We start from the raw sequence: 56,767 nt of genomic DNA, 5'->3' as shown, positions 1-56,767 counted from the left end.
GATCGTCAACGTCGAAGGCAACTTCACGCTCGACGATGCGTTCTGGTCGGCGTCGGTCAGTCGCATGTCGGCCGCGCAAGCCGACGCGATGCTCGACGGCCTGCGCGGCGATCCGTTCGGTTGGTTGCGCGGCTCGATCGACGATCCGTCGCCACGCCAGCTCGTCGATGCACGCCGCTGGCTCGCACATCAGCCGGCGTCGACGCTGCGCGCGATGGGACGCTCGGTCGTCGCGACGACGGGCGAACCCGAATATCTGCAGGCGCTCGCCGACGTATTCGAGCGCCATCCGGTGTGGCTCGTCGCGGGTGAACGCTCGCGTGCGGGCTGGCACGTGCCGGACTGGGCGCTCGCGCGCTGTGCCGGCTTCGAAACGATCGCCGGCTGCGGGCACCTGATACCGGCCGAGCGGCCCGCCGCGTTCCGGGAGACGCTCGCGCGCCGTCTCGCCTGACGCGGACGGTCGCCCGGCTGCGCGCCCGCCACCTGACAATCCGTAGGTTTCGCCGAAATATGGCTGAAAGGGACGATTGCTAGAGTCGCTGAACAGGGTTTTCCCGATGCGAGGCTCCATGAATCTGGTACGCGCGTTCTGGCTACTGCTGCTGCTCGCTGCCGCGGGCCCGGCCCTCGCCTATCAGGCGCGGGTCGTCGCGATTCCGAGTGCCGCGATGAACCAGACGCTGAAGGCGACCGTCGTGCTGCCCGACGACTACGCACGCCTGCGCCACGGCCCGGAACGCGGCGTCGAGCGCTTTCCGGTCGTCTACCTGTTGCACGGCTCCGGCGGCGACCACACCGACTGGACCGCGAACACGCACATCGCCGCGTTGGCCGATCGCTACCGCGTGATCCTCGTGATGCCCGACGGCGGGCACGAAAGCTGGTACATCGACAGCCCGTTCGATTCGGGCAGCCGTTACGAAACCTTCGTCGGCGACGAAGTCGTGTCGTATGTCGACATGCACTTCAGAACGATCGCGACCAAGGGCGCACGCGCCATCACCGGGCTCAGCATGGGCGGCTTCGGCGCGCTGCGCATCGCGCTCGACCGGGCCGACACCTTCGGCGCGGTCGGCAGCATCAGCGGCGCGGTCGATCCGCGCTGCTGCGAGGACGAACCGGGCATCGACCACGTATTCGGCGACCCCGGCCGCCATCCGTCGTTCTGGAACCGCAACGCGATCGTCGAAAACGCGCGCGCGTTCGTTCGCGCGCATCTGGACCTGACGATCGACTGCGGCCGCGACGACTCGTTTGTCGGCTCGAACCGCACGCTGCATCAACGACTCGTCGCGCTCGGCGTGCCGCACGACTATGCGGAGCGTCCGGGCGGACATACATGGGACTACTGGGCGCACGCGATCCGCTACCAGATGCAGTTCTTCGCGACGTCGTTCCAGCACGGCGGCTACGCGTAGCATCCGGTCGGCGCGACTCGGCATAAGCAGAAGTGAAAGCGGAAGCCGCGAATCGAGTTCAGTTGCCGTGCGCCGCATCGGCACTCACCACGCGATCGAAGCACTCCTGCGCACGCGCCAGTTCGTCGAGCGCGCGATCGAGGCGCGACATCGCACGCGCATATTCGGCCGACGAAACGTCGTCGTCGCTTTCGCCGCGCACGGCGCGAAACGCCTGGTCGACGTTGCGCGTCGCTTCGACGAAACGTTGAGCCGCCTGGGCTTCCCGCGAACAGATGTGGGTCGACATCGACACTTCTCCCTCAGGATTGCAGCGTGAAGCAAGCCGACGCACCACCGTACGTGGTGCGCATGTCGGCGGCGTGAACGACGACGAGCAGCCTGTCGACACGCGCGCGACCGCGCGGCACGCTTCGTGGCGATTGTCGCGCGACGCTTGCCGATCCGCTACGGCGAGATTGCAACAAATTCTTGCGCACGCGGCGATGGCGGCCACATGCATGCGTATCGTTGCACGCACATTCAGCGATCCTGCTTCGCGTCACGCGCCGCACATGCGCGGCGAGAACGTCATGCGCGCCCGATGCGCGGATGCGCGAGACCGCCGAACGCGGCCGCTTCGCCGGGCGACAGATCGAACAGATCGCCGGTGAGCTCGCGCGGATGCTCGGCCGTGGGCCGGCTGCGCAGTCGCGCGCCATGCGTGGGCGCGACGTAGGCGGCCGCCGTTTCGATCGGCGGCACGTCGAACAGGTCGCGCGTGACGCCGCGCACGGCATCCGTCGGCGAACGGCCGCGCAAGCGCGCGACCAGCTCGACGAAGCGATCGAAATCGCCGGCGCGCGTCGCCTTGTTCACCTCGGCAAGATCGCGCGCCTTCAACACGCACGGCTGCGCGAGCCGCACGAAATACGGCGCTTCGAGTTCGACCGACAGCGCGAGCGGATAGCTCTTGCCGGTTTGTTCCTTCGCGCGCCCGATGCAGTCGACCACGGCCGCGCCCTGCGCGACGCCGAGCGGCTTGCCCGTGCTCACGCTGCGCAGATGATCGGGAAATACGCGCAGTTGCGTGCCGACCGTCAGTGCGGTGGACGATGCGCAGACGAGTGCGTAGTGCTGTTCGCGCCGCCGGCCCGACGGCAGCGTCGAGCGACTCGCGATGAAGGTGTGCGGCGGCAGCGGCCGCACCTGACCGCTGGCGTCGACCCATGCATTCCACAGCAGCGCGTCCTCGCGCCTGCGCTCGCCCGACCGCGAGCGCGACGCGACCGGCGAAAACAGCGCGAGCAGCGAGCCCGTGCGATGCGCGGCGACTTGCGCGCTGCTGCCGAGCGGCTGGTTGATCCCCCACAGAAAACGCCCGCCCCCGAGCCGGCGCTCCCATTCCTTGCGGAGCACGACGGTCGGCAGTTCCTCGCCGGACTCGGTACCGATCTTCGTCCAGCAGAACGTGGGAGGGAGGTGTTTCAGTGTCATCAACTTTCTCGGGATACAGCCTCGCTGGTGACAGCAAGCCCATTCAACAACCGTAACTGTATAGGTATAATGCATCGCATGGAAGCCCCGGACCACGATTTTCCTGTACAAGACCTGTTACGCCGTCTGATGGCGGACACGCGCTCGTCCAGCGAAATTGCGCGGCTTTCCGGCGTCAGCCAGCCGACCGTGTCGCGCCTTCGGCTGTCGAACGGGCACCGGCTGCGACGCAGCGCGCCATTCAACAAGCTATGCAGTTTCTATGGCGTCGATACCCGCCCGGCGCGCCGCCGGTACAACGACCTGCTGCGCGACGCGATCGTCGACGCCTGGGACGGCTCCGACGAGCACGGGCGCGCGCTGCTGGTCGTGATCCAAGGGTTGAAGGATCTGCAGGCGAAGGCCGACGACGGGTGACCCTCACCGGCGTTCGTGAATGGAAGGAAGGCTGAAAGCACCAGCGAGCGGGCGATGGCGAAGACGATTCGTCATCGCCCGTTTTGCATCGGCCGATGCAGCGCGAAGCGGCGGCCGGCGCATCGCCGAACACACGCGCCGCCAGCACGCCCCACGCGCCGCATCGACGGCGCTTCAAATATTTTTTACTCACGGTTAAAAAAGTTTGACACGCCGTTTTCACTGAGATAACTTTTGCGCAAGCTTCCGGAAAGCAAACGCGAACCGGCAAGCCATCACGATGCGCGGCGCGGCCGAAACCGCCGATCCGTTTCATTCCGTCGCCGCACGCGCGTCGCATCGTGTTTTTCCGCAGCGCAGCACCGCAGCTCGCAACATCCCCGTCTCATCGAATGATGTCGTTCCGTCTCACCTGGAAGGACGCGCGGCATGCGCACATTTACTTTGCAGTCCTGCATGACGTGCCGTACGAAGCCGCTGCTTTCCAGCCGGAACATATCGCACGGCGTTGTCCCGATGGTGCGGTTTTCTTGTCGTCGCATGCAGTAATCGGCCCGGCCCGCAGGGGGCGTATCGCGGAACGGTCGTATCCACACAATCAAAAGAACGAGGTCGGCAATGCAATTTCATTTCAGAGGATCGCGCCGCGCATGGCTACCCGCGCTCGTTGCAGCCGCGACGCTCGCCGCGTGCGGCGGAGATGACGGCGGCAGCGTGGCGGGCGTGTCCGCGCTCGCGCAAGGTCAAGGGCAAAACCAGGATCAGCAAGGTGACAATGCGCAAGGGCGCGTGTCGCCGTCCGGCGTCCCGTACGCGAATCCCGCCAGCGGCGGGCGCTACAAGCCGGTGATCGCCAACGGCCAGGTACAGCCGTCGCTATCCGGCGGCACGATCGAGGAAAACGCGTGGGTCGACACGCCGGTCGACTCCGACGGCGACGGCACGCGCGACCGCATTCACGTGCGCATCGTGCGTCCGTCGGAAACCGCCAACGGCGCACGCACGCCGGTCATCGTGCTCGCAAGCCCGTACTATGGAGGGCTCGCCGACAGCCCGAACCACGACGTCGACGTCGAACTCGACGGCACCCCGCATCCGGCCGCCACTGCGGCGGCGGCAGCCACCGGCGCCTCCGCGCGCATCATGGCCGCGGCGCCGCAGACGCGCATGCTGCAGCAGCTCGAGGCGGCCGCGGCCGGCCGTTCGTGGATCGAGGGCTACTTCATTCCGCGCGGCTTCACGATCGTGTATGCGGATTCGCTCGGCACCGCCGGTTCCGACGGCTGCCCGACGATCCTCACGCGCGACGAATCCGTCGCGATGGCGTCGGTGATCCGCTGGCTCGGCCGCGATGCCGCCGCGAAGGATGCGAGCGGCAAGCCGGTCGTCGCGAACTGGTCGACGGGTCACGTCGGCATGTACGGCGTGTCGTACGACGGCACGCTGCCGAAGATGGTCGCGAGCCTGCGCACGCGCGGGCTCGACGCGATCGTGCCGATCGCCGGCCTGTCGAACATGTACGGCTACTACCGCTCGGGCGGGCTCGTGCGCGCGCCGGAGGGCTATCAGGGCGAGGACGTCGACGTCTACATCAAGGCGCTGCTGACCAACGCGCATCCGGAGCGCTGCACGCACCTGATCGACGAGGCGTTGCAGCAGGAAGACCGCAAGACGGGCGACTATTCGGCGTTCTGGGCCGCACGCGACATTCCGACCGCACAGGCGGTCGCGCCGGCCCTCGTCGCGCAGGGGCTGACCGACGACAACGTGCGCGTCGACCAGTCGACGTCATGGTATCTGGCGATGCGGCGTCAGGGCGTGCCGACGCAGCTGTGGCTGCACCGCCTGAAGCACACCGACCCGACCCGCGTGCCGGCGATGGCCGATGCATGGACCGCCGAAGTGAACCGCTGGTTCACGCGCTACCTGATCGGCGTCGACAACGGCGTCGAACGCGATTCGCGCGCGGTGGTCGAGCAGGCCGACGGCACGCTGCTGAAGGAAGCCGACTGGGCGGCGCGGCACGCCACGCCGGTCGCGTACTTCGCGGGCGGCGACGGCACGGGCACCGGCACGCTGTTGCGGCTGCCGAGCGGCGGTCCGCTCGCGCGCTTCACCGACGATGCGTCGATCCCCGCGCTCACGCTGGCGAACGCCGCGACCGGCGAGCATCGCAGCCGCTTCGAGACGGCGCCATTCGCGGCCGCGACGCGCCTGTCGGGCACCGCGACCGCACGCGTGCGGCTGACCTTCACCGGCGTCGCGAACGTGACGGCATTGCTGGTCGACCGCGCCCCGGATGGCTCTGCAACGATCGTCACGCGGGCATGGACCGATCCGCGCAATCGCGTGTCGGACTGGTTCTCGCAGCCCGTACTGCCGGGGATGCCGTATGACCTGAAGCTGACGTTCATGCCGCGCGACTACAAGCTCGAAGCGGGTCACAAGCTCGGCCTCGTCGTGCTGTCGAGCGACAACGAGGCGACGCTGCGGCCGACACCGGGCACGGGGCTCGCGCTCGATCCGGCCGGCACGTCCGTGACGGTGCCGCTGGTTTCGTCCTGAGCCGGCGCGGTCGATCGGCACGACTGACCGCCATGCGCATGCGATCGCTCCCGATCGCATGCGCGTGATGCCGAGTGACACGTATCGAAGGCGCCATGCGACTTTGCTTCACCGTCGAACGGCGCCGTTCTTCATCGGCAACGCGATCGCGTCAGCCATGCGACGCGCATTCCACAGCACTGAATTCGCGGCCGCGACGCAATTTTTTCTCTTGTTGGCGGGGCCGGTTCAACTTCGCGCCGGTGCGCCTTTCACCCCTTTCGCCTTTCACACCCGGCGCCGCCCCGCTCACACCGGCGTCAGCACCGGCTCGCCCGCGAAATGCCGGGCGGCGTTGTCGAGAAACTGCTGGACCGAACGATCCAGCGCCTCCGGCGACCAGCCGCCCATGTGCGGCGTCAGCACGATATTGTCGAGCGCCGTGAGCGCGCGCGGCGGCTCCGGCTCGCCTTCGTACACGTCGAGCCCGGCGCCTGCGATGCGCCGTTCGCGCAGCGCATCCGCCAAAGCAGCGGTATCGACAACGCTGCCGCGCGACACGTTCACGAGAAAGCCGCCGGGGCCGAGCGCGTCGAGCACCGTGCGATCGATCAGATGACGCGTGCCCGCGCCGCCCGGCGTCGCGACGATCAGGAAATCGGCCCATTGCGCGAGCGCATCGACACGGTCGAAATAGCGATGCGGAACAGCCTTCGCGGAACGGTTGTGATAACCGATCTCGATGTCAAAGCCAGCCGCGCGCCGCGCGCATTTCTCGCCGATCTTGCCGAGCCCGACGATGCCGAGCTTCTTGCCCGACACGTTCGGCGGCATCTGCAGCGCGTCGCGCCATACGCCGGCGCGGGTGTTCGCATCGAGTTGCACGACGTTGCGCACCGCCGCCAGCAGCAGCGCAAACGCGTGATCGGCGACGCAATCGTCGTTGGTGCCCGCGCCCGTCACCACGGTGATGCCGCGCGCCTTCGCATGCGCGACATCGATGTGCTCGTAGCCCGCGCCGAGCGCGCTGACGAACGTGAGCTGCGGCAGACGATCGATTTCGGCGGCAGTGAGGCCCGTGCTGCCGTTGGTCAACACCGCGCGGATCGTGCTGCCGTGTTCGGCAATCGCGCGCGCGCGTTCATCGGCGGTCGGTGCATGATGGACGTCGTATGACGCGGCGATCTGGCGCTGCGCGTCGTCGCGCAGCGCGATAAGGACCAGCAGCTCAGGCTTCATGTCAGCAAATGTCCGCAGGCGGGAATGCGTTCCAGTGTAACAACGGCGCGTGACGCGTGCGGGTTACCCCCACGCGCGCTGTGGACGTGCCGCCGCACATGGTTTGCCAAAGCCGACTCAGTCAAGTAACTTTCGGCGTAACGTCCCCGTTCTGGAGATTGGCCCCGATGAAGCTCGCCCTGCCCGCCCGAATCCTGGGCCTCGCGTTCGCCGCCGCTGTCGTGGCACCCGGCGCGCACGCCGACACGCCCGTCGTGGTGTCGTCGAAAATCGACACCGAAGGCAACCTGCTCGGCAACGTCATCGCACAGGTGCTGAAGGCCCATGGCATCCCCGTCACCGAAAAGATCGCGCTCGGCACGACCCCGATCGTGCGCAAGGCGCTCACGAGCGGCGAGATCGATATCTACCCCGAATACACGGGCAACGCGGCGTTCTTCTTCAACAAGGCCGACGATCCCCTGTGGAAGAACGCGAGCCAAGGCTACGACACCGCGAAGAAGCTCGACTATGCGGCGAACCATCTCGTCTGGCTCGAACCGGCGCCCGCGAACAACACGTGGGGCGTCGCCGTGCTCGCGCCGGTCGCGCAAGCGCAGCACCTGAAGACGTTCTCCGATTTCGGCAAGTGGATCGCGGGCGGCGGCAAGCTGAAGCTCGCGGCGTCGGCCGAATTCGTGAACAGCGCGTCCGCGCTGCCGTCGTTCGAGAAGGCGTACAGCTTCAAGCTGAAACCGGATCAGCTCGTCGTGCTGTCGGGCGGCGACACGGCCGCGACGATCAAGGCCGCCGCGAACCAGACCGACGGCGTGAACGCGGCGATGGTGTACGGCACGGACGGCGGGATCGCATCGAGCGGCCTCGTCGTCCTCGACGACGACAAGCACGTGCAGCCCGTCTACGCGCCGACGCCGGTGATTCGCGAAGTCGTGCTCAAAGCGCATCCGCAAATCGCCGAATACCTGAAGCCGGTGTTCGCAAGCCTCGACCTGAAGACGCTGCAGACGCTGAACGCGCGCATCCAGATCAACGGCGAACCGGCCGCCGGCGTGGCAAAGAGCTACCTGAAGTCGAAAGGCTTCGTCAAGTGACGGGTCGCGCGGTGCCGTCCGCGCGGCGCGTCACGCTCGACAAGGTCGGCATCCTGATCGGTGTCCTGACGATCGTGGCGGTATTCGGCATGCCGTTCATGGTGCTTCGGCCGAACCGCATCGCGGCCGGCACGGGGCTGTCGGCGTTCGCCGCGCTGCCCGCCGTGCAGGGGGCCGCGCTCGCCGCGTTGTGGGTCGTCGGCGCGTTGTGGGCGATGACGGCGAGCCGTCCTGCATGGCGGCTCGCGGCCGGCTGCACGTGGCTCGCGACACTGGCCTACGCGGTCGGCGCCGCGGCGACGCACGTCGTTGCACCCGACGACGTGCTCGCACGCGTGTCGCCCGCGGCAGGCGCCTGGCTGCTGCTGTTCGCGTGGGCCGTGCTGGTGGCCGACGCACTCGCGCGGCTCGCTTTCGGCCCGTGGCGCCGCCTCGTCGCACTCGTCGTCGCGATCGCAGCGATATCGCTGCCGCTCGCGAGCGGCTGGTGGGACGGCTTGTCCGTGATGCGCGAATACGCGGTGCGCAGCGACGACTTCTGGCGCGAGGCGATCCGGCACGTGTCGCTCGCGGGTGGATCGGTCGCGGCCGCGCTCGTCGCGGGCCTGCCGCTCGGCATCGCGTGCGCGCGGGTCGCGCCGGTGCGCACCGTCGTGATGCCGGTGCTCAATATCGTGCAGACGATCCCGAGCATCGCGATGTACGGGCTGATGATGGCGCCCCTCGGCCTGCTCGCCGCGCACGTGCCGCTCGCGGCCGCGCTCGGCATCCGCGGGATCGGCGTCGCGCCGGCCGTGCTCGCGCTGTTTCTCTACTCGCTGCTGCCGATCGCGTCGAGCGTCGTGGTCGGGCTCGAGCAGGTGCCGCCGCATGTGACCGAAGCGGCTCGCGCGATGGGCATGACGCGCGCGCAGCGGCTGCTGCGCGTCGACCTCGTGCTCGCATTGCCGGTGATCCTGAGCGGCGTGCGCATCGTGCTCGTGCAGAACATCGGGCTGACCGCGGTCGCCGCGCTGATCGGCGGCGGCGGCTTCGGCACCTTCATCTTCCAGGGGATCGGGCAATCGGCCGCCGATCTCGTGCTGCTCGGCGCGATCCCGACGATCGCGCTCGCGCTGGCGGCCGCCGTCGTGTTCGAAGCCGCGACCACGCTCGCGAAGGGACGTACCGGATGATCGAGATCGAACGCATCGGCAAACGCTTCGGCGACGTCGTCGCCGTCGACGACGTATCGATGACGATGAAGCAAGGCACGATCACCGCGCTCGTCGGCGCATCGGGCAGCGGCAAGTCGACGCTGCTGCGAATGATCAACCGGCTGATCGCACCGACCGCCGGCACGATCCGCATCGATGGCGTCGACACCGCGAGCGTGCCGCCCGAGCAGTTGCGGCGGCGCATCGGCTACGTGATCCAGGGGCACGGCCTGTTTCCGCACTGGAGCGTCGCGCGCAACATCGCGACCGTGCCGCGCCTGCTCGGCTGGCCGGCCGCGCGCATCGACGCGCGCGTGCGCGAACTGCTCGACCTGTTTCATCTCGCACCGGCCGAATTCGCGGACAAGCTGCCGCACGAACTGTCGGGTGGCCAGCAGCAGCGCGTCGGCGTCGCACGCGCGCTCGCGGCCGAACCCGCGATGCTGCTGATGGACGAGCCGTTCGGCGCGCTCGATCCGATCATCCGCAACAAGGCGCAGGACGATCTGTACGCGCTGCAGCGCCGCCTCGGCATCACGGTCGTGATCGTCACGCACGATATCGAGGAAGCGCTGAAACTCGGCGACACGATCGCGGTGATGGACGGCGGACGGCTGCTGCAGATCGCGCCGCCGGCCGAGATTCTCGGCAAGCCGGCCGCGGGTGTCGTCGAGCAGCTCGTCGCCGGCGTCGACCGGCCGCTGCGCCTGCTCGCGCTGACGCCGATCGACGCGGTCGCCGAGCCCGGTCACGCCGACGGCGAACCGATCGCCGCGACGCGCACGCTGCGCGACGCGGTGTCCGAGCTGCTGTGGCGCGGAGCGGACGCATTGCCGGTCGATGACGGCAATGGGCGCGATGCGCCGCGCCGCATCACGTTCGACGCGATCCGCACACACGCGAGAAAACCCGCATGACGACGCGGCTCGCGCGTTCGCCCCTGCCGCAGCGGCTGCCCGCGCATGTCGCGCGCGCGGCCGCGTTCGCGCTGCTGCTCGTGCTGCTGTTGCGCCCCGCGTGGCTGCAGGGCGTGTTCGCACCGTTCGCGGACAACGGCGCACCCGTCATCTACGATCGCGCGAGCCTGCTCGACCTCACGCTCGCGCATCTCGGCACCGTCGCGCTGTCGAGCCTGATCGGCACGGTGGTCGCGGTCGCGGCCGGCATCGCGGTGACGCGGCCGTCCGGCGCGGATTTCCTGCCGGTTGCACGCAGCGTCGTCGACATTGGCCAGACCTTTCCGCCCGTCGCGGTGCTCGCGCTCGCGGTGCCGGCCGTCGGCTTCGGGTTGAAACCCGTGCTGATCGCGCTCGTTCTGTATGGGCTCCTGCCGATTTTCGAGAGCACGATCGCAGGGCTCGAAGACGTGCCGCGCGATGTCGTCGACGCCGCGCGCGGGATGGGGATGAGTGGTTGGCAACAACTGGTTTCGGTCGAGCTGCCGCTCGCGTTTCCGGTGATCGTGAACGGAATCCGGCTCGCGGTCGTGATCAATCTCGGCACCGCGACGATCGGGTCGACGGTCGCCGCGCGCGGGCTCGGCGACGTGATCATCGCGGGCCTGCAGACGTCGAACACGGCGTTCGTGCTGCAAGGGGGCGTAATCGTCGGGCTGCTCGCGGTGCTGGTCAGCGATGCGATCGGCGCGCTTGCACGGGTGGCGAGCGCGCGGCGGGCGTAGCACGCATCCGCGATCGCTATCCCGTGCATGAAATGGGGGACGCGTGAGAAAATCCTGCCGCGCTTCATCTGGACTCCGATACGTGTTGGTGCAACGATCGAGTCTGGCCCGAGCACGCGCCGACAAAAGCCTACATCACGCTTTCATTCAAGCCCGCGCTCGCACACATCCGACGATTGGCCGATATACTATGCGCCTCTCATTTCCCCGCACTCCACCATGCGACGACGGTTTCTCTGGCTGATCGTGCTTTCGCTCGGCATCGCGCACCAGGCCTCGGCGCAGCAGGCGCCCGCGTTGCCTGCCTCCGCGCCCGAAGCGGCGGCATCCGCGCCGGCCGAGGCCTCCGCCCCGCTCGCGAACGATCAGCCCAACGAAGCAAACCGCCGCATCACGTCCTACCTGACGAAGAAATTCGGTGTCGCAAAAGAGCGTGCCGCGAAGCTCGCCGATATCGTGAGCATGACCGCGACGAAATATTCGCTGCCTCCGGCACTCGTTTACGCCATCATCTCGATCGAATCGCGCTTCCAGGAAAAGGCGCGCGGCCAGCATGGCGCGACCGGGCTGATGCAGGTGGTGCCTTCCGCGCACCGCGGCATGCTGCGCAACGTGAAAGACCTGACCGAACCGAATGCGAACGTCGAAGCCGGCTCGAAGATCCTGTCGGGCTATGTGCGGGCGGCCGGCGGCAACGTGCAGGCCGGGCTGAAAAGCTACGGCGGATCGAATGCGTATGCGGCGAAGGTGATGCAGCGGGTCGACACGTTCCGCTTCGTGCTCGAACCCGAAGACGGCGCGAAGAGCGCGAACGATACGAACGCGCGCATGGTGCCGGTCAGCGATCCGTCGACCGCGGCGCCCGCCGCGAGCCGCAACGCGAAGTAAGCGCACTGCGCACCGCACGTGCGATCCTGAAGCGGCACGACGCACGACGTTACACACCGACCGTCCATTACTCGCGCGCGAACTGCGCACGCAGAAACTCGATGAAATGCTGCGTTTTCGCAGGCAGCAAACGCGTTTCGGTCATCGCATGGACGGGAATCGGCGCGTCGTGACTTCGTCATGACGCGCCGCCTTCAAACGATACGGACTGCTCAGCCCGTCACAGCTGCCCCGCCGCTCCCGTCCACCGCAGGTAATCCCCGCGCGTCCAGTCGAGCGACACACCGACGCGCTTCGTCCCAGGCCGGATCTTCGGCTTGTACATCGACAGCGTCAGCGACTCCAGCGCGGGCCATTCGCGGAACGACATCACCGCGAGATCGGCGACGAGCGTTTCGAGCAGCCGCGTATGCGGCTTGTGCGACAGGAACGACGCGACGCGTGCGCAGTATCCGTCGTAGTCGATCCACTCGCCCTGCTCGCTCGGCTCGCAGCGATACCCGAGCCGCGCGTCGATCACGATCGGCTGCGGCGCCTCGTGCTCGTGCGCGTGGATGCCGATCCGCGCGGGCACCTTCAGTTCGTCGACGAACACGCTCCAGCCACGCCCGCGCAGGCGCGGCGCGTCGATCGCCACGAACGGTTCGTCGAACGGCTTCATGATACGAGCGGCGCCGCGGCGTCGAGCATGATGCGCACGAAATAATCGGCGAAGCTGCGACGCAGGACGATTTCGAACGTATCGTCGCCGGTCGGGATGAGCGTGATCGGCGACTTGAAGTAGTGCGACTGCGCGCACTGGCCCGGCTTGAGCACGCGCGGATGCAGATCGAGCGGGCAGCCGCGCGCGATCACATCGCGCACGCGTTCGCCGCTGACCTCGACCACCGTGTAGCCGCTGCCGACGTCGACGGCCGCCGCATACGAACCCTGCACGGCCTCCGCGAGTTGCGCCTCGAGCACGCCCGCCTGCACGGGCCCGTTCGAACGCACGAGCCACTCGTCGGGACCGAGCCACAGCACGTCGTACTCGGCGCCGCGCGCCACCGTGTTCGGTGCCGACGGCGGCCGGCAGCCGACCACGCGCTCGAACGCGCTGACGAATGCCGGGTCGCTCAGCTCGCCGCGCACGTTCACGAGATCGAGAAACGCCCGCTCGCGCAGCAAGAACTTCTTCGACGCGCGCGCCTGGTGCGGCTTCAGCACATCGGCCGCGCCGACGAACGGCGATTCAAGCGTCACGCCCGCGCCCGCCACTTGCGACTGGTTTCTGGTTTCATTCCACATGCTGGCGCACCCCTTCGGTATCGTAGAAAACCGGGCTCGAGATCTTCGCTGTGATGCGCTTGCCGTTGGCCAGCGGAATCACGACGCTCTCGCCCATCTTGTTCAGGCCGCCCTTCACCACCGCCAGCGCGATCGAGCGCTTCAGGATCGGGCTGTAATAACTCGACGTCACGTGGCCGATCATCGGCGTCGGATCGACCGCCGACACCTGCGTGTCCTTCGCGATGATCTGCGCGCCTTCCGGCAGCACGAACTGTTCGTCCTCGGTCAGCAGGCCGACGAACTGCTTGCGGCCTTCCTTCTGCGTATCGGAGCGCGACAGCGAACGCTTGCCGAGGAAGTCCTTCGACTTCGCGACCACCCCGCCCATCCCGAGGTCGAACGGCGTGATCGAGCCGTCGGTATCCTGGCCGACGATGATGTAGCCCTTCTCCGCGCGCAGCACGTGCATCGTCTCGGTGCCGTACGGCGTGATGTCGAATTCGGCACCTGCCGCCATCAGCGCTTCCCACACCGCGCGGCCCGCATTGGCCGGCACGTTCACTTCATAGGCGAGCTCGCCGGAGAAGCTGATCCGCATCACGCGCGCCTTCGCGCCCGCGACGGTGCCGTTCCGGTAGCTCATGAACGGGAACGCCTCGTTGCCGAAGTCGATGTCCTGGCACACCTTCTGCACGACCTTGCGGCTCTTCGGGCCGACCACCGCGAACGTCGCCCAGTGATCGGTGACGGACGCGAGCCGCACCTTCATGTCGGGCCATTCGGTCTGCAGCCAGCGCTCGAGCCACGTGAGCACGCGCGCCGCGCCGCCGGTGGTCGTCGTCATCATGAAATGCTGGTCGGCGAGGCGCACCGTCACGCCGTCGTCGAACACCATCCCGTTTTCGTCGAGCATCAGCCCGTAGCGGCATTTGCCGATCTCGAGCTTGTTCCACGGGTTCGTGTACATCCAGTTCAGCAGCTTCACCGCGTCCGGACCCTGGATGTCGATCTTGCCGAGCGTCGACGCGTCGAGGATGCCGACGCTGTTGCGCACCGCCAGGCATTCGCGCTTCACGGCCGCATGCAGGTCCTCGCCGTTCTTCGGGAAATACCACGGCCGCTTCCAGTTGCCGACGTCTTCGAACATCGCGCCGTGCTCGACGTGCCATTCATGCACGGCCGTCTTGCGGATCGGGTCGAGGAAGTCGCCCGTCTCGCGGCCCGCGAACGTACCGAACGACACGGGCGTGTAGTTCGGGCGGAACGTCGTCGTGCCCGTTTCCGGAATCGTCTTGCCGAGCGCCTGCGCGAGGATCGCCATCCCGTTGATGTTGCCGAGCTTGCCCTGGTCGGTGCCGAAGCCCATCGCGGTGTAGCGCTTCACGTGCTCGACCGACTCGAAGCCTTCGCGCGCGGCCAGCAGGATGTCGGCGGCCGCCACGTCGTTCTGGAAGTCGACGAACTGCTTCGGCCCGCGTGCGGCGGCCTCGCGGCTGCCGACGAGCCACAACGGCTGCAGCGCGCCTTCGACGGTTTCCGCGACCTGCGGCGCGACGGGGCGCTGCGCGGCCGTGAAGCCCGCTGCCTTCGCCGCTTCGGCGCCCGCGTCGACCGCGAGCCGCAGCGCACGGGCGAGACCGAACTCGCCAGCGGCCGCACCGATGCTCGCTTCCGCCTGCACGGGCTTGCCCGGCAGGAAGCAGGCCTTCTCGTCGTTCCAGCACGCCTTGCCGCCCGACTGCGCGAACAGGTGCAGCACCGGGCTGAAGCCGCCCGACATCGCGACGAGGTCGCACGGCAGCGACTGCAGCTTGCCGCCGGTCTGGCCGTTCGTGTAGGACGCGACGTCGACCGACGATACGCGCCATTTACCCGAAGCAGCCGTCACGACCGCACCGCTCATCACCGTCACGCCCTGCCGCTTCGCGGCCGCGGGCAGCGCGCCGCTCGACGACGCACGCGAATCGACGACCGTCACCTTCGCGCCGCATGCCTTCAGGTCGAGCGCGGTCTGGTATGCACGATCGTTGTTCGTGAACACGACCACGTTGCGGCCCGGCAGCACGCCGTAGCGATGCACGTAGGTGGACACCGCGCCGGCGAGCATCACACCCGGCAGGTCGTTGTTGCCGAACACGATCGGACGCTCGTGCGCGCCGGTCGCGAGGATCACGCGCTTCGCGCGGACCTTCCACAGCAGCTCGCGCGTGCCCTTGCGCATCGACACCGGCTGGTGATCGGTCAGGCGCTGCGTGACCGTCACGAGGTTGTGGTCCTGATAACCGAACGCGGTGCTGCGCGACAGGATCGTCACGTCGGGCAGCTTGCGCAGTTCGGCCTCGATCTTCTCGACCCACTGCAATGCCGGCTTCGCATCGATTTCCGCGCGGCACGACAGCAGGCTGCCGCCGAGTTCGCGCTGGTCGTCGACGAGAATCACGCGTGCGCCGGCCGTCGCGGCCGCATGCGCGGCGGCGAGGCCCGACGGGCCACCGCCGACCACGAGCACGTCGCAGTGCGCGTAGCATTTGTCGTAGCGATCGGCGTCGAGCACCTCGGGCGCCTTGCCGAGGCCGGCGGCCTCGCGGATCTTCTCCTCGTACTTCGGCCACATGTTGCGCGGCCACATGAAGGTCTTGTAGTAGAACCCGGCCGGCATGAAGCGCGAGAACTTCTGGTTGATCGCGTACTTGTCGTTCTCGAGCGACGGCTCCGCGTTCACGCTCGTCGCGACGAGGCCCTGGTACAGCTCGATCTCGGTCGCGCGCGCGTTCGGCACCGTGTACGGGCCGGTCTCGAGCTGCACGACGGCATTCGGTTCCGCGACGTCCGCCGTCACGATCCCGCGCGGACGGTGGTACTTGAAGCTGCGCGCGACGAAGTGCACGCCGTTCGCGAGCAGCGCGGACGCGAGCGTGTCGCCCTGGAAGCCCTGATACGTGCGGCCGTTGAACGTGAACGTCAGCGGAATCGCGCGATTGATGCGGCCACCGGTGCCGAGGCGGTCTTTCTGGCTCATTTGCTCGTGCCCTCTTCGTGTGCGTTGCCGGCGGCTGCGCCGCCGAACTTTTCGTAGCCCTTGATATCGTAGGTCACCGTGTCGCGCGTGACCTTGAACCAGCGGCGGCAGCCCTGCGTGTGCAGCCACTGCTCGCGGTGGATACCGCGCTTGTTCTCGCGCATGAACACGTATTCGCCCCATTCGCGGTCGGTCATGTTCTCGTTCGCAACCGGGCGCACGATGTCGGCTTCACCGCCGCACGTGAACTCGGATTCGGCGCGCGGCCCGCACCACGGACATTCGATCAGCAACATGTTTCTTTCTCCTCGTTCAGTGCGGGGGTCAGTGCGCGACGGCGGCGGCGCCGTGCTCGTCGATCAGGTGGCCCGTGTAGAAGCGGTCGAGCGCGAACGGCGCGTTCAGCGGATGCGGTTCGTCGCGGGCGATCGTGTGCGCGAACACCCAGCCCGAGCCCGGCGTCGCCTTGAAGCCGCCCGTGCCCCAGCCGCAGTTGAAATAGAGGCCCTTCACGTCGGTCTTGGTGATGATCGGGCACGCGTCCGGCGACACGTCGACGATGCCGCCCCACTGGCGGTTCATCCGCACGCGCGAGAACACCGGGAACATCTCGACGATCGCCTGCAGCGTGCTTTCGATGATGTGGAAGCTGCCGCGCTGGCCGAAGCCCGTGTACTGGTCGATACCCGCGCCGATCACGAGGTCGCCCTTGTCGGACTGGCTGATGTACGCGTGCACCGCGTTCGACATGATCACCGAGTTGACCACCGGCTTGATCGGCTCGGACACCAGCGCCTGCAGCGGGTGGCTCTCGATCGGCAGGCGCACGCCGGCCATGTCGGCGAGCGTCGTCGTGTTGCCGGCTGCGACCACCGCGACCTTCTTCGCCTTGATGAAGCCCTTCACCGTATCGACGCCGACCACCGCGCCGCCTTCGCGACGAATGCCCGTCACTTGGCAGTTCTGGATGATGTCGACGCCGGCGCGGTCGGCGCCGCGGGCGAAGCCCCAGGCCACCGCGTCGTGACGCGCGACGCCCGCACGGCGCTGGATCGATGCGCCGAGCACCGGATAGCGGCTGTTGAGGTTGATCGTCGGCTCGATTTCCTTGATCTGCGCGGGCGTCAGGAATTCGGCGTCGACGCCGTTCAGGCGGTTCGCGTTCACACGACGCTCGGTGTCACGCACGTCCTGCAGCGTATGCGCGAGGTTCATCACGCCGCGCTGGCTGAACATCACGTTGTAGTTGAGGTCCTGCGACAGCCCTTCCCACAGCTTCATCGCCTTTTCGTACAGCGCGGCCGATTCGTCCCACAGGTAGTTCGAGCGCACGATCGTCGTGTTGCGCGCGGTGTTGCCGCCGCCGATCCAGCCCTTCTCGAGGATCGCGACGTTCGTGATGCCGTGTTCCTTCGCGAGGTAGTACGCGGTCGCGAGGCCGTGGCCGCCGCCGCCGACGATCACGACGTCGTATTCCTTCTTCGGTTCCGGGCTCTTCCACTGCTTTTCCCAGTTCTCGTGATACGAGAGGCCGTTGCGGAACAGGCTGAATATCGAGTAGCGGCTCATGTTAGTGATCCTTCGTTAGCATTCGATGACGTTCACGGCAAGACCGCCGCGCGACGTTTCCTTGTATTTCGTCTTCATGTCGGCACCCGTCTCGCGCATCGTCTTGATCACCGAATCGAGCGATACGTAGTGCTGGCCGTTACCCTTGAGCGCCATCCGCGATGCGTTCAGCGCCTTGATCGCGCCCATCGCGTTGCGTTCGATGCACGGAATCTGCACGAGCCCGCCAACCGGATCGCAGGTCATGCCGAGGTTGTGCTCCATCCCGATCTCGGCCGCGTTCTCGACCTGGTCGGGCGTGCCGCCCATCACCGCGGCGAGCGCGGCCGCGGCCATCGAGCACGCGACGCCCACTTCGCCCTGGCAGCCGACTTCCGCGCCGGATATCGACGCCGTTTCCTTGTAGATGATCCCGATCGCGGCGGCCGTCAGCAGGAATTCGACGATGCCGGCTTCGTTCGAGCCCGGCACGAACTTCACGTAGTAGTGCAGCACCGCGGGGATCACGCCGGCCGCGCCGTTCGTGGGCGCGGTGACGACCCGGCCGCCCGCCGCGTTCTCCTCGTTGACGGCCATCGCATACAGGTTGACCCAGTCGAGCATCGACAGCGGATCGCGCAGCGACTCCTCCGAACGCGCCCGCAGGCGCCCGTTCAGTTCGGCCGCGCGGCGCTTCACGCGCATCGGGCCCGGCAGTTCGCCCTCGACCTTGCAGCCGCGCTCGACGCACGCGGCCATCGTGCGCCAGATCGCGAGCAGCCCGCCGCGCACCTCGTCTTCCGGACGCAGCGTGCATTCGTTGCGCAGCATCAGCTCGGCGATCGACAGCCCGTGTTCGCGGCACTGGCGCATCAGGTCGTCGCCGGTGCGGAACGGATACGGCACGTCGGCCGCAGCACGCACGCCGTTTACGCGATCGCCGTCGCGGTTCACGACGAAGCCGCCGCCGATCGAGTAATACTCCTTCTCGACGAGCAACTGGCCGTGCTCGTCGAACGCCTGGAAGCGCATCCCGTTCGGATGGACGATGCTGGTGCCGCTCATCAGCTTGCGATAGAAGCCGATGTTCTCCTTCTCGTCGAAGCGAATCGTCTGCTTGCCGAGCAGCGCCAGCGACTTCTCCGCGCGGATCGCCGCGAGCCGGGGCTCGATCAGGTCCGGATCGATCGTGTCGGGCAAATGGCCCTCGAGGCCGAGCAGCACCGCCTTGTCGGTGCCGTGGCCCTTGCCCGTTGCACCGAGCGAGCCGTATAGTTCGACCCGCACGCGGCGCACGAAGCCGAGCAGGTTCGCGTCCTCGATGTGCGACGCGAAGCGGCACGCGGCGATCATCGGGCCGACCGTATGCGAGCTGGACGGGCCGATACCGATCTTGAACAGGTCGAACGCGCTGACGTTCATCTGACTTCCTCTGGGTGGGCGTACGTGGAATGTCGTTGGCATCAGTACATCAAAGCGTAAAATTGGCCGATAGAACAAAAACGGCATCGGCGTGGGATACCGCCGCCAAGCCCCGCGCAGGACGGCCGGAAAGTGCGTTTTGACGATGATTGACGACGAAAAACCACAAGTCGGCCGGCGCGTGCGCCAGCCGGCAACCGTGCCCGCGAACAGACTGCAACGAGTGAGACCCGCCTTCCCGGCGTGACGAGATTGACCGCGATGACACCCGACGTACCCGCTTCCCCCCTCGCCGAACCCGCGCCGCAGCGCATCCGTTTCGGCATCGTGCTGCTGCCGAACTTCACGCTCACGGCCTTTTCGGGTTTCGTCGACATGCTGCGGCTGTCGGCCGACGACGGCGACTACAGCAAGCCGGTGCGCTGCGCGTGGAGCGTGATCGGCGAAACGCTGGCGCCGGTGCGCGCGAGTTGCGGGATCCAGATCACGCCGTGGGAAACCTTCGAGAGCGCCGAACCGTTCGACTACGTGGTCGTGGTCGGCGGGCTGCTGCATTCGGGGCCGCAAGCGGGCCCCGAAACGCTCGACTTCATCCGCCGCGCGGCGACGGGCGGCGCGACGGTCGTCGGGATCTGCACGGGCGTGTTCACGCTGATGCGCGCGAACGTGCTCGACGGCTACCGCACGTGCGTGAGCTGGTTCCACTACTGGGATTTCATCGAGCGCTTCCCGAACGCCGATCCCGACATGCTGATCGCCGATCGCCTGTTCGTGATCGACCGGCGCCGGATCACCTGCTCGGGCGGCCGCGCGTCGATCGACGTCGCCGCCGCGATCCTGCTGCGCCATTTCGATCATGCGACCGTGCAGAAGGCACTGCGCATCCTGCTCGTCGGCGAGATGCAGAAGGGCAATGCGCCGCAGCCGCATCCGCCGGGCCTCGAGCCGGCCACGCACCCGAAGGTCAAGCGCGCGATTCTCCTGATGGAACAGCATGTCGGCCGCGCGCTGCCGCTCGAGGAACTCGCGTGCAAGCTCGACATGTCGACGCGCCAGCTCGAACGGCTGTTCAAGGCCGAGACGGGCAAGAGCCCGCAGGCGTTCGCGAAGCAGGTGCGGCTGCGCACGGCCGCGTGGCTGCTGACCAGCTCCGACCGCACCGTCGCCGATATCGCGTCGAGTTGCGGGTTCGCCGACGCGTCGCACCTCGGCCGCGAGTTCCGCAAGCAGTTCGGCGTGCCACCGGCGACCTATCGCGAGCGCGGCGGGGACGGCGCAGAAGCCGGCGTGCCGGTGACCGCCGATTCCGATCCCGTCGAAGACATCGCCGACTGACGATCACGCGCGCCGCCCGCGCGCGCCCTTTCCTTATCCTGCCTGCGCCCTGGACCTCGCAAGATCGCGGCATTTTCCCGCGATTTGGAACCGGTTCCAGTCAACTTGACCGACGTTGCAGCCCGGTAACCGAGGGTTATCCCGGATGCTGACGCACCTTCAAATTTGTATGATGACCACATCACCTTACAAACCAGAGCGCCATGTTCGAGAAGATTCCCGCCCGTGCGATGAGCGACCACGTCGCGCAGCAGCTGCTGAAACAGATCGAAGTCGGCAGTTTCTCGGCCACCGGCAAGCTGCCGACGGAGGCCGTGCTCGCGCAGGAATTCGGCGTGAGCCGCACCGTGATCCGCGAGGCGATTTCGCGGCTGAAGAACGAAGGCGTGGTCGAGCCGCGCCAGGGCAGCGGCGTATACGTGAACCAGCACGGCGCGATCCGGCCGCTGCGGATCGACTACGCGGAAGCCGTCGAGGCAAGCTCGCTGCCGCACCTGCTCGCGGTGCGCCGCGCGATCGAGGCTGAAGTCGCGGCCGAAGCCGCGCTGCACCACACGGCCGACGACATGGCCGACATCGACGACGCATTGCGCAAGATCGACGACGCGGCGGCCGAAGGGCGCGACGGCGTCGCGGAAGACGTCGCGTTCCACCGCACGATCGCTGCCGTCACCGGCAACCCGTATTTCCTGAAGACGCTGCAGTTTCTGAACCAGTACCTCGAGGCCGGCGTGAAGGTCACGCGGCGCAACGAAGCGACGCGCGAGGATTTCTCGCGGCAGGTGCGCGAGGAACACGCGGCGATCGCCGACGCGATCCGCGCGCGCGACCCGATGGCGGCGCGCAACGCGGCGCGCACGCACATGTATAACGCCGCCCGCCGTCTCGCGGAAGCCGGCATCTGCTGATGAACGATTGCTGAATGCGGCGGCCCGGGCCGAACCGGTGCCGTCGTTGTCCCGAACCTTTCCCGAATCGATCAAGGTTGACCATGTCACGAAATGTTGGAGTCATCGGCCTCGGCGCGATGGGCCTCGGCGTCGCCCGCTCGCTGCTGCGCGCGGGGTTCCGCGTGCACGCATGCGACGTGCGCGACACCGTGCTGCAGGCATTCGCGGCCGAAGGCGGCGTGGCCTGCACGAGCCCGGCCGAACTCGGCGCGCGATGCGATGTCGTCGTCACGCTCGTCGTCAATGCCGCGCAGACCGAAACGGTGCTGTTCGGCGAGCACGGCGCGGTCGCGGCGATGAAGCCGGGCGGCGTCGTGATCGCGAGCGCGACCGTCGCGCCCGACTTCGCGGTCGCGCTCGGCGCGCGCATCGAGGCCGCGGGCCTGCAGATGCTCGACGCGCCGGTATCCGGCGGCGCCGCGCGCGCGGCCTCCGGCGAGATGACGATGATGACGTCCGGCCCCGCCGCGGCGTATGCCGGCTGCGACGACGTGCTCGACGCGATCGCCGGCAAGGTGTACCGCCTCGGCGACGCGCACGGCATCGGCTCGAAGGTGAAGATCATCAACCAGCTGCTGGCCGGCGTGCATATCGCGGCGGCCGCCGAGGCGATGGCCCTGGGCCTACGCGAAGGCGTCGACGCCGACGCGCTCTACGACGTGATCACGCACAGCGCCGGCAACTCATGGATGTTCGAGAACCGCGTGCCGCACATCCTGAACGGCGACTACACGCCGCTGTCGGCCGTCGACATCTTCGTGAAGGACCTCGGCCTCGTGCTCGATACCGCGCGGCGCAGCAAATTCCCGCTGCCGCTGTCGGCCACCGCGCACCAGATGTTCATGAGCGCGTCGAGCGCCGGCCACGGCGGCGAGGACGATTCCGCCGTGATCAAGACTTTCCCCGGCATCACGCTGCCGCCCGCCCGCTGATTCGAACGACGTTCCTGCCATGACCGCTTCCGCTTCCCGTCCCCTGCTCGGCTGCATCGCCGACGATTTCACCGGCGCGACCGATCTCGCGAACATGCTCGTCAAGAGCGGCATGCGTACCGTGCAGACGATCGGCGTGCCCGCCGGCGACGCCGCAGTCGACGCCGACGCGATCGTCGTCGCGCTGAAGTCGCGCACGATTCCCGCCGCCGACGCCGTCGCGCAATCGCTCGCCGCCCATGAATGGCTGCGCGCGCAGGGCTGCCGGCAATTCTTCTTCAAGTACTGCTCGACGTTCGACTCGACCGACGCGGGCAACATCGGGCCCGTCGCCGATGCGCTGCTCGATGCGGCTGGCGGCGGCTTCGCGATCGCGTGCCCGGCGTTCCCGGAAAACGGCCGCACGATCTTCCGCGGCCACCTGTTCGTCGGCGACGTGCTGCTGAACGAATCGGGCATGGAGAACCACCCGCTCACGCCGATGAAGGACGCGAACCTCGTGCGCGCGCTGCAGCGGCAAACGAAGTCGCAGGTCGGCCTGATCCGCTACGACACGATCGCGCTGGGCGCGGCCGCCGTGCGCACGCGGATCGAGCAGCTGCGCGCGGAAGGCGCGCGCTTCGCGATCGCCGACGCGTTGTCGGATCGCGACCTCTACGTGCTCGGCGAAGCGTGCGCGGACCTGCCGCTCGTCACCGGCGGCTCGGGCGTCGCCCTCGGCCTGCCCGCGAATTTCCGTCGCGCGGATCAGCTGCCCGAGGGCGACAACGCGGCCTCGCTGCCGCGCATCGACGGATTGTCGGCGGTGCTCGCCGGCAGCGCGTCGAAGGCAACCAACGCCCAGGTCGCCGCGTGGCGCGAAAGCCGGCCGAGCTTCCGGATCGATCCGCTCGCGGCCTCGCGCGGCGAGCCCGTCGTCGACGCCGCACTCGCGTTCGCACGCTCGCACCTGCCGCAACCCGTGCTGATCTACGCGACCGCGACACCCGACGAAGTGAAGGCCGTCCAGCAGGCGCTCGGCGTCGAGGCGGCCGGCCATCTCGTCGAGAGCACGCTCGCGGCGATCGCCAGGGGCTTGCGCGAGCTCGGCGTGCGCAAGTTCGTCGTCGCCGGCGGCGAGACGTCCGGCGCGGTCGTGCAGGCGCTCGACGTGAAGTCGCTGCAGATCGGTGCGCAGATCGATCCGGGCGTACCGGCGACGGCCACCATCGACGCGCAGCCGCTCGGCCTCGCGCTGAAATCCGGCAACTTCGGCACGGTGGACTTTTTCGACAAGGCGCTGCGCGCGCTCGACGGAGCCGCATGATGAGCCACGAAGCGAAACTGCGCGAGGAGATCTGCGTCGTCGGCGCGAGCCTGTATGCGCGCGGCCATGCAGTCGGCAGCGCCGGCAACATCAGCGCGCGTCTGGACGACGGCTGGCTGATCACGCCGACCGATGCCTGCCTCGGACGCCTCGACCCGAACGACATCGCGAAGGTCGGCCTGGACGGCCAGCCGCTCTCGGGCGGCAAGCCGTCGAAGACACTCGCGCTGCATCGCGGCATCTACGCACGCAACGCGCAGGCGCACGGCATCGTTCATACGCATTCGACGCACCTGGTCGCGCTGACGCTCGCGGGCGTATGGCGCGACACCGACGTGCTGCCGCCGATCACGCCGTATTACGTGATGAAGGTCGGCCACATTCCGCTGATCCGCTATCGCCGCCCCGGCGACCCGGCCGTCGCGGCCGAAGTCGCTGCACTCGCCGATCAGGTGCGCGGCGTGCTGCTCGACCGCCTCGGCCCGGTGATGTGGGGGCAGTCGGTGTCGCACGCGTCGTACGCGCTCGAGGAGCTCGAGGAAACCGCGCGGCTTTGGCTGATGACGAACCCGAAGCCCGAGCCGCTGTCCGACGCCGCGCTCGACGAGCTGCGCCAGACCTTCGGCGCACGCTGGTAACGCAACGCATCGCGCCCGGATCACGCAGGACTACGCACCGATTCCTATGCCTGCCGTGTGCGCGGGCCCTTCCATCAGCACACACGACACAATCCGGCGGCGTGCGCGCCGCCGGCACATGACATCCCAGGAGACGACGATGACTGCTCTCGACGCGGCCGCAAGCCGCTCGCCCGCCGCACCCGCCCAATCGGGCGAGCTCGACCGCACCTACAAGAAAGTGTTCTGGCGCATCGTGCCGTTCCTGATGCTCTGCTACGTGGTCGCGTATCTCGATCGCGTAAACGTCGGCTTCGCGAAGCTGCAGATGTCGCAGGACCTCGCGTTCAGCGAAACCGTGTTCGGCCTCGGCGCCGGCATCTTCTTCCTCGGCTACTTCCTGTTCGAACTGCCGAGCAACATGCTGATGCACCGCATCGGCGCGCGCATCTGGATCGCGCGGATCATGATCACGTGGGGCCTGCTGTCCGCGCTGTTCGCGTTCGTGAAGACGCCGACGCAGTTCTACGTGCTGCGCTTCCTGCTCGGTCTCGCGGAAGCCGGCTTCTATCCGGGCGTGATCCTGTACCTCACGTACTGGTTCCCGTCGCATCGCCGCGCGAAGATCATCGCGGTGTTCATGTCGGCGATTCCGGTGTCTGGCATCTTCGGCAACCCGCTGTCGGGCTGGATCATGGAGCGCTTCCACGGCGGCTCGGGCTTCCACGGCTGGCAATGGATGTTCATGATCGAGGCCGTGCCGGCCGTGCTCGTCGGCATCGCGACGATCCTGTATCTCGACAACAGCATCCGCAGCGCGAAGTGGCTCGACGAGCGCGAGAAGCAAATCCTCGAGGATGAAATCGCCGCGCAGCCGCAGGAGCAGCAACAGCACGGCCATTCGCTGAAGGCCGTGTTCTCCGATCCGCGCATGTGGTGGATGTCGCTGATCTACTTCGCGTTCGTCACCGGCCAGTACGGTCTCACCTTCTGGATGCCGACGCTCGTCAAGTCGACCGGCATCACCGATACGTTGCAGATCGGCCTGCTGTCGGCAATTCCGTTCGTCGTCGCGATCGTCGTGATGAACCTGTTCGGCCACAGCGCGGACAAACGCCGCGAACGCCGCTGGCACCTGATCGTGCCGGCGCTGATGGGCGCGGTCGGATTTGCGGTCGCCGCGTCGTACTCGCACAATACGGCGGTGTCGATCGTGTTCCTGTCGCTCGCGGCGGGCGGCGTGCTGACCTGCGCACCGCTGTTCTGGTCGCTGCCGACCGCGTTCCTCGCCGGCTCCGCCGCGGCCGCCGGGATCGCGATCATCAACTCGGTCGGCAACCTCGCCGGGTTCGCGAGCCCGTACGTGATCGGCTACCTGAAGGACGTCACGCACAGCACGTCGTCCGGCATGTACGTGCTGGCCGCCATGCTCGTGATCGGCGCGATCGCCGTGTGGCTCACGCCCGCGAAACTCGTGAACCGCTGATCCGTCATTCGACGCGGGGCGCCGTGCGCCCTGCCCCCATTCATTCACAGGAACCGCTGCCATGCCTCGCTTCGCCGCCAACCTCTCGATGATGTACACCGAGCACGCTTTCCTCGAACGCTTCGCCGCTGCCTCGTACGACGGCTTCAAGGCCGTCGAGTACCTGTTCCCGTACGACTTCGCCGCCGAGGACATCCGCGCGCGCCTCGACGCGCACAATCTCGAGCAGGCGCTGTTCAACGCGCCGCCGGGCGACTGGGCCGCCGGCGAACGCGGGATCGCGTCGCTGCCGGGCCGCGAGGACGAGTTCCGGCGCGGCATCGACCAGGCGCTCGACTATGCGCGCGTGCTCGGCAACAAGAAGCTGCACGTGATGGCCGGGATGGTCGCGCCGGGCGCCGACCGCGCGCGCCATCGCGATACCTACGTGGCGAACCTGCGGCATGCGACGGAGGCCGCCGCCGCACACGGCATCACGGTGCTGATCGAGCCGATCAACCAGCGCGACATGCCCGGCTATTTCCTGAGCCGCCAGGACGATGCGCATGACATCCGCGCGGAAGTCGGCGCGCCGAATCTGAAGGTGCAGTTCGACTGCTATCACTGCCAGATCGTCGAAGGCGACCTCGCGATGAAGCTCAAGCGCGATTTCGCGGGCATCGGCCACATCCAGATCGCCGGCGTGCCCGAGCGTCACGAGCCGGACATCGGCGAACTCAACTACCCGTATCTGTTCGAGCTGATCGACGCGCTCGGCTACGACGGCTGGATCGGCTGCGAATATCGCCCGAAGGCCGGCACGTCCGAAGGGCTCGGCTGGCTCAAGCCTTATCTGTAATCCACGCATTCCGAAGAGGGCTCACAACATGAAAGTACTGATCACCGGCGGCGCCGGCTTTCTCGGCCAGCGTCTCGCGCGCAAGCTGCTCGAGCGCGGCGAACTGACCGGCCCCGACGGCCGAACCGGCAAGATCGACGAGCTGGTGCTGCTCGACGTCGTGAAGGGCAGCGATTTCGGCGACGCGCGCGTGACGTCGATCGTCGGCGACATCGCCGATCGCACGGTGCTCGAAAGCGCGATCGACGCGCAGACGGGCGCGATCTTCCATCTCGCGGCGATCGTCAGCGGGCAGGCCGAAGCCGATTTCGATCTCGGCATGCGGATCAATCTCGACGCCTCGCGCACGCTGCTCGAAGTGTGCCGCGCGCGCGGCCATCGTCCGCGCGTCGTGTTCACGAGCTCGGTGGCCGTCTACGGCGGCGTGTTGCCCGACGTCGTGCAGGACGACACCGCGCTGAATCCGCAATCGTCGTACGGCGCGGAGAAGGCAATCGCCGAACTGCTGCTGTGCGACTACGCACGGCGCGGCTTCGTCGACGGCCGCGTGCTGCGACTGCCGACCATCAGCGTGCGGCCGGGCCGCCCGAACGCGGCGGCGTCGTCGTTCGCGAGCGGCATCATCCGCGAACCGCTGAACGGCGAGGAAAGCGTGTGCCCGGTGCCCGGTTCGACGCGGCTGTGGCTGCTGTCGCCGCGCGGCGCGATCGACGCGCTCGTCGCGGGTTGCGAGATCGACAGCGAGAAGCTCGGCAACAAGCGCGTGATCAACCTGCCCGGCCTGTCGGTGTCGGTCGACGAAATGATCGCGGCACTGCGCGAAGTCGCGGGCGACGACGTCGTGAAGCTGATCCGCCATGCGCCGGACGAACGCGTCGAGAAGATCGTCGGCAGCTGGCCGGGCCGCTGGGACACGACGCGCGCCGAAGCGCTCGGCCTGAAGGGCGACACGTCGTTCGCGGACGTGATCCGCAGCTACATCGCCGACGAGCAACGTTGATCGCCGCGCCGCCCGGCGAGGCAAGCGGCCGCGTCGGCGAACCGCTGCCCGCCCGGGTGGCCGGCGACGTCGGGCCGCATCAACGCGGCCCGGCGGACTCCCCGACGGGCATCGATGCGCGCTTCGCCTGGTACGGCGAGCGCGCCGCGCCGGCCGCATGCTGCCATGCGAGCAAGCCCGGCAAATAGAACAGCAAGTCGCGCACACGCCGCGCGCCGGCGAGCGCCAGGCAGGTCGGCGCGTCGAACCCCAGCAGCCCGCCGATCAGCACGAACCCGCCCTCCTGCACGCCCAGCCCGCCCGGCATCAGGAACGCGATGCTGCTCAGGAGCTGGATCAGCGCTTCGATCGCGAGCGCCTGCGCAAACGTCGGATCGGCGCCGAGGAAATGCAGCGCGAGCCAGATTTCCAGCGAATAGCCGACAAATTGCAGCGTCTGCCAGATCGCCAGATAGCGGACGACGACACCCGTCTTTCTCCAGATCATCCGGATCGACTGATCGGTGCGTGCCGATTCGCCGACCAGCGCCACCACCTTGCCGCTCGTGACGCGGTTGACCACGCGCATCGCGCGTTCGAACGGCCGCGCGTGCTGAACCAGCGCGAACAGCAGCAGCACCGGCACGAGCGCCGCCATGCCGATGGCGAGGCGCGCAGCCACCTGCGCGGCGCCGGACGACACGTGTTCGAGCACGTAGCCGATCGCGACCAGCGCGAACACGAGCTGGCTGATCAGCGTCAGCTGCATGTCCGCGACGAGGCTCGCCACGGCGGTTGCCGGGCGCACGCCCGCCTGCCGCAGCAGGCTGAACGACACGATCTCGCCGCCGATCCGCGCGACCGGCAACAGCCCATTGATCGATTCGCGGATCCACACGAGCCTGAGCATCGTCGCGAACGACGGCCGGCGCGGGCCGCGGATCAGCATCCGCCAGTCCCAAGCATTCGCGAGCATCGGCAGGATGTGGGCCAGCGCGGCGACCAGCAACCCGGCCCCGGCAATCCGCAACCGATGCAGGATCTCCAGCGGATGCTCGCGCCAGATCAGCCACACCGCGAGCACCAGCCCGGCCAGCGCCGCCGCGCGCCCCGCATGCCGCAACCGTGCGTCGCGACGCGCGGGCGGCCGGTCCGCGCCTTCGACATCGGAATGCGCGTCGTGTATCATGATTTCCCCGCCGGCGACAACAAGCCCTCGCGGTCGACGCGAAAGCGCGTGCCGCGCCAGACGACGTGCGACGAGAAGAAGCTCGACACGAACACCGCGAACTGCAGCAAATCGACGAACGGCAGCCAGAGCGCGCCGCGCAGACCCGCGCCGGTGGCGCGGCTCGTCCGGAACATCAGCAGCGCCCGCGCGACGAGTGCCGCGACCACCAGCCACCAGGCGGCAAGCGTGCCGCCGGAAAACAGCACGGCCAGCAATGCAAGCGGCAGCGGATGCATCAGCACCGACCCGGCGTGACCGAGCCGGTCCGCCGCGCGGATCGTGCAGCTCCAGCGCAATTCGTGCGCGTACAGTCTGGCGAAGGTCTCTTCGACACAGGCATGTCCGACGACGAACGGCGGAACGACGACCTGCGCGCCGACCTGCCGCACCGCTTCGCCGAGCGCGTGATCCTCGGCCAGGTGGTGCGCGAAACGCGTGAGCCCGCCGATGCGTTCGAGCGTCGCGCGCGTGATCGCAATCGTCTGGCCAAAGCACGGACGGGCACGCCCGATGAAAAGCCCGGTAATGACGCCCGGCAGGAAATGGTAGTTCGTCATCGCGACGGCGACACCGGGCCAGAAGCCCGGCGACGCGACGCCGCGATACACGCTCGTCACGATGCCGACTTCCGGCTGCTGTAGCGCGCCGACGACGGCACGCAGATAATCGCGCTCGACCAGCACATCGCTGTCGGCGAGACACAGCACCGAATGTTCCGCGTGTTCGAGCATGTTGACGAGATTCGCGATCTTGCGATTCGGCCCGTATAACCGCGCATCGGCGACGACCTTGATGTTCGCGTCCGGATGGCGCGCGCGAAGCGTCTCGACGGCCGCGAGCGCCGCGTCGCCCGCATCGTGCACGCCGAACAGATGTTGTACCGGCCCCGGATAATCCTGGACGAAGAAGCTTTCAAGATGCTGTACGAGGTTCCATTCGTCGCCGTGCAGCGGTTTCGCGACGGTGACGCCCGGATAGTCGCGCGGCACCGCCCGCGAGCGCGAAAAGAACCGGCCGACCAGGACGCTGGCCGTGACAGTGTAGGCAATGCCGAGCAACACGCCCAGCCCGCAGGCGATCGACATCGCGCCGGCCAGCGCGTACAGCACATGCAGCAAGACCATGCTTCTCCCCAGTGGTGGCCCAATGACGGCGACGCTCGGGGCCGGCACGCGCGAACGCGCGCTCACCCGTACACGCCGCCGTATCGATTCCCGTTGAGCCGGATATGCAGGACGACCAGCCGACGGTACGCGCAATCAGATGACACGGCTACCGTGCGGCGATCGATTCCGGACACGCGCACGTAGCCGCAGACATCCGCGGCCCTGAACGCCGCGTCTGCCACCTTACGGGCCGACAGGATCGCGGTCGCGACCGCGACGACGGCCCAGATGCGGAATGTCATCGTCGTGAAAAACGCTTCGGGTACGCGCAGCGCAAACAACGAAACCAGCACGAAACACTGAATGAACATGCCGGCGAGCGCGGCGATCAACAGATAGGCGCGCCATCGCTCGATCGTCGAGGGTGCCATCAGGAAAGAACCTCCCGTGCGGACGACCCGCATCGATCCTGCTTCGATCGACACGGTCGCGGGGGTGGACGGGCAAGCGCGTGCGGGACGCGCGGAACCCGGTTCGGGGATCAGGGGAAGCGGAGTTCGACCCGAGAAATGTTGTGGCCGATCGTAGCCGGAATGCCGGTGCCGAACCTTAAGCGATCTTCAGAATCGGGCGATATTTGAGGGAGCGCAATTACAATCCGTTGCACGACGCGCACAGTCCGGCTCGTACAATTGCATATATCTGCACACGAATCGACCATGCGACTCCTCCTTGTCGAAGACGACGACCTCATCGGCAGCGGCCTCGAAATCAGCCTGAGTCAGGCTGGTTATCAGGTCGACTGGCTGCGCGACGGTCATGCCGCCGCCGCCGCGCTCGCGACGACGCGCTTCGCCCTCGTCGCCCTCGATCTCGGCTTGCCCGGCAAATCGGGAACGGAACTGCTGCGTGCGATGCGGGACGCGGGCGATACGACGCCGGTGCTCGTACTGACCGCGCGCGGCACCGTGGCCGATCGGGTCCGCGGCCTCGACGACGGCGCCGACGACTATCTCGCGAAACCGTTCGAGCTTTCCGAGGTGCTCGCCCGCTGCCGCGCGCTCGTGCGCCGCTCCCAGGGTCGGGCCGGCGACGAGATCGTGTGGCGCGACATCACGATCGACCTGACCACCCAAACGGTGACACGCGATGCGGCGCGCATCGCGCTGACGTCACGCGAATGGACCATCCTCGTTCAGCTCGTCAGTCATGCGGGCATGCCCCAGTCGCGGGCGCGTCTCGAGGACGGCCTGTACGGATGGCAGGAAGGCATCGAAAGCAATGCGATCGAGGTTCACATCTCGAATCTGCGCAAGAAGCTCGGCGCGGAACTGATCCGGACGGTGCGAGGCATCGGTTACGTCGTCGACAAACCATGATCTCGCGCTCGATACGGCGCCGCGTTTCGGCGATGGCGCTCGGCTGCGTGACCGTCGTCTGGATCGTCGCCGTGTTCGGCAGCTTCCGGCACGCGACACGCGAGATCGGCGAATGGGAAGACGCCCGTCTCGTCGAATATGCGTCGCTGCTCGTCGACCTCGCGCCGGCCGACCTCGACCGCCTCGCCCGCTTCCCGCCCGACGCGCGCATCGAACTGGCTCACGGCACGCCGGCCGCCGCCCGAGACAACGACGGCGATCGTCTGCCGCGCGACGTACTGTTCGAAGTCCGCGACGCGCGCGGCAACGTCGTCGCGTCGAGCCTGCCGGTCGACGCTCCCGGCCGGCCCGATGCAGCCGGCCGAAGCGACACCCCCGAAACGATCGTCGTGCGCGGCGCGCAATGGCGCACGCACACGCTGCGCGACGACGCGTCGGGCCGATGGATACGGGTGATGGAGCCGGCCAACACACGCAGCGATCTCGCGACGGGCATCGCGAGCGGCATCGTCTGGCCGCTGATCGTCGCGCTCCCGGTGCTGGCGTTGCTGCTCTGGTTCCTGATCGGACGCAGTCTCGCGCCGCTGAAAACGCTGTCGACGCTGATCGGCGCGCGCGATGCGCACTCGCTCGAACCGCTCGGCGTCACGACCGTTCCGGAAGAAGTCCGCACGCTGGTCGACGCGATCGACCGCCTGCTCGCCAGATTGCGGCAATCCATCGTGCGCGAGCGGGCATTCACGTCCGACGCGGCGCACGAACTCAAGACGCCGCTGGCCGCGATCAAGGTTCAGGCTCAGGTCGCGCTCGCGACCGACGATCCGGCGCGCAAACAGCTCGCCATGCAGCGTGTGGTGCAAGGCGTCGATCGCAGCGCGCGTCTCGCCGAACAGTTGCTGCTGCTCGCGCGGCTCGACGAATACGAACGCATTCCGGTGCGCGCCGTCGTCGTCCGCGAACTGGTCGACGCGGCCATCGAGCGGCATCTTGCGAAGGCATCGGATCACTGCATCGCCATCGTCGCCAGCGGCACGCCCGGGCGAGCGATTCAGGCCGATCCGATCCTGCTCGGCATCCTGCTCGACAACCTGCTCGACAACGCGATCAAGTACGGCCGGCAGGGGGGCCGCATCGAGATCGACGTACACGACGACGGCGCCGCGCAGCGCATCGTCGTGCGCGACGACGGGCCCGGCGTCGCCCCCGGCGAGCACGAGCGGCTCGGTGATCGTTTCTATCGCGGCGTGGGCACGCAGTTGCCCGGCAGCGGGCTCGGGCTGTCGATCGTCCAGCGCATCGCGCAATACTTCGGCGGCACCGTGCAATTCGGGGCCGGCATCGGCGGCCGCGGCCTCGGCGTCACGATCTCGATGCCGTCGGCCGAATCCGCCCGGATTGATCGCACGCAGGCGTTATCGGACGAAGCCGGTGCGCGACCGCACGCTTAACGTTTCGTTAAGGATTCGGCCGTAAAATCCGCCGGAAGATACGGTCCTCATCCGCTTGCCAGGAGCTTTCATGTCTACAACCGCCCGATACGACGCAGTCGCACGCCTTCTTCACTGGCTGATCGTGGCGCTGGTCGTCGCGCAATACGTAATCGGCTGGACGATGCCCGACGTGCATCGCGACACGCAACCGGTCGGCCTGATCGCCGCGCACCTGATCGTGGGCACCGCGCTGCTTGCCGCAATGGCTTGCCGCGTGCTCTGGCGCGTGACGCATCGCCCGCCCGCCGACGAACTGTCGCCTGCGATGCGCGCGGTGTCCGGCGCAACGCACTTCGGGCTCTATGCATTGCTGATCGCGGTGCCGTTGCTCGGCTGGATCAATGCGTCGTCGCGCGCATGGGCCGTGACGCTGTTCGGTGTCGTCCCGCTGCCGGCGCTGTCGGCGGCCGGCTCGGGATTCGGGCACGCGATGGGCGACGTGCACGGCATCCTCGCGTGGGTGCTGTTCGGCGGCATCTGCCTTCACGTCGCGGCCGCGGTCGCGCATCGTTTCGTCCTGCGCGACGGCGTCATGCAACGGATGATGCCCTGGTAATCTCGCCACCATGCGCCATGGCGCACCATCGCAGGCAGCGATCCGGCAATGACGGATCGCGCGCTCGCCTGCATCGCGGCTCACCCTGCAATCCACCTGCGCGCCCATCGGAATCGGGCAACACGCTGATCGCGGCGCCGCGCGAAGCGGCGCGCGATCGACGGCCTCGCCGTCCGTGCGGTTCGGCCAGGCCGCGTGCCGCGAGCGGCGTGCGTATTGCCGTACCGCGAGCACGTCGGCCCGAAGACACATACGTACATGTCGGCACCTAGTCGTCGGTCTGCGCCGGCATGACGGCGGCCGGCGCGGGCGGGGCGGGCAAAGCCGCCATCCTCGCCCGATCCTGCTCGGCGACCTTCGCCAGCGCGGCCTGAATGTCCGCAGGATATTCTCCGTCGTCCCCCTTCGACGGATCGTAGCCCGCCGCTTCCAGACGAATCAGTTCCTCGCGAACCTGTGCACGCGTGAGCGGCGCATTCAATTGCGCGAATGCAGACTGACCGGATACAACGCCGATCATCATCAGTAGTGCGATACAAGTTTTCATCATGAACTCCTTCAATGTTGCGTGCCGATCCAACCTCGTGGATGCCGGGCCGGCCGCGGTGGCCCGCTTCTTCAGCTTCCGAAATACGGCGTGCAGAAGCTCTCGGGGCCCACGCACGCGGCCGATCGCGGACGCGACGGCAGTATCGTCGGCCTCCCCGCATCGGAAGTCGCGGCCGGATCGCTGCCGACCGCGGTTTCGGCCTGATGCCGAGGCATCTGTTCGGCCTGCTGCCGGAATAGCGGACTCACGTCCGGATACGACGTATCGGTCACGAAGCGCAGTCCGTTGTTTTCGGCGTCGATCAATTGCTGCCTGACCTGCGCGCGCGTCAGTGCCTGTGCCGACGCAGGCGTCGCGACACTCGCGACGGACATCGCCGCCACCGTGGCGGCCACCAGCCAATGCGTATTCATGCTCACTCCTTCGGAAGTCAACGAAACGACGTGCTACACCCGTATGACGACGCGGGGTGCCCGTTTATTCCCGGAATGGCGAACCGCTTGCGCAGGACATTCATCGAACTGTCATTCTTTCGTCAGCCGGCGTAACCTGACGTAACGCAGGCCCCACCGCGCGTGGGGCAGACTGACGACACCTTGTGGATCGCGCCTCGATCATGTCCGTCGCTTACGACTATGCAGCCGGCCTGCTTCGCACGCTGTTCGACCGTCATATCGACAGCGGTGCCGTGCTCGACCCGGCCATGTTCCCCGACGCCGAGCGATTCGTCCGCGCGTGGCCGGCCATTCGCGCGGAAGCGCTGGCCGTCGCGCGCGACCTGCCGCGCATCCCGCGCTTCCACGAGATCATGCGCGAGCAGCACGACATCTCGGCCAACGATGCACGCGACTGGCGGATGTTCATCATGCAGGCGTACGGCCAGCCGTTTCCGCGCAACCTGTCGCGTTGCCCGACCGTCGAATCGATCGTCGCGGCGTCGCCGGACGTGTTGTCCGCGTCGCTGTCGTTCCTCGCGCCCGGCAAACACATTCCGCCGCATCGCGGACCGTTCCGCGGCATCCTGCGCGGCTATCTCGTGCTGTCGATGCCGAAGCGCGCCGACGGCACGCCGGCTGCAGTGCTGAAGATCGATGGCCATGAATACCGGCTCGAAGAAGGCCGCTTCCTGCTGTGGGACGACACGTTCGTGCACGAGGTATGGAACGACAGCGACGCAGTGCGAATCGTGCTGCTGCTCGATATCCGACGGCGCGGCATGCCGCGCTTGCTGACGTGGCTGTCGAATGCGGTGATCGGCGTCGTGCGGCTCGGAATCCGGATGCGGGGGCGATCGATCCCGGTCTAGCCAACCGCAACGCGCCCGCCCGTCGCGGTCAATCCTCGCGCGCCAGACGCGTCAGAACCTCCGCGAGCGCTTGAATCGCGGGTTGCGTGGCGCGCTGCGTCGGGTAGACGAGGTAGTAACCGAGGCCGTTGCGCACCACCTCCGGGAACGGCGTGACCAGCGCGCCGGCTGCCAGCCGGTCCGCCGCCATGCGCGGATCGCCGATCGCGACGCCGTGCGCGTCAGCCGCGGCCGTCAACGTCAGTTCGAGCGTATCGAATACGAGCCCGGTGCCCGGGTCGATCCGCGTTGCGCCGACGGCGTCGAGCCAGCATCGCCATTCGTCGCGATTGCGTGCGGGATGCAGCAGCGTCGCATGCGCGAGATCGGCGATCGACTTCAACGACGCACCGATCTCGCGCGTACACATCGGCGTGAGGCACTCGTCGAACAGCGGCACCGCCACCATTCCCGCCCAGTTTCCGGTACCGCGCACGACGATGGCATCGAAATCGGCGTCGGTGAAATCCGGCGTGTCGTCCGCCGACGTGTGAATGCGCAATTCGGTTCGCGGCAACGCGTGATTGAGCGCCGGGTGCCGCGGCAGCAGCCACCGGATCGCGAACGTGGATGGCAAGCGCAACGTCAGGGTCGACGCGGAATGCGCATGGGCATGCGCGTGTCGCGCCAGTTGCGCGAGCACGTCGATGGCCACCGTCAGCAGCGCGCCGCCCTCCGCGGTCAACGTCAATCCCGACGGATGACGAACGAACAACGCACACCGGTAGTGCGCTTCCAGTTGCTGCACCTGACGGCTCACCGCACCCTGGGTCCGGCACAGATGCTCGGCCGCCCGGTTGAAACTGCCGAGTTCGGCGGCGGCGACGAAGGCCTGGAACGCCGTCAGCGGCGGCAGCGCACGCGTGAGATCCGCCAGCGGATATGCGCGGGCGGCATACCCGGGTTGCGGATTATTCGTTTGTTCGGTCATCGCTGCATCGCTATCGTGGTTGAACCGGCTCGCGACGGCTGTCGCGGACGGCTCGTCATCAATCAACGGAGAAATACCATGGTCTCGTCGTCCGACGCACTATATACGCGGCAGGTCGATACCTACCTGAAAGCGCTCGAACGCGGCGACGTCGCCGAGATCTGCGCGCTGTTCGCGCCGGATGCGCGGATATTCTCGCCGTTTCTCGGCTGGATGGCGCCGCAGCCCTTTTTCGAAAAAGTCGCGGCGGCATCCGGACAAAGCCGGATCACGCCGATCGACATCTGCGTCAGCACGACGGGCGCACGTCGGGCCACCGGCTATTTCGTCTACGACTGGGGACTGAAGGACGGCGCCGAGGTGCGGTTCGAATGCGTCGACGTCTTCGAATTCGACGACGACGCGCGCATCGAGCGCATGGTCATCATCTACGACACGCATCCGGTGCGAAGTACCGTCGGCGACAAGTACGCATAGCCGGATCGTTGCGCGGCGCAGCAACGTCGCCGCGCCGCCGGCCGTACCGCAAATGCCGCTGATGGCCCGATCGATCGCCTACACTACAGACCGTCCCCCCGCGCGGCTCCTGCCAGCCACTACCATGGCCCACCTCTTCTTCGCGGCGTCGATCCAGCGCCATATCGACACGCCCGAGCGCGACATCGACGCACGGACGCTCGGCGAAGCGCTTGAAACCGTCTTCGGCGAGCAGCCGAGGCTGCGCGGCTATATCGTCGACGACCAGGGTGCGCTGCGAAAGCACCTGTCGGTGTTCATCGACGGCCAGCCGGTGCGCGACCGGCAACACCTGTCCGATGCGCTCGGCGACGCCAGCCGCGTCTATGTCGTGCAGGCGCTGTCCGGCGGATAAAGGGACGCATCTCCATCGAAGCAAGCGCCCGGTCGGACCAACTGGAGACACCCGACATGAACGATCGACTGCTCGTCGCGACCCGCAAGGGCCTGTTCGTGCTGCACGCCGACGGCAACGGCGGCTGGTCGCTCGGCGAGCCGCACTTCATCGGCGAACCCGTCAGCATGGCGCTGGCCGACCCGCGCGACGGCACGCTGTATGCGGCGCTCAATCTCGGCCACTTCGGCGTCAAGCTGCATCGCCGACGCGCGGACGCCGCCGCATGGGAAGAATGTGCGGTGCCCGTCTATCCGCCGCAGCCCGCCGACACGCCTCGCGCCGACGCCGACACCCACGCAGGCGCCGGCGATTCGGAGGACGAAGCACCTGCCCCGCCGCGCCCACCCTGGACGCTTCAGCAGATCTGGTCGCTCGAAGCCGGCGGCGCCGACGAGCCGGGCGTGCTGTGGGCCGGCACGATACCGGGCGGACTGTTCCGCTCCGACGACGGCGGCGATTCGTGGGTGCTCAACCGCACGCTATGGGATCGCCCGGAGCGCGCCGAGTGGTTCGGCGGCGGCTACGATGCCGCCGGCATCCATTCGGTGATGATCGATCCGCGCGACAGCCGGCACGTGACGATCGGGATTTCGTGCGGCGGCGTCTGGCAGACCTTCGACGGCGGCGCGACCTGGCGCGTCAGCGCCGACGGCATGGAAGCCGACTACATGCCGCCCGAGCGGCGCGGCGAACCCAACGTGCAGGATCCGCACCGCGTCGTCCAGTGTGCAGCCGCTCCCGATGTGCTGTGGACCCAGCATCACTGCGCAATCTTCCGCTCGACCGACGGCGCCGCGCACTGGCAGCGGATCGAGGCGCAGCCGTCGAGCTTCGGCTTCGCGGTCGCCGTGCATCCTGCAGATCCCGACACCGCGTGGTTCGTGCCGGCCGTGAAGGATGCGTGCCGGATTCCGGTGAACGGCCGGTTCGTCGTCACGCGCACGCGCGACGGCGGCCGCAGCTTCGAGACGCTGTCGAACGGGCTGCCGCCCGCGCCGGCCTACGACCTCGTGTATCGGCACGGGCTCGCGGTGGACGACTCCGGCACGCATCTCGCGATGGCGTCGACGACGGGCGGGTTATGGACGTCCGGCGACGGCGGTGACAACTGGCGGCAGGTCTCCGCGCATTTGCCACCGGTGTATTGCGTGCGTTTCGGGTAACGAACGATTCGCACGCGTCGCAGCGCAATGGAAGCGCCGGACCGTTGCGTCACACATGCGGCGTGATCCGCGCCACCGCCCCACGCGTGCGCGCGATTTCCGCTTCGAGCCAGTCGAGAAACCGCCTGACCTGCGGCTCGCGTTCCCGCCCGGGCCGGCACAGCGCGACGAAGCGCGCGCCGGCGAGCCGCACCGACGGCTCGATCGGCATCAGCGCGCCGCGCTCGACGTGCTCGGCGACCAGCACGGAGCTGAGCAGCCCGACGCCCTGGCCGTGCAACACGGCCTGCAACGCGTAGTGCTCGTCGTCGTAATGCCGGAACACCGCGCGCTCGAGCCACGCTTCCCGGCCCGCCGCACGACACCACGACGCCCAATCGATCGACATCGGCAACGGCGTATCCCACACCGTCTCGATCAAATCGAGGCGCTCGTCCGAACGATGCGCATCGAACCCGGTGGCCGCATACGCGCCGAAATACTCGTCGATCAATGCGATCTCGTGCAGCGTCGGGAACGTGCGCGACGTCGCGCGAATCGCGAGATCGATTCGCGCGTCGCGGTCGAGATCGGCGAGCGTGTTGACGGTTTCGACCTTGATGTTCAATTGCGGATCGACCTGCCGAAACCGGCCGAGACGCGGAATCAGCCACATCGCGGCGAATGCGGGCGTGGTGGTCAGCACGAGCGTGCGCTCGTTGGCCGCTTCGGGCCGCACCGCGTCGAGCCCGCGACTCAGCGCGAGCAACGCGTCGTGGCTCGCGCGAAACAGCCGTTCGCCCTCCTCCGTGAGCCGCACGCCGCTCGCGCCGCGTTCGAACAGCAGCACGCCGATCCGGCTTTCGAGCGACTTGATCTGATGCGATACGGCCGCCGGCGTCACGGACAACTCGTCCGCCGCGGCCTTGAACGAGCCGAGCCGTGCCGACGACTCGAATACACGCAATGCGGTCAGGGGAATTTTCGAGAACACGGGGCCTCGCGGGCCGGGTCCGGCCGGGTTGAATTCGATTCAATCCGGGTGAGATTAGGTGAATTGAAGCGCTCGCGCAACGCACGTAGCCTTGCGAGACATCGCGGCGCCGTGCCGCGCAAGCGACCGTCGAGTCACCGTCGAACCGGAGAAACAACGTGCAAGGCCTATCGCGCAGGATCACGCAGGCGGTGCTCTACGAAGCGATCGCGATCTCCTGCATCTCGCCCGCGATCGCGGCGATCTTCAAGCAAAGCCTCATCTATTCGGGCGCGTTGTCGGCGACGATGTCCGCGATCGCGCTGCTGTGGAACATGATCTTCAACGCGCTGTTCGAGCGCTGGGAAGCGTCGCGCCGTCGGCCCAGGCGCACGCTCGCGCGGCGGATCCTGCACGCGACCGCATTCGAGGGCGGGCTGATCTTCATCCTCGTGCCGGTGGTGTCGTGGTGGCTCGACATCTCGTGGTTCGACGCGTTCGTCGTCGACATCGGGCTGTTCGCGTTCTTCTTCTGCTACGCGTTCGTGTTCCAGTGGGCGTTCGATCGCGTGTTCGACGTACCGGCGGCGACGAAGGAATCGTGACGCTGGTTCACTGCGCGGCGATTCGCCAATCCACTCGCGGCCCGAAAACGACGCGGCCCGCCCGCACGATGCGGGAGGGCCGCGTTTCTTCACGCCGGCGCGCCACCTTCGGACGGCGCGCCATTCGTCCGGTCGCTCAATGCACGCCGAGATACGCCTTCACCGCCGGCAGGCCCGGCTTGCCGTCGATCGTCGTCACGCCCGCGAGCCACTTGTCGAGCGCCTGCGGGTTCGCCTTCAGGTACTCGGCCGCGGCCTTGTTCGGGTCTTCCTTGTTCATGATCGGCACCATCACGTGGTTCTCGATCGTCGTCGTGAACTGAAGGTTCGACACGAACTTCGCGACGTTCGGGCAGCGCTGCGCGTAGTCGGGCGGCGTCGCGGTCAGCACCTTCGCTTCGCCGTAGTTCGGGCCGAACACGTCGTCGCCGCCGCTCAGGTAGTCGATCTTCATCTGCACGTTCATCGGATGCGGTTCCCAGCCGAGGAACACGATCCACTGCTTGTCGCGGATCGCGCGATTCACCTCGACCAGCATCCCGGCCTCGCTCGACTCGACCATCTTGAACTTGCCGAGGCCGAACTGATTGCCGTCGATCATCTTCTTGATCAGCAGGTTGCCGTCGTTGCCCGGTTCGATCCCGTAGATCTTGCCGTTGAGCTTGTCCGCGAACTTCTGGATGTCGGCGAACGACTTCAGGCCGCCCTGGTACACGTAGTCGGGCACCGCGAGCGTGTATTTCGCGCCGGTCAGGTTGGGCGTGGCGAGCACCTTGATCGTGCCGGCCTTCGTGAACGGCTGGATGATCGGATCCATCGTCGGCGACCAGTAGCCGAGGAACACGTCGATCTGCTTGCTCTTGATGCCCGCGAACGTGATCGGCACCGACGCGATCGTCTTGGTCGGCGTGTAGCCGAGACCCTGCAGCATCGTCGATGCGAGGCCCGTGGTGGCCGCGATGTCGGACCAGCCGACGTCCGCGAAGCGCACGTTCTTGCACACGGGCGGGTCGGCCGCGTAAACCGCCGACATCGGTGATGCAATCCCGATCCCGCATGCCGCTGCGATCAATAGGCGCTTCATCTGTCTTCTCCTCAAAGTGACGTCGTTTTTCATGGGTGCGGGATCGAGTGTTGAAACCGCGCGCCGAGATCCCGGCGGCGTCGCGGACCGAATGGCTCGCTCGGGTCGTGTCAGCGCCCCGGCAACCGTCGCTCGTAGCTCGGCGCGTGACCGAACTGCGCGCGATACGCCTTGCTGAAATGGCACGGCGAATGGAATCCGCACGTCGTCGTCACGCGCGCGATCGATGCGTCGGTCGTGCGCAGCAGGTCGCGCGCGCGTTTCAGACGCAGCGTCAGGTAATAGTGAGTGGGCGACACGTTCAGATAAACCTTGAACATCCGCTGCAGGTGCCGCTGCGAAAGTCGCACGAGCCGCGCGAGTTCCTCGAGCGACAGCGGCTCCTCGATGTTCGCCTCCATCAGCCGCACGACCTCGATCAGCTCCGCGCGCGAGAAACCGACGCGCGCATCGACGGGAATCGGCTGCGTGTCGGTCGAGCTGCGGATGCGCTCCAGGATGAACTGCTCGGACACCTGCGCGGCGAGCTGCTGGCCGAAACGCATGCCGACGAGGTTCAGCATCAGGTCGAGCGGCGCGGTGCCGCCGGTGCACGTGAGCCGGTCGCGATCGACGACGAACAGCTCGTCGGCGAACCCGACCTGCGGAAACTCCGCATGCAGCGCGGACAGGTTCTCCCAGTGCACGGTGCAGCGATAGCCGTCGAGCAGACCGCCCGACATCAGCGCATACGCACCGGTGCAGATGCCACCCAGCGGCAGCCCGCGTTCGGCGAGCGCCGCGAGCGTGTCGCGCGCGCCGTCGTCGACCACGTTGCGGATGTGGATCCCGCCGCACACGATCATCACGTCCGGCAGGTTCGTGTAGTCGAGCGCCTGGGTCGGACGCACCGCGATGCCGTTGCTGGCATGCACGGGCGCACCGTCGAGCGAATAGATCGACCACTTGTAGTGATCGGATCGCCCGACATAGTTCGCCATCCGAAGCACTTCGACCGCGCTCGAGAACGCGATCATCGAGAAGTTCGGCAGCGTCAGGAAGCCGAAATGGGCAAGGGACGAAACCGGTGAAACGCAAGCGGCGGGCACGGCGGCAGCGGCGGCGGACGTCACATCGGGCTCCTGGCGAATTGAGCAGGTTGCACGCAGCCAGCCCCGTGGCAAACGCCACGGAAGCCGGTATCGAATCGGGGGAGGCGGCCGGAAGGCGAACCGGCCGCCGGTTGCTTACGCTTGCGCGGGCGTTGCCTTCGCGCGGAACAGTTGTTTCAGGCCCGAGAACAGCGGTGCTTTCACGGTGCCCGGCGCGCGGCCGAAGCTCTCGGTGATGCGGTCGAGAATGATCGCGAGCAGCACGACCGACAGACCGCTTTCGAAGCCGAGGCCGATGTCGAGGCGCTGGATACTTGCGAGCACGTCGTTGCCGAGGCCGCCCGCGCCGACCATCGACGCGATGATCACCATCGACAGCGCCATCATGATCGTCTGGTTCACGCCCTGCATGATCGACGGCAGCGCGTTCGGGAACTGGACCTTGTACAGCAGCTGCCACGGCGTGCAACCGAATGCCTGGCCGGCTTCGACGATCTCGCGGTTCACGTGACGGATGCCGAGGCTCGTCAGGCGCACGGCCGGCGGCATCGCGAAGATCACCGTCGACAGGATCCCCGGCACGCGGCCGAGACCGAACAGCATCGCGGCCGGAATCAGGTACACGAACGCCGGCATCGTCTGCATCAGGTCCAGGATCGGACGCACGATCGCGGCGACCCACTTGCTCTTCGCCGCCCAGATGCCGAGCGGAATGCCGAGCACGAGGCTGACGATCGTCGACGACAGCGTGAGGCCGAGCGTGATGACCGTCTGGTCCCAGAAGCCCGTCGCGAAGATCAGCAGAAGCGACGCAGTGGTGAACAGTGCGAAGCGCCAGCCCACGCGCCACAGACCGACACCGATGAAGATCGCCATCATCAGCCACATCGGGATCGCCTGCAGGCTGTGCTCGACGAATGCGGCGAGGCCCTCGATCGCGCGGCCGATCGTATCGAACGTCGCCGCGTCATGGTCGAGCAGGTAGTGAACGGACTGGTCGACCCAGCTACCGAGCGGAATCATTTCAGACATGGGAGCCTCGCGAACGCGTGATGGCCTTCAGGATAAGTGCGCGGTCGACCGAGCCGCAGTAGCAGCCGTCGTCGTCGACGACGGGCAGCGCATTCGGGCTCGCGACGACGCGTGCGACGACATGTTCGAGCGACGCATCGCGCCGGATGCTTTCGATCGGCCGCACGGACGGCGTGTCCTGACCGATCGCGTCGCGCGTGACGAAGCCGCGGATCTTGCGGGCGGCGTCGAGCACGAACGCGTATTCGGCACTGCCGTTCAGCGTCGCCGCGACGTTCGCGGCATCGCACTTCGACATGGTCGGCACGGCGCCCGTCTGCATCAGGTCGCCCGCCGTCAGATAGCGGCTCGTGTCGATGCCGTCGAAGAACGCGCGCACGTAGTCGTCGGCCGGATTCGCGATGATGTCCTGCGGCGTGCCGACCTGCACGAGGCGGCCGCCTTCCATGATCGCGATGCGGTTGCCGATGCGCAGCGCCTCTTCCAGATCGTGCGACACGAACATGATCGTGCGGCGCTGTTCCTTCTGCAGTTGCAGCAGCACGTCCTGCATTTCGCGGCGCTTGAGCGGGTCGAGTGCGGAGAACGCCTCGTCCATGATCATCAGCGACGGGTTCACGGCCAGCGCGCGGGCCAGGCCGACGCGCTGCTGCATGCCGCCCGACAGCTCGGACGGCAGCTTGTGCGAGAACGGTGCGAGGCCGACCTGCTCGAGCACCTCCATCGCACGGCGTTCGCGTTCCTTCTTGCCGACGCCTGCGACCTCGAGGCCGAACGCGGCATTCGATACCACGCTGCGATGCGGCATCAGCGCGAACGACTGAAACACCATGCTCATGTCCTTGCGGCGCAGCGCGGTCAGCGCGGAGCGGCGTGCCGACGCGACGTCGAGCCCGTCGATCAGCACCTTGCCGGCGCTCGGATCGACCAGCCGGTTCACGAGGCGGATCAGCGTGGATTTGCCGGAGCCGGACAGGCCCATCAGCACGAATATTTCGCCTTCCTGCACGTCGAACGATACGTTGTGCACACCGACGACCTGACCGGTACGCTTGAGCACATCGTCTTTCGTCGCGCCGGCAGCGAGCATGTCGAGCGCCTGCTGCGGGTTGCTTCCAAATACCTTGCACAGACCTTCGACCACGACCTTGGGGGCATCCATCGAAACCTTCTCCTCGTGTAGCGGGGACTCACGCGTGTCTAGCGTGCCTACATAGTTGCCAGAAAAAACCCCGACCTGCCGACGAATTACGACAAACGCTTGCGCAAATACGACACACCCGGCGGCCCCGCCACGCGGGGCACAGCGCCCGGCGGCACTCGATTGCGGCAACGCAATACGCGCTCAGCCAATAATGGCGGGCATCCCGGGCGCGGCTTGTGCGCAGCAGCGCGACGCGCGAACGGTGCCGTTTTGCGCCAACCCGCGGAAGCCGCGCGTCGCTTTGCGACAATTCCACGTCCGATCGGACGGCGTCGCTTGTCCCCTTCTTGAGAAAGGAATGGTCGTACGAAAGCCTGCATCGCGAACGTGCGACAGGCACGTTTCGCCGCCCGCCCGCAACCCAGAAAATCCCCCATGGCCATTGTGATACATTGCCGGCAATCACGCTGATCGCGACGTCGCCGCGCGCCTTGGGCGTGGCGACGCGCCGACGGCGTGCGCATGCCGGTTCGCCTGCCGGCCATACTGAAACAGCCTCGATCGGGCCGTGCGCCGATCGAAGGACGATAACGAAATGAGAGAGGGAGCAAGGCGATGAATTGGGCTTTTGCCGCAATCGGTTTCATCGTGGGCGGTATCGCCGCATTGTTCGGGGATTTCTCCGCCGCCAACGGCACGCTGCTCGGCGCGGCGGTCGGGTTCTGCATCGGTCACGCGCTGCAGCAACGCAAGCGCAAGAGCGGCGACGCGATACCCGACGCGTTCGCGATTTACGCCAATCCCGCGACACCGCAGCCCCCTCCCGCGCTGCTCGCCGATCGCGTCGCGCGTCTCGAAGCGACGGTCGACGCGCTCACGCGCGAGCTTGACGTATTGCGTGGTCAGCTCGCGGGCGCGAAGGCCGGTGCCGCCACGGCCGGCAGCGCCGCGCAAATGCCATCGGCGACGCCCGCCTCGGTCACGCCTGCACCCGCCGCAATGCCGCCGCGGCCGTCCGTGCAGCCGTCCGTGCAGCCGGCCGTCGCGCGCGCCGACGCGCCGCCGTCGACGTCCATCCCGCCCCCCGCACCGGCAGTCGCCACGCGGACGAGCGAAGCGACCGCCGCTGCCGGCGCGCCGACGAATCCGCCCGCGACGACTTCACCATCCACCCCGCCCGCCCCGCCCAAACCCCGCGAACCTAGCATCGCCGAACGCGCGTTCCGCGCCGCACGCGACTGGTTGCTCGGCGGTAATACGGTCGTGCGCGTGGGCATCATCGTGCTGTTCTTCGGCGTCGCGTTCCTGCTCAAGTACGCGGCCGACAACAACCTGCTGCCGATCGAATTCCGCCTCGCCGGCACGGCACTCGCCGCGGCCGCGCTGCTCGCGATCGGCTGGCGCGTGCGTGCGCGCCGCGCGGCATACGGCCTCGTGCTGCAGGGCGGCGGCATCGGCATCCTGTACCTGACGATCTTCGCCGCGACCAAGCTCTACGCGCTGCTGCCGGTCGGCGCCGCGTTCCCGCTGATGGTCGCGGTGTGCGCGCTGAGCGCGTTCCTCGCGGTGAAGCAGAACGCGCTGCCGCTTGCATTCATGGGCAGCGCGGGCGGCTTTCTCGCGCCGGTGCTGCTGTCGACCGGCCACGGCAGCCATGTCGCGCTGTTCAGCTACTACGCATTGCTGAATGCGGGCATCTTCGCGATCGCATGGTTCAAGGCGTGGCGTCCGCTGAACCTGCTCGGCTTCGTGTTCACGTTCACGATCGGCTCCGCGTGGGGCGTGACGGCATACCGCCCCGCGCTGTTTGCGACCACCGAGCCGTTCCTGATCCTGTTCTTCCTGATGTACGTCGGCATCGCGCTGCTGTACGCGGTGAAACGCGAACTGGCGCTGCGCCACTACGTGGACGGCACGCTCGTGTTCGGCACCCCGATCGTCGCGACGGCGCTGCAGGCATCGCTCGTGAAGGGCATGCCGTTCGGGCTCGCGTGGAGCGCGGTCGCGCTGTCGGCGTTCTACGTCGCGGTCGCCGCATGGCTCGCGCGGCGCCGCGATCGTCTCGCGCTGCTGTTCGAGGCGATGCTCGCGCTGGCGGTGATCTTCGCGACGCTCGCGGTGCCGCTCGCATTTTCGGGCCCGACGACGAGTGCCGCGTGGGCGATCGAAGGCGCGGCGATCGTGTGGGTCGGCGTGCGCGAGAAGCGCCTTGCGCCGTTCGGCTTCGGCCTGCTGATGCAGATCGCCGCGGCCGCCGCATTCTTCACGAGCCTGCTCGGGCCGACCGACACGAACGCGCTTCCGGTGCTCAACAGCCCGTACATCGCAATGCTGCTGATCGCGCTCGCAGGGCTGTTCACGGGCTGGTGGCTGCACGGGCGCGACGAAGCGCGCGCGTGGCACGCATGGATGCCGGACGTCGGCGCGGCGGCCGCGGCCTGGGGGCTGCTGTGGTGGCTGAGCAGCGGGCTGCACGAGATCCTCGTCTATGCGAGCCGCCACGTCGATCTGCATGCGGACCGCTTCGTCGTCGACGCGACCGCGCTGTTCGCAGCCGGCACCGCATGGCTTGCACACGTCGCGCGCCGCAAGCTCGCCTGGCCGATCGCCGAATGGCCCGCACTCGCGCTGACGCCGGTGCTCGCGCTGCTCGCATTGCGCGCGTTCGATGCGCATGAGGCGCCGCTGTCGGGCATGGGCGCGTTCGCGTGGCCGATCGCCATCATCGCGTGCTATGCGCTGCTGCTGCGTCAGTCGCGCGGCACAGCGGCGGCTGGTCCGGCCGCGGGCGCGACGGGCACGTCGAGGACGTCGGCCGTGGCGGTCACCCTCACGCCGGTGATCGCGCCGCTGCACACGCTGATGTTCTGGACGTTGTGCGGGCTGTTCTCGCTCGAAGGCTTCTGGCGCCTGCGCGCGTTCGTGCCCGAAGGCGCGTGGAGCTGGAGCGCGTGGGCCTACGGCTTCGGCGCGCTGCTTCTGCTGGTTTCGGGCCCCGGCTCCCGCCTGCGCTGGCCCGTCGCCGCGTTCCCGCGCGCGTATCAGGTGTGGGGCGCCGCGCCGCTCGCCGCGCTGCTGTGGCTGTGGAGCATCGCCAGCGTGACGAGCGACGGCGATGCGTCGCCGCTGTTCTGGCTGCCGCTGCTCAATCCGCTCGACGTCGCGCAACTGCTGATCTTCGTCGCGTTCGCCACCTGGCTGCGCCGCCTGAAGACGCTCGGTGTCGGCTGGCATCCACTCGCGGCCGACCTGGCGGCGCTCGCGACCGTGTTCCTGTGGTTCAACGCGCTGCTGCTGCGCACGCTGCATCACCGTTTCCACCTTGCCTACGACATCGACGCCGTGCTGTCGTCGTTCGGCATCCAGCAGGTGTTCATGGTCGGCTGGAGCCTGTTCGCGTTCGCCGGCATGTGGCTGACGCGCCGCGACAGCATCGCACGCGTGTGCGCGCTCGCGTCCTTGCCGCTGATCGTCGTGATGTGGGTCTGGACCTTCTACGCGAACTTCACGCAGGACGGCGGCAGCTGGGCGCGTGTCCCGCTGCTCAATCCGCTCGACCTCGTGCTCGTGGTGGTCTATGCGCTCGCGGCGTCGTGGTTCGTGCGCGCGCGCAAGCTCGGCTGGTCGTTCGGCAACTACCGCGTCGAGCTGCTCGGCGCGGCCGGCGCGACGGCCTTCCTGTGGCTGAACGCGATCCTGCTGCGCACGCTGCATCACTGGACCGGCGTGCCGTACGCATTCGATGCGATGGCGGAATCGACGCTCGTGCAGGCGTCGGTTTCCGTGTACTGGACGCTCTGCGCGCTCGCGACGATGATCTGGGCCACGCGCCGCGGGTTGCGTCCGCTGTGGTTCGTCGGTGCCGCGCTGCTCGCGCTCACGGTGATCAAGCTGTTCCTGTTCGACTTGTCGCACGTCACCGGCATCGAACGCATCGTGTCGTTCATCGGCATCGGCATCCTGCTGCTGTTGATCGGCTATTTCTCGCCGCTGCCGCCGAAGGCCGCGGCCCAACGGGACGATCGCCAACCATGAAACGACTCGCAGCCCTGCTCGGCCTGAGCCTGCTGACGTCGTTCGCGGCGGCCGACGGCACGCCCGGCGCCGAACGCGTCGCCCAGCGCTTCTCGCTCGATCTCGACGGCAGCGCCGCGTATTACCAGCTCACCGTGCCGCAGGCCGTCTATGCGGCCAGCCGGCGCGACGATCTCGGCGACGTGCGCATCTTCAACGGCACCGGCGAGCCCGTGCCTTACTCGCTCGATGCGCCCGCGGCGGCGGCCGTGCCGCCGTCACGCACGCCGGTGCACTGGTTCCCGTTGCCGCCGGCGCGCGCCGACGACGGGCCTGCGCCGCTCGGCGTGTCGGTTGCGCCGGACGGCTCGCTGCGCGCGGCCGTCACCGCGCCGGCGCGCGCGCAGCATGCGGCCGATCTCGTCGACCTGTCGCATGCGGACGGCGAGGTCGACGCACTGCTCGTGCACGTGAGCGACGACAGCTACGAGGGGCGTGTCGCGGTCGCGGCGAGCGACGATCTGCGCAGTTGGCGCTCGCTTGGCAGCACGCAACTGCTGAAGGTGGGGCGCGACGGCGACATGTTGATGCAGGAACGCATCGCGCTCGAAGGCACGGGGCCGCGCTACCTGCGGCTCGACTGGCTCGACGGCGCACCCTCGATCGGGTCGATCGAGATCGAAACGCAACCGCACGATGCACGCACGGCGGACAGCGCGGCCGTGCCACGCCAATGGCGCGAAGCCGTGCACGTGCGCGCCGGCAGCGCGCCCGGCGAGTATCTGTTCGACACCGACGGCGCCTATCCGGTCGACCGCGTGCGCATCGACCTTCCACAACCGAATACGGTTGCGCGCGCAACGCTACAGAGTCGCCCCGGCGCGCAGACGCCGTGGCGCGACGTTGCCGACGTGGTGCTGTTCCGGCTGCAGGGCAACGGTGGCGAACAGCGCAACCCGCCGCTGACGTTCGCGTCGAATCCGGATCGCGCATGGCGAATCGTCGTCGATATGCGCAACGGCGGTCTCGGCGGTGGCCAGCCTGCCGTCGCGGTCGGCTGGCATCCGGCCGCCCTGACCTTCGTCGCGCGCGGCACGCCGCCGTTCACGCTCGGCGTCGGCAATGCGTCGCTGTCGTCGTCGGCCGTGGGCCGCGAAGCACTGCTCGTCGGGATGGCGCCGGAAGTGCGGCCCGCGCGCGTCGGCGCGGCACTGCCGGTTTCGGCGGCCCCGTCGGAGCCGGCCGCCGACAAGGATGCGATACGCCGTTACGTGCTGTGGGTGGCGTTGGTCGTTGCGGTCGGCGTGCTCGGCACGATTGCATGGCGCCTCGCGCGCGGCAGCGACACGCACACACGCGACGATTGAGGCAGGCCACGCCGGCACGATGAATCAGGCCGCAGCCGCGCGCCGCGAGGCATCGCAAGAAACATGTCGTGAACATCACACGAGATCGAAGCGGGACGATGGCGCGACGGCGTGCATGCCAATGGGTTCGACGCCTTCGCATCAGCGACCGGATTCACCGATCGTTGCGCCCGCAAGCAGTCCGTGACGCACGCATCGGCGTCGACGCAGGTCGGCACGCGCGAAACCTTGTCCGCGATGCACGAAGCCGGCGCGAGCGCGGCCGGCTCCTCGTTGACACGCCCCGTGACGCGCTCCAGACTCGCTGATCCTCCACAGCACCGCGAGCGCCCATGGTTACCTGCTTCCTTCGCTACGTCATCGATCCGTACAAACTCGAGCAGTTCGAAACCTACGGCAAGATGTGGATTCCGCTCGTCGAGCAATTCGGCGGCACGCACCACGGCTACTTCCTGCCTTCCGAAGGCGCCAGCAACATCGCTCTCGCGATGTTCTCGTTCCCGAGCCTCGCCGAATACGAGCGCTACCGCGAACGCTCGAAAACCGATCCCGCTTGCCAGGCCGCGTTCCGGTATGCAGAGGAAACGCGCTGCATCGTCAGCTACGAGCGCAGCTTTTTCCGGCCGGTGTTCGCGTAACGCCGCATCACGCCCGCGCGTCGCCCCGCTTTCCGGCGCCGGACGAAAAAAAGCCCCGCCTGCATCCGCGCGGCGGGGCCAACCCATGTCAGTAGAGACATTTTGGAGGAGACGGGCCCATCTTATCGAGCGCGGCACACCGTCCCAACCAAGCATTTCTGCTATCGATCTGCGTCGCCGCGCGCACGCGCGACCCGTGTGCATGGCATATCGATAGAACGAAAAGTCGTTTTCAGAGTGGCGGCGGGGTCGTTACCATCTGGTTTTAAGCCTGTGCTTAGCCGGGCAAGCCATCCCCAAGGAGCGCCCCTTGACTGCATTCGATCAACACCGCCGCCCGTTCGTGGTCGGCATCGGCGGGACCACCCGAGCCGCGTCGTCGACCGAACGCGCGCTGTCGTTCGCGCTGCGCGGCGCGCAGGCCGCCGGCGCACGCACGCGACTGTTCGACGGCCCGTTCCTGCATACGCTGCCGCACTACGCCCCCGAACACAAGACGCTGACCGATGCGCAGCGAGAGCTGATCGACACCGTGCGCGAAGCCGACGCGATCATCATCGCCACGCCTGGCTATCACGGCGGCGTGTCCGGCCTCGTGAAGAACGCGCTCGACACGCTCGAGGAACTGCGCGCCGACGCGCGCCCGTACCTCGACGGCCGCGCGGTCGGCCTGATCGTCACGGCCTACGGCTGGCAGGCCGCCGGCACCGTGCTGACGTCGCTGCGGTCGATCGTCCACGCGCTGCGCGGCTGGCCGACCCCGTTCGGCGCCACCGTGAACACGCTCGAAACGCGCTTCGACAGCGCCGACAGCTGCTCGGATCCGAAGGTCGTCGCACAGCTCGAGACCGTCGGCTCGCAGGCAGCCGAATTCGCGCTCGCGTTCGCGTCGCATCGCGCGGCCACGCATGCCGCATCGGTCGACGCGCTCGCGCCCGTGCTGAAGATCGCCAACCAGTAACCCCAGCCTCCCCGCCGCCCGCGCCCGGCCGACGACGTTCGCCGCGCGCGGGCGCGCGTGTCCGACGGCGCGGTGCGCATCGCGCCGTCGCCGCCTTCTTCATGCCGTCTCCCCGCGCCGATAACGATCCCGCCCGCCACGTGATTTGCATTGGCCGAAAGATTGGTTCACGCGTGCCGCGGGTTTTCGTACGCTGAAAGCCCGAACCTTCCATGCGCACGCCATGAACCGCACGATCCGCTACAAGGGCTACGAAGTCGCCCCCGCCGCCGCCCGGCTGCCGAACGGGCTGTTCGCCGCGAACCTGACGATCGAGAAGGCAAGCGGCGGTCCGTCGCCGCGCGCCGTGTCGTTCGACGCGATCGATTTCTTCTTCGAAGAGGAGCACGCGCTCGCGTACGCGTCCCGCTGGGGACGCCTCTGGATCGACACGCAGGCCTGAGCGCAGCGCACGGCAGCGCGGGCCGGCTCGAAAATACGCGATTACGAAAGCTATGCAAAAATCTTTCGACTCGTAATCGCATAACAACAGCCATGTCCGACACGCTGCAGGAAGACCACGCAGCGGCAGATCACGCCATGCGCAACTGGACCTTCGAGCTTCAGGGTCCGGTCAGGATCGGTTCCGATGCGCACAGGCAGATGTTCTGCCGCATGCTGCTCGATACGCACAACCCGTACAAACCGGCCGTCATCGACTGGCCGCCGCTCAAGCCCGACGAACTCAAGCGGCTCACGTCGCTGCCGATCTGGGACATCGCCGTGCAGACCGAAGGCCGCGCGTCGATCCGCGTCGCCACCTTCGCGGCGACCGTCGGCGATCCGCTGTTGCGCCGGGCGCTCGAGATGGACGGCGCCGAGGAGGCCCGGCACAAGGTCGTGCTGTCGAAGCTGGTGCAGGCATACGGCATCGCGCTCGCCCCCGAACCGCCCTATCCGGCGCCGAACGACCCCGAGTGGTCGTGGATGATGACCGGCTTCAGCGAGTGCATCGACAGCTTCTTCGCGTTCGGCCTGTTCCGCTCGGCGCAGCGCTCCGGCTATTTCCCGCCCGAACTCGTCGACACCTTCGAACCCGTGATCCAGGAGGAAGGCCGACACATCCTGTTCTTCGTGAACTGGTATGCGTGGTACTGGCGGAGTTTGCCGTGGTGGCGCCGGCCATGGTTCTTCGCACGGGTCGCGGCCGTGTGGGCGTTCTTGATCCGGGACCGCATCAGTATCGCGCGCGGGATCGATGCGGACGGCGCCGCGCACGACGCGAACTTTCCGGCGACGAGCACCGCGGACATCGGCGATGCGCTCAACCCGCGCGAACTGATCGAACTGTGCCTCAGCGAGAACGACCGCCGGATGGCCGGGTACGACAAACGGCTGCTGCGCCCGATGTTCGTGCCGCGCATGGCGCGCCTCGCGCTGCGATTCCTGAAGAAATAAGGCCGCGACCGCAGGTTGCAGGCGGCGCCTCGTCCGGGACGATGTACTGCGTCGCCCGGACACCGGGCGGCACAACCTCGACGTGCGGCCACGACCGTGATCCGCACGGCGACACCCCCTTTCGGACGAAAACGAGCAACCCTCCAGCTCGCGTCTCTCGATTCGCGCGCGGCGTCATGCCAGCCAACGCGCACTCATCTGCCCGAAAGCGCTCGTCCGACGCGCTTGCGCGTCGTTTTTCCTCCCGCCGAATGCCCATCCTGGCCAGCAGGGTCGAGTGACCGTGGCTCAAATCTGACGTTTCCTGCTCGCTGCTCCCGGCGTCCGCACGTGGGCGTCTCGGACCGTCGTCGTGGACGATCCGGCTCGTCGTCCAATTCGCCTCCGAACCCATCACATGAAATTCGTCAATAGAGCAGATTCCAAACAGGAATCCCAATAGTCGGGTCAATGCGCCTGTAGCACTTTTTTACAACTTTGTGACACGGACCGCCGGGGAAGGCCCGCCCCACGGGCGCGCACGGCCGGCGAAATGCGCAAACCAGCATAGCCGAACAATCCTTTTTTCATGTTTTTTGATTTTCAGGAAAACCCGGCAAATGCAATTGAAAATCCGCTTTAAATTTCAAATTAACAAATTAACAAGGTCGTTCGATTGATCCGAGCTAGCCTCACATCAAACATTACAATCGCGAAAGGCTAACGTTTGCCGCAAACGTTTGCTTTTTCATTTGTCTTACTTTCATGCCGTCCAATGTGCGGCACGGCACACAGCAAACACTCATGTGATTGATTTTTATAGATTTTTTTAGAACCCATCGCACCCAGCAACACCCTTCACCCTACGCTCCACTTATTTTCAATTTTCTTACACTCGAATACATCAACACGCGATGTATTAACCATCTTTTAACTTTAGGAACGCTCCATTTTTCACTGTTTGTCAATCTCAAAATAGCGCCTCAAATAAACTCCGCCCATCAATTTTGAGATTCGCGCGAACGCACGGCAAATTCATCTAACGAAAGAGACCGGTGTGTGGCGTGCTTATTTGGAGGTAGTAGGACATGAACCGCACATACCGCTCGATCTGGAACGAAGCCCTCGGCGCCTGGGTCGCTGCATCCGAACATGATTCGGCACGGGGCAAGCCGAACAAATCCGCTGTCGTGGTCGCCGTCGCCGCCGTGCTCGCACTGGGCCTCCCCGCGCTCGCGGAGGCCAACACGATCAACACGCAGCAGACCTGTTTCACGGGAAGCAACGGCGCGGTCGGCCGCGTGAACCCGGGTGGCACGGCAAATCAGGCAGGGGACGGTTCGGGCACCTATTCGGTCGTCGCAGGCTGTAACTCCAACGGCAACCTTTTCACCGGCGTCACGGTATACGGCTCGTTTGCGCAAGCGACTGGCAACGGCGCCGTCGCGACCGGCATGCAATCCTCCGCAGCCCTGTGGGGTGTGGCGACAGGTCTCGAAACGACCGCCAGCGGCACCGGCTCCACCGCGCTCGGCTTCGGCTCGACCGCAACCGCGCTGAACTCGGTCGCAATCGGCGGCGCGGGCGGCAACGGCACGACGCCGCTGTCGCAGGCAAACTCGACCATCGCATCCGGTGCGGGTTCGATCGCGATCGGCAGCAACGCAACCAAGGGCGCGCAAACGGCCGCCTCGGACAGCATCGCGATCGGCGGGCAATCGTCCGTCGGATCGGCTGCCACGTCGGGTATCGCCGTCGGTCGTGGCTCGACAGTCAACGGCGCCTTCGGTACCGCGATCGGTGATGGCGCCGTCTCCAGCGCCACCAACGCCCAGGCTTTCGGCACCAACGCCAACGCCAGCGTGGCGGGTTCGGTCGCGCTCGGTTCCAATGCCGTCACGAACGGCACCGCGAACACGGCGACCGGCGGCACGGGTTCCGTCAGCAGCACGACGATCGGCAGCCAGACGTTCGGCACCTACGCCGGCGCGAGTTCCGCCGCCGGCGTGGTCAGCGTCGGCGCGGCCGGGGCGGAGCGGCGCATTCAGAACGTCGCCGCAGGCCTGGTCAGCGCGACCAGCACGGACGCGATCAACGGCAGCCAGCTTTATGCGGTCGCCAGTACGACGACGTCGAGCATTGCCAGCCTGTCCACGTCGACTTCGACGGGGATCAGCTCGCTGTCGACCGGCCTGAGCTCGACCAATAGTTCGGTGGCTTCGCTGTCGACCTCCACGTCGACGGGTCTGTCGTCGGCGAACAGCTCGATCAGCTCGCTGTCCACGTCGGCTTCGACGGGCATCAACTCGTTGTCCACGGGCCTCAGCTCGACCAACAGCTCGGTGGCTTCGCTGTCGACCTCCACGTCGACCGGCCTCTCGTCGGCAAACAGCTCGATCTCGTCGCTGTCCACTTCGACCTCGACGGGCATCAACTCGCTGTCCACGGGTCTCAGCTCGACCAATAGTTCGGTGGCTTCGCTGTCCACCTCGACATCGACCGGCATCAACTCGCTGTCCACGGGCCTCAGCGCGACCAATAGCTCGGTCGCGTCGCTCTCGACTTCGACGTCGACGGGTCTGTCGTCGGCGAACAGCTCGATCAGCTCGCTGTCCACCTCGACTTCGACGGGCATCAACTCGCTGTCCACGGGCCTCAGCTCGACCAACAGCTCGGTGGCTTCGCTGTCGTCGTCCACGTCGACCGGTCTGTCGTCGGCTAATAGCTCGATCAGCTCGTTGTCCACGTCGACCTCGACCGGTATCAACTCGTTGTCCACCGGCCTCAGCTCGACCAACAGCTCGGTGACCTCGCTGTCGTCGTCCACGTCGACCGGCCTCTCGTCGGCTAATAGCTCGATCTCGTCGCTGTCCACCTCGACCTCGACGGGGATCAACTCGCTGTCCACGGGCCTGAGCTCGACCAACAGCTCGGTGACTTCACTGTCGACCTCCACGTCGACCGGCCTGTCGTCGGCAACCAGCTCGATCAGCTCGCTGTCCACCTCGACCTCGACCGGCATCAACTCGCTGTCGACCGGACTCAGCTCGACCAATAGCTCGGTGACCTCGCTGTCGTCGTCCACGTCGACCGGCCTCTCGTCGGCGAACAGCTCGATCAGCTCGCTGTCCACGTCGGCCTCGACCGGTATCAACTCGTTGTCCACGGGCCTGAGCTCGACCAACAGCTCTGTGGCGTCGCTCTCGACCTCCACGTCGACGGGTCTCTCGTCGGCAACCAGCTCGATCAGCTCCCTGTCCACGTCGGCCTCGACCGGTATCAACTCGTTGTCCACCGGCCTCAGCACGGTCACGACCAAGACCGACAATCTCGGCAACAGCACCGCCGCAGCCCTCGGCGGCGGCGCGAGCTACAACCCGGCAACCGGCACGGTTTCCGCTCCGTCGTACACGACGTACAACGCGAACGGCACGACGTCGACCGCCAACAGCGTCGGCTCGGCGATCAACAGCATCAACAGCCAGGGCATCAAGTACTTCCACGCAAACTCGACGGCAGCCGACAGCCAGGCGCTCGGCACCGACTCGGTCGCAATCGGCCCGAATGCCATCGCCAACAACGCCGGCGACGTCGCACTCGGCAGCGGCTCCGTCACCCAAGCGCCCAACCCGACGCCGACGGGTACCGTCGGCGGCGTGACCACCACGTTCGCGGGCGGCAATCCGAGCAGCGTGGTAAGCGTCGGCAATGCGAGCACGGGCACCACGCGTCAAATCACCAATGTCGCGGCAGGCCAAATCACGCCGACCAGCACCGACGCGATCAACGGCTCCCAACTCTTCGCGACCAATTCCATCGTGGATTCGCTGTCGACGACGGTGTCGTCGTCCAGCAGCGCGATCTCGTCGCTGTCGACCGGCATCACTTCGTTGTCGACCGGCCTCAGCTCGACCAATAGCTCGGTCGCTTCGCTGTCGACTTCCACGTCGACGGGTCTGTCGTCGGCGAATAGCTCGATTGCATCGCTCTCGACTTCGACCTCGACCGGCATCAACTCGCTGTCGACCGGCCTCAGCTCGACCAATAGCTCGGTCGCTTCGCTGTCGACTTCCACGTCGACCGGTCTGTCGTCTGCAACTAGCTCGATCAGCTCGCTCTCGACGTCGACCTCGACCGGCATCAAC

The 56,767-nt window shown here is 67.2% G+C and carries 51 protein-coding genes and 2 pseudogenes (1 of these 53 cut by a window edge); 32 read left to right on the top strand and 21 right to left on the bottom strand.

Features of this window, described 5'->3' with window-relative positions:
• Positions 1 to 454, top strand: partial view of an alpha/beta hydrolase gene (locus HWX22_RS15340; protein WP_175908759.1) — the 3' portion only. Its footprint begins 278 nt before the window's first position; only the last 454 of its 732 coding nucleotides appear in the window; the start codon falls outside the window, past its left edge; it ends in the stop codon at positions 452 to 454.
• A 118-nt stretch (positions 455 to 572) separates the two neighbouring features.
• Positions 573 to 1,421 (top strand): alpha/beta hydrolase family protein, encoded by an 849-nt coding sequence (locus tag HWX22_RS15335; RefSeq protein ID WP_175908758.1) that lies wholly within the window; start codon positions 573 to 575, stop codon positions 1,419 to 1,421.
• Between the two features lie 58 nt (positions 1,422 to 1,479).
• Here HWX22_RS15335 and HWX22_RS15330 read toward each other — a convergent pair whose 3' ends face one another.
• Positions 1,480 to 1,710, bottom strand: a complete 231-nt coding sequence (locus tag HWX22_RS15330; RefSeq protein WP_059534347.1) for a hypothetical protein — start codon at positions 1,708 to 1,710, stop codon at positions 1,480 to 1,482.
• A 281-nt stretch (positions 1,711 to 1,991) separates the two neighbouring features.
• Positions 1,992 to 2,897, bottom strand: coding sequence for a hypothetical protein (locus HWX22_RS15325; protein WP_175915942.1), 906 nt, complete (start codon positions 2,895 to 2,897; stop codon positions 1,992 to 1,994).
• A 78-nt stretch (positions 2,898 to 2,975) separates the two neighbouring features.
• Here HWX22_RS15325 and HWX22_RS15320 point away from each other — a divergent pair, with 78 nt between their 5' ends.
• On the top strand, positions 2,976 to 3,314 hold the full coding sequence (locus HWX22_RS15320) for a helix-turn-helix transcriptional regulator (protein ID WP_041490713.1): 339 nt from the start codon (positions 2,976 to 2,978) through the stop codon (positions 3,312 to 3,314).
• Positions 3,315 to 3,932: 618 nt separating this feature from the next.
• Complete coding sequence (locus HWX22_RS15315) at positions 3,933 to 5,879, top strand: Xaa-Pro dipeptidyl-peptidase (protein WP_175915941.1); 1,947 nt, start codon at positions 3,933 to 3,935, stop codon at positions 5,877 to 5,879.
• A gap of 288 nt (positions 5,880 to 6,167) precedes the next feature.
• On the opposite strand, the gene HWX22_RS15310 is transcribed toward HWX22_RS15315, so the two are convergent.
• Complete coding sequence (locus HWX22_RS15310) at positions 6,168 to 7,097, bottom strand: 2-hydroxyacid dehydrogenase (RefSeq protein WP_175915940.1); 930 nt, start codon at positions 7,095 to 7,097, stop codon at positions 6,168 to 6,170.
• Between the two features lie 167 nt (positions 7,098 to 7,264).
• Between HWX22_RS15310 and HWX22_RS15305 the strand changes: the two genes are divergently transcribed.
• The 5 genes from HWX22_RS15305 to HWX22_RS15285 all read left to right on the top strand — a co-directional run bounded on the left by HWX22_RS15305 (position 7,265) and on the right by HWX22_RS15285 (position 11,953).
• Positions 7,265 to 8,188 carry an ABC transporter substrate-binding protein gene (locus tag HWX22_RS15305; protein ID WP_175915939.1) on the top strand — a complete coding sequence of 308 codons (924 nt, stop codon included), beginning with the start codon at positions 7,265 to 7,267 and terminating at the stop codon, positions 8,186 to 8,188.
• The gene (locus tag HWX22_RS15300) at positions 8,185 to 9,363 is read left to right on the top strand and encodes an ABC transporter permease (RefSeq protein ID WP_175915938.1); all 1,179 of its coding nucleotides are present in this window, start codon (positions 8,185 to 8,187) and stop codon (positions 9,361 to 9,363) included. Before HWX22_RS15305 ends, HWX22_RS15300 begins: the two co-directional genes overlap by 4 nt.
• Positions 9,360 to 10,301 carry an ABC transporter ATP-binding protein gene (locus HWX22_RS15295; RefSeq protein ID WP_175915937.1) on the top strand — a complete coding sequence of 314 codons (942 nt, stop codon included), beginning with the start codon at positions 9,360 to 9,362 and terminating at the stop codon, positions 10,299 to 10,301. Before HWX22_RS15300 ends, HWX22_RS15295 begins: the two co-directional genes overlap by 4 nt.
• A complete protein-coding gene (locus HWX22_RS15290) occupies positions 10,298 to 11,065 on the top strand; it encodes an ABC transporter permease (RefSeq protein ID WP_059688980.1) in 768 nt (255 codons plus the stop codon). The genes HWX22_RS15295 and HWX22_RS15290 overlap by 4 nt, the downstream gene beginning before the upstream one ends.
• 219 nt (positions 11,066 to 11,284) lie before the next feature.
• Positions 11,285 to 11,953 carry a lytic transglycosylase domain-containing protein gene (locus tag HWX22_RS15285; protein WP_059688981.1) on the top strand — a complete coding sequence of 223 codons (669 nt, stop codon included), beginning with the start codon at positions 11,285 to 11,287 and terminating at the stop codon, positions 11,951 to 11,953.
• A gap of 67 nt (positions 11,954 to 12,020) precedes the next feature.
• Here HWX22_RS15285 and HWX22_RS31990 read toward each other — a convergent pair.
• From HWX22_RS31990 to HWX22_RS15255, 7 genes and pseudogenes are all read right to left on the bottom strand, one after another.
• Positions 12,021 to 12,116 (bottom strand): annotated as a pseudogene (locus HWX22_RS31990) (LysR family transcriptional regulator); the annotation flags it as partial.
• Positions 12,117 to 12,173: 57 nt separating this feature from the next.
• Entirely contained in the window at positions 12,174 to 12,614 is a 441-nt protein-coding gene (locus HWX22_RS15280) for a dihydroneopterin aldolase (RefSeq protein WP_059452158.1), read from the bottom strand.
• Positions 12,611 to 13,240 (bottom strand): sarcosine oxidase subunit gamma, encoded by a 630-nt coding sequence (locus HWX22_RS15275; protein ID WP_059819576.1) that lies wholly within the window; start codon positions 13,238 to 13,240, stop codon positions 12,611 to 12,613. The genes HWX22_RS15280 and HWX22_RS15275 overlap by 4 nt, the downstream gene beginning before the upstream one ends.
• A complete protein-coding gene (locus HWX22_RS15270; protein WP_175908748.1) occupies positions 13,230 to 16,241 on the bottom strand; it encodes a sarcosine oxidase subunit alpha family protein in 3,012 nt (1,003 codons plus the stop codon). The genes HWX22_RS15275 and HWX22_RS15270 overlap by 11 nt, the downstream gene beginning before the upstream one ends.
• Complete coding sequence (locus HWX22_RS15265) at positions 16,238 to 16,537, bottom strand: sarcosine oxidase subunit delta (protein ID WP_059534095.1); 300 nt, start codon at positions 16,535 to 16,537, stop codon at positions 16,238 to 16,240. Before HWX22_RS15265 ends, HWX22_RS15270 begins: the two co-directional genes overlap by 4 nt.
• Before the next feature lie 28 nt (positions 16,538 to 16,565).
• Complete coding sequence (locus HWX22_RS15260; RefSeq protein WP_006480591.1) at positions 16,566 to 17,810, bottom strand: sarcosine oxidase subunit beta family protein; 1,245 nt, start codon at positions 17,808 to 17,810, stop codon at positions 16,566 to 16,568.
• Positions 17,811 to 17,825: 15 nt separating this feature from the next.
• Positions 17,826 to 19,211, bottom strand: a complete 1,386-nt coding sequence (locus HWX22_RS15255; protein WP_059534094.1) for an L-serine ammonia-lyase — start codon at positions 19,209 to 19,211, stop codon at positions 17,826 to 17,828.
• A gap of 261 nt (positions 19,212 to 19,472) precedes the next feature.
• On the opposite strand from HWX22_RS15255, the gene HWX22_RS15250 reads away from it, so the two are divergent.
• The 8 genes from HWX22_RS15250 to denD all read left to right on the top strand — a co-directional run bounded on the left by HWX22_RS15250 (position 19,473) and on the right by denD (position 27,675).
• The gene (locus HWX22_RS15250) at positions 19,473 to 20,546 is read left to right on the top strand and encodes a GlxA family transcriptional regulator (RefSeq protein WP_059534345.1); all 1,074 of its coding nucleotides are present in this window, start codon (positions 19,473 to 19,475) and stop codon (positions 20,544 to 20,546) included.
• A gap of 203 nt (positions 20,547 to 20,749) precedes the next feature.
• The gene (locus tag HWX22_RS15245; protein WP_059534092.1) at positions 20,750 to 21,454 is read left to right on the top strand and encodes an FCD domain-containing protein; all 705 of its coding nucleotides are present in this window, start codon (positions 20,750 to 20,752) and stop codon (positions 21,452 to 21,454) included.
• Between the two features lie 83 nt (positions 21,455 to 21,537).
• Positions 21,538 to 22,428, top strand: a complete 891-nt coding sequence (gene ltnD, locus HWX22_RS15240; protein ID WP_175915936.1) for an L-threonate dehydrogenase — start codon at positions 21,538 to 21,540, stop codon at positions 22,426 to 22,428.
• A 19-nt stretch (positions 22,429 to 22,447) separates the two neighbouring features.
• On the top strand, positions 22,448 to 23,734 hold the full coding sequence (gene otnK / locus HWX22_RS15235; RefSeq protein WP_175915935.1) for a 3-oxo-tetronate kinase: 1,287 nt from the start codon (positions 22,448 to 22,450) through the stop codon (positions 23,732 to 23,734).
• The gene (locus HWX22_RS15230; protein WP_175915989.1) at positions 23,734 to 24,372 is read left to right on the top strand and encodes an aldolase; all 639 of its coding nucleotides are present in this window, start codon (positions 23,734 to 23,736) and stop codon (positions 24,370 to 24,372) included. The genes otnK and HWX22_RS15230 overlap by 1 nt, the downstream gene beginning before the upstream one ends.
• A gap of 139 nt (positions 24,373 to 24,511) precedes the next feature.
• On the top strand, positions 24,512 to 25,837 hold the full coding sequence (locus HWX22_RS15225) for an MFS transporter (RefSeq protein WP_059819708.1): 1,326 nt from the start codon (positions 24,512 to 24,514) through the stop codon (positions 25,835 to 25,837).
• Positions 25,838 to 25,898: 61 nt separating this feature from the next.
• Positions 25,899 to 26,675, top strand: a complete 777-nt coding sequence (gene otnI / locus HWX22_RS15220; protein ID WP_059819579.1) for a 2-oxo-tetronate isomerase — start codon at positions 25,899 to 25,901, stop codon at positions 26,673 to 26,675.
• Positions 26,676 to 26,703: 28 nt separating this feature from the next.
• Positions 26,704 to 27,675 carry a D-erythronate dehydrogenase gene (gene denD, locus HWX22_RS15215; protein WP_175915934.1) on the top strand — a complete coding sequence of 324 codons (972 nt, stop codon included), beginning with the start codon at positions 26,704 to 26,706 and terminating at the stop codon, positions 27,673 to 27,675.
• A 79-nt stretch (positions 27,676 to 27,754) separates the two neighbouring features.
• Here the strand turns inward: denD and HWX22_RS15210 are convergent, their stop codons facing one another.
• From HWX22_RS15210 to HWX22_RS15200, 3 genes are all read right to left on the bottom strand, one after another.
• On the bottom strand, positions 27,755 to 28,843 hold the full coding sequence (locus HWX22_RS15210) for a lysylphosphatidylglycerol synthase domain-containing protein (RefSeq protein ID WP_175915933.1): 1,089 nt from the start codon (positions 28,841 to 28,843) through the stop codon (positions 27,755 to 27,757).
• On the bottom strand, positions 28,840 to 30,009 hold the full coding sequence (gene hpnI, locus HWX22_RS15205; RefSeq protein WP_175915932.1) for a bacteriohopanetetrol glucosamine biosynthesis glycosyltransferase HpnI: 1,170 nt from the start codon (positions 30,007 to 30,009) through the stop codon (positions 28,840 to 28,842). The genes HWX22_RS15210 and hpnI overlap by 4 nt, the downstream gene beginning before the upstream one ends.
• A gap of 62 nt (positions 30,010 to 30,071) precedes the next feature.
• A complete protein-coding gene (locus HWX22_RS15200) occupies positions 30,072 to 30,422 on the bottom strand; it encodes a hypothetical protein (protein WP_059819583.1) in 351 nt (116 codons plus the stop codon).
• Positions 30,423 to 30,710: 288 nt separating this feature from the next.
• Between HWX22_RS15200 and HWX22_RS15195 the strand changes: the two genes are divergently transcribed.
• From HWX22_RS15195 to HWX22_RS15185, 3 genes are all read left to right on the top strand, one after another.
• The gene (locus tag HWX22_RS15195; RefSeq protein ID WP_059819584.1) at positions 30,711 to 31,370 is read left to right on the top strand and encodes a response regulator; all 660 of its coding nucleotides are present in this window, start codon (positions 30,711 to 30,713) and stop codon (positions 31,368 to 31,370) included.
• Complete coding sequence (locus tag HWX22_RS15190) at positions 31,367 to 32,818, top strand: ATP-binding protein (RefSeq protein WP_175915930.1); 1,452 nt, start codon at positions 31,367 to 31,369, stop codon at positions 32,816 to 32,818. Before HWX22_RS15195 ends, HWX22_RS15190 begins: the two co-directional genes overlap by 4 nt.
• Positions 32,819 to 32,888: 70 nt before the next feature.
• Positions 32,889 to 33,416 (top strand): cytochrome b, encoded by a 528-nt coding sequence (locus HWX22_RS15185; protein WP_175908739.1) that lies wholly within the window; start codon positions 32,889 to 32,891, stop codon positions 33,414 to 33,416.
• A gap of 268 nt (positions 33,417 to 33,684) precedes the next feature.
• Here the strand turns inward: HWX22_RS15185 and HWX22_RS15180 are convergent, their stop codons facing one another.
• Positions 33,685 to 33,963 carry a DUF4148 domain-containing protein gene (locus HWX22_RS15180; protein ID WP_175915988.1) on the bottom strand — a complete coding sequence of 93 codons (279 nt, stop codon included), beginning with the start codon at positions 33,961 to 33,963 and terminating at the stop codon, positions 33,685 to 33,687.
• A gap of 71 nt (positions 33,964 to 34,034) precedes the next feature.
• A complete protein-coding gene (locus HWX22_RS15175) occupies positions 34,035 to 34,379 on the bottom strand; it encodes a DUF4148 domain-containing protein (RefSeq protein ID WP_059819587.1) in 345 nt (114 codons plus the stop codon).
• 203 nt (positions 34,380 to 34,582) lie between these two features.
• On the opposite strand from HWX22_RS15175, the gene HWX22_RS15170 reads away from it, so the two are divergent.
• Positions 34,583 to 35,272: an aspartyl/asparaginyl beta-hydroxylase domain-containing protein gene (locus HWX22_RS15170; protein WP_175908738.1), complete on the top strand. Its 690-nt coding sequence runs from the start codon at positions 34,583 to 34,585 to the stop codon at positions 35,270 to 35,272.
• 28 nt (positions 35,273 to 35,300) lie between these two features.
• Here the strand turns inward: HWX22_RS15170 and HWX22_RS15165 are convergent, their stop codons facing one another.
• Complete coding sequence (locus HWX22_RS15165; protein WP_175915929.1) at positions 35,301 to 36,242, bottom strand: LysR substrate-binding domain-containing protein; 942 nt, start codon at positions 36,240 to 36,242, stop codon at positions 35,301 to 35,303.
• 78 nt (positions 36,243 to 36,320) lie between these two features.
• Here HWX22_RS15165 and HWX22_RS15160 point away from each other — a divergent pair, with 78 nt between their 5' ends.
• The 3 genes from HWX22_RS15160 (at position 36,321) to HWX22_RS15150 (ending at position 38,318) form a co-directional block, all read left to right on the top strand.
• Entirely contained in the window at positions 36,321 to 36,719 is a 399-nt protein-coding gene (locus HWX22_RS15160; RefSeq protein ID WP_059688996.1) for a nuclear transport factor 2 family protein, read from the top strand.
• Between the two features lie 124 nt (positions 36,720 to 36,843).
• Complete coding sequence (locus tag HWX22_RS15155) at positions 36,844 to 37,113, top strand: MoaD/ThiS family protein (protein WP_006749905.1); 270 nt, start codon at positions 36,844 to 36,846, stop codon at positions 37,111 to 37,113.
• Positions 37,114 to 37,169: 56 nt separating this feature from the next.
• The gene (locus tag HWX22_RS15150) at positions 37,170 to 38,318 is read left to right on the top strand and encodes an exo-alpha-sialidase (protein ID WP_175915928.1); all 1,149 of its coding nucleotides are present in this window, start codon (positions 37,170 to 37,172) and stop codon (positions 38,316 to 38,318) included.
• Between the two features lie 49 nt (positions 38,319 to 38,367).
• On the opposite strand, the gene HWX22_RS15145 is transcribed toward HWX22_RS15150, so the two are convergent.
• A complete protein-coding gene (locus HWX22_RS15145) occupies positions 38,368 to 39,291 on the bottom strand; it encodes a LysR substrate-binding domain-containing protein (RefSeq protein ID WP_175915927.1) in 924 nt (307 codons plus the stop codon).
• A gap of 158 nt (positions 39,292 to 39,449) precedes the next feature.
• Here HWX22_RS15145 and HWX22_RS15140 point away from each other — a divergent pair, with 158 nt between their 5' ends.
• Positions 39,450 to 39,875 (top strand): PACE efflux transporter, encoded by a 426-nt coding sequence (locus HWX22_RS15140; RefSeq protein ID WP_175915926.1) that lies wholly within the window; start codon positions 39,450 to 39,452, stop codon positions 39,873 to 39,875.
• A 136-nt stretch (positions 39,876 to 40,011) separates the two neighbouring features.
• Here HWX22_RS15140 and HWX22_RS15135 read toward each other — a convergent pair whose 3' ends face one another.
• The 4 genes and pseudogenes from HWX22_RS15135 to HWX22_RS15120 all read right to left on the bottom strand — a co-directional run.
• Positions 40,012 to 40,959 (bottom strand): choline ABC transporter substrate-binding protein, encoded by a 948-nt coding sequence (locus HWX22_RS15135; protein WP_175908733.1) that lies wholly within the window; start codon positions 40,957 to 40,959, stop codon positions 40,012 to 40,014.
• Between the two features lie 110 nt (positions 40,960 to 41,069).
• Entirely contained in the window at positions 41,070 to 42,071 is a 1,002-nt protein-coding gene (locus tag HWX22_RS15130; protein WP_059534051.1) for a GlxA family transcriptional regulator, read from the bottom strand.
• 114 nt (positions 42,072 to 42,185) lie between these two features.
• A complete protein-coding gene (choW, locus tag HWX22_RS15125; RefSeq protein WP_059819594.1) occupies positions 42,186 to 43,082 on the bottom strand; it encodes a choline ABC transporter permease subunit in 897 nt (298 codons plus the stop codon).
• Positions 43,075 to 44,365, bottom strand: a pseudogene (locus tag HWX22_RS15120) (glycine betaine/L-proline ABC transporter ATP-binding protein); the annotation flags it as partial. The pseudogene HWX22_RS15120 and the gene choW, both read right to left, overlap by 8 nt.
• A 476-nt stretch (positions 44,366 to 44,841) precedes the next feature.
• On the opposite strand from HWX22_RS15120, the gene HWX22_RS15115 reads away from it, so the two are divergent.
• The 7 genes from HWX22_RS15115 to HWX22_RS15085 form a co-directional block, all read left to right on the top strand.
• A complete protein-coding gene (locus HWX22_RS15115) occupies positions 44,842 to 48,261 on the top strand; it encodes a DUF2339 domain-containing protein (protein ID WP_175915925.1) in 3,420 nt (1,139 codons plus the stop codon).
• Complete coding sequence (locus HWX22_RS15110) at positions 48,258 to 49,607, top strand: DUF3999 domain-containing protein (RefSeq protein WP_175915924.1); 1,350 nt, start codon at positions 48,258 to 48,260, stop codon at positions 49,605 to 49,607. Before HWX22_RS15115 ends, HWX22_RS15110 begins: the two co-directional genes overlap by 4 nt.
• 332 nt (positions 49,608 to 49,939) lie before the next feature.
• The gene (locus HWX22_RS15105; protein WP_059598866.1) at positions 49,940 to 50,245 is read left to right on the top strand and encodes an NIPSNAP family protein; all 306 of its coding nucleotides are present in this window, start codon (positions 49,940 to 49,942) and stop codon (positions 50,243 to 50,245) included.
• A gap of 310 nt (positions 50,246 to 50,555) precedes the next feature.
• Complete coding sequence (locus HWX22_RS15100) at positions 50,556 to 51,206, top strand: NAD(P)H-dependent oxidoreductase (RefSeq protein ID WP_175908729.1); 651 nt, start codon at positions 50,556 to 50,558, stop codon at positions 51,204 to 51,206.
• Between the two features lie 223 nt (positions 51,207 to 51,429).
• Positions 51,430 to 51,648: a hypothetical protein gene (locus tag HWX22_RS15095; RefSeq protein ID WP_059534037.1), complete on the top strand. Its 219-nt coding sequence runs from the start codon at positions 51,430 to 51,432 to the stop codon at positions 51,646 to 51,648.
• A gap of 92 nt (positions 51,649 to 51,740) precedes the next feature.
• Entirely contained in the window at positions 51,741 to 52,643 is a 903-nt protein-coding gene (locus tag HWX22_RS15090; RefSeq protein ID WP_175915923.1) for a ferritin-like domain-containing protein, read from the top strand.
• A 1,067-nt stretch (positions 52,644 to 53,710) separates the two neighbouring features.
• Positions 53,711 to 56,767: ESPR-type extended signal peptide-containing protein (locus HWX22_RS15085; protein ID WP_279610435.1), on the top strand; the 3,057-nt coding region annotated here is incomplete at its 3' end.

It is taken from the genome of Burkholderia sp. BCC1638 (assembly GCF_902833195.1).
Classification (GTDB): Bacteria; Pseudomonadota; Gammaproteobacteria; order Burkholderiales; family Burkholderiaceae; genus Burkholderia; species Burkholderia diffusa.
The sequence above is the reverse complement of the archived record's forward strand: the minus strand, read 5'-3'. Positions and strand labels throughout refer to the sequence as shown.

What these genes read in the sequence shown, in the direction of transcription:
- HWX22_RS15335 (WP_175908758.1), top strand. Translation starts at nt 573, where the DNA reads ATGAATCTGGTACGCGCGTTCTGGCTACTGCTGCTGCTCGCTGCCGCG.
- HWX22_RS15330 (WP_059534347.1), bottom strand. Translation starts at nt 1,710, where the DNA reads ATGTCGACCCACATCTGTTCGCGGGAAGCCCAGGCGGCTCAACGTTTC.
- HWX22_RS15325 (WP_175915942.1), bottom strand. Translation starts at nt 2,897, where the DNA reads ATGACACTGAAACACCTCCCTCCCACGTTCTGCTGGACGAAGATCGGT.
- HWX22_RS15320 (WP_041490713.1), top strand. Translation starts at nt 2,976, where the DNA reads ATGGAAGCCCCGGACCACGATTTTCCTGTACAAGACCTGTTACGCCGT.
- HWX22_RS15315 (WP_175915941.1), top strand. Translation starts at nt 3,933, where the DNA reads ATGCAATTTCATTTCAGAGGATCGCGCCGCGCATGGCTACCCGCGCTC.
- HWX22_RS15310 (WP_175915940.1), bottom strand. Translation starts at nt 7,097, where the DNA reads ATGAAGCCTGAGCTGCTGGTCCTTATCGCGCTGCGCGACGACGCGCAG.
- HWX22_RS15305 (WP_175915939.1), top strand. Translation starts at nt 7,265, where the DNA reads ATGAAGCTCGCCCTGCCCGCCCGAATCCTGGGCCTCGCGTTCGCCGCC.
- HWX22_RS15295 (WP_175915937.1), top strand. Translation starts at nt 9,360, where the DNA reads ATGATCGAGATCGAACGCATCGGCAAACGCTTCGGCGACGTCGTCGCC.
- HWX22_RS15290 (WP_059688980.1), top strand. Translation starts at nt 10,298, where the DNA reads ATGACGACGCGGCTCGCGCGTTCGCCCCTGCCGCAGCGGCTGCCCGCG.
- HWX22_RS15285 (WP_059688981.1), top strand. Translation starts at nt 11,285, where the DNA reads ATGCGACGACGGTTTCTCTGGCTGATCGTGCTTTCGCTCGGCATCGCG.
- HWX22_RS15280 (WP_059452158.1), bottom strand. Translation starts at nt 12,614, where the DNA reads ATGAAGCCGTTCGACGAACCGTTCGTGGCGATCGACGCGCCGCGCCTG.
- HWX22_RS15275 (WP_059819576.1), bottom strand. Translation starts at nt 13,240, where the DNA reads ATGTGGAATGAAACCAGAAACCAGTCGCAAGTGGCGGGCGCGGGCGTG.
- HWX22_RS15270 (WP_175908748.1), bottom strand. Translation starts at nt 16,241, where the DNA reads ATGAGCCAGAAAGACCGCCTCGGCACCGGTGGCCGCATCAATCGCGCG.
- HWX22_RS15265 (WP_059534095.1), bottom strand. Translation starts at nt 16,537, where the DNA reads ATGTTGCTGATCGAATGTCCGTGGTGCGGGCCGCGCGCCGAATCCGAG.
- HWX22_RS15260 (WP_006480591.1), bottom strand. Translation starts at nt 17,810, where the DNA reads ATGAGCCGCTACTCGATATTCAGCCTGTTCCGCAACGGCCTCTCGTAT.
- HWX22_RS15255 (WP_059534094.1), bottom strand. Translation starts at nt 19,211, where the DNA reads ATGAACGTCAGCGCGTTCGACCTGTTCAAGATCGGTATCGGCCCGTCC.
- HWX22_RS15250 (WP_059534345.1), top strand. Translation starts at nt 19,473, where the DNA reads ATGACACCCGACGTACCCGCTTCCCCCCTCGCCGAACCCGCGCCGCAG.
- HWX22_RS15245 (WP_059534092.1), top strand. Translation starts at nt 20,750, where the DNA reads ATGTTCGAGAAGATTCCCGCCCGTGCGATGAGCGACCACGTCGCGCAG.
- ltnD (WP_175915936.1), top strand. Translation starts at nt 21,538, where the DNA reads ATGTCACGAAATGTTGGAGTCATCGGCCTCGGCGCGATGGGCCTCGGC.
- otnK (WP_175915935.1), top strand. Translation starts at nt 22,448, where the DNA reads ATGACCGCTTCCGCTTCCCGTCCCCTGCTCGGCTGCATCGCCGACGAT.
- HWX22_RS15230 (WP_175915989.1), top strand. Translation starts at nt 23,734, where the DNA reads ATGAGCCACGAAGCGAAACTGCGCGAGGAGATCTGCGTCGTCGGCGCG.
- HWX22_RS15225 (WP_059819708.1), top strand. Translation starts at nt 24,512, where the DNA reads ATGACTGCTCTCGACGCGGCCGCAAGCCGCTCGCCCGCCGCACCCGCC.
- otnI (WP_059819579.1), top strand. Translation starts at nt 25,899, where the DNA reads ATGCCTCGCTTCGCCGCCAACCTCTCGATGATGTACACCGAGCACGCT.
- denD (WP_175915934.1), top strand. Translation starts at nt 26,704, where the DNA reads ATGAAAGTACTGATCACCGGCGGCGCCGGCTTTCTCGGCCAGCGTCTC.
- HWX22_RS15210 (WP_175915933.1), bottom strand. Translation starts at nt 28,843, where the DNA reads ATGATACACGACGCGCATTCCGATGTCGAAGGCGCGGACCGGCCGCCC.
- hpnI (WP_175915932.1), bottom strand. Translation starts at nt 30,009, where the DNA reads ATGGTCTTGCTGCATGTGCTGTACGCGCTGGCCGGCGCGATGTCGATC.
- HWX22_RS15200 (WP_059819583.1), bottom strand. Translation starts at nt 30,422, where the DNA reads ATGGCACCCTCGACGATCGAGCGATGGCGCGCCTATCTGTTGATCGCC.
- HWX22_RS15195 (WP_059819584.1), top strand. Translation starts at nt 30,711, where the DNA reads ATGCGACTCCTCCTTGTCGAAGACGACGACCTCATCGGCAGCGGCCTC.
- HWX22_RS15190 (WP_175915930.1), top strand. Translation starts at nt 31,367, where the DNA reads ATGATCTCGCGCTCGATACGGCGCCGCGTTTCGGCGATGGCGCTCGGC.
- HWX22_RS15185 (WP_175908739.1), top strand. Translation starts at nt 32,889, where the DNA reads ATGTCTACAACCGCCCGATACGACGCAGTCGCACGCCTTCTTCACTGG.
- HWX22_RS15180 (WP_175915988.1), bottom strand. Translation starts at nt 33,963, where the DNA reads ATGAAAACTTGTATCGCACTACTGATGATGATCGGCGTTGTATCCGGT.
- HWX22_RS15175 (WP_059819587.1), bottom strand. Translation starts at nt 34,379, where the DNA reads ATGAATACGCATTGGCTGGTGGCCGCCACGGTGGCGGCGATGTCCGTC.
- HWX22_RS15170 (WP_175908738.1), top strand. Translation starts at nt 34,583, where the DNA reads ATGTCCGTCGCTTACGACTATGCAGCCGGCCTGCTTCGCACGCTGTTC.
- HWX22_RS15165 (WP_175915929.1), bottom strand. Translation starts at nt 36,242, where the DNA reads ATGACCGAACAAACGAATAATCCGCAACCCGGGTATGCCGCCCGCGCA.
- HWX22_RS15160 (WP_059688996.1), top strand. Translation starts at nt 36,321, where the DNA reads ATGGTCTCGTCGTCCGACGCACTATATACGCGGCAGGTCGATACCTAC.
- HWX22_RS15155 (WP_006749905.1), top strand. Translation starts at nt 36,844, where the DNA reads ATGGCCCACCTCTTCTTCGCGGCGTCGATCCAGCGCCATATCGACACG.
- HWX22_RS15150 (WP_175915928.1), top strand. Translation starts at nt 37,170, where the DNA reads ATGAACGATCGACTGCTCGTCGCGACCCGCAAGGGCCTGTTCGTGCTG.
- HWX22_RS15135 (WP_175908733.1), bottom strand. Translation starts at nt 40,959, where the DNA reads ATGAAGCGCCTATTGATCGCAGCGGCATGCGGGATCGGGATTGCATCA.
- choW (WP_059819594.1), bottom strand. Translation starts at nt 43,082, where the DNA reads ATGTCTGAAATGATTCCGCTCGGTAGCTGGGTCGACCAGTCCGTTCAC.
- HWX22_RS15115 (WP_175915925.1), top strand. Translation starts at nt 44,842, where the DNA reads ATGAATTGGGCTTTTGCCGCAATCGGTTTCATCGTGGGCGGTATCGCC.
- HWX22_RS15110 (WP_175915924.1), top strand. Translation starts at nt 48,258, where the DNA reads ATGAAACGACTCGCAGCCCTGCTCGGCCTGAGCCTGCTGACGTCGTTC.
- HWX22_RS15105 (WP_059598866.1), top strand. Translation starts at nt 49,940, where the DNA reads ATGGTTACCTGCTTCCTTCGCTACGTCATCGATCCGTACAAACTCGAG.
- HWX22_RS15095 (WP_059534037.1), top strand. Translation starts at nt 51,430, where the DNA reads ATGAACCGCACGATCCGCTACAAGGGCTACGAAGTCGCCCCCGCCGCC.
- HWX22_RS15090 (WP_175915923.1), top strand. Translation starts at nt 51,741, where the DNA reads ATGTCCGACACGCTGCAGGAAGACCACGCAGCGGCAGATCACGCCATG.